Here is a 57,671-nt window from a genome sequence, read left to right as displayed (position 1 = left end):
GTAAATGAACATCCTGTACGATCGCTTACTGCAGATTTATATCCTACATATGCAGAGCCGCTTGTTCTTGGGGACACTTTAAATATTCTTTTTCTGTTATTGCCAAATCCATATTCAGTATAATCATTCCAATCATTAAAGATGAAATTTTCATTACTTGTCTTTGGAGAACTATATTGAATATTTGGGTCATAGCGAAAAGCACTACATCCACCCGAACCAAGCAATATTCTGTTCATTTCATTCATCTCAGGTTTAGTAGATACGTTTGTTGGATATTCATCATTACTGTAGTAATAATCATCCGAAAGTAATGCATCTCTTTCCCATGCAAACATATAATAATTTTTTGAACCTTGTACACGGAAAACAATCCCTACAACGTCATCATCACCTGAATCTTCTACTTTCAACTTTGCACTAAATTCATAGTCTTTTGCATTGTTCATATTTTGACCTTTTGGTCCGTTCTTTTGATAAAAGGCAGCGACATTTACATCATTAGGATTTTTTACTAAATCAAGATAACTCTTTCCGTTTGCACCTGTTTTGATTGCCCAATCGTTTACATTACTTGTTCCGATTGTATTCCAATTGGTTTTATTTGCAAAATTGATAGGAGATCTAGACAGATTTTTATAAACTCCTATATTTGCATCAACCCACCAGTTACCAGTATAGACGGTTGGCACCCCTATAAACCCTTCGCCTTCTACTTTAAACTTATAATCCCATTGGGTTTTTTGCCTTTCAGCAATTACACTAACTTGATGGTCGATTGGTAAGCTCTTTAGTATGGCATTTGGATGTTTAGCATTTGACCAAGTATCGTCACTTAATCCGTCACCTCTGGCTGCTCCAAAGTAATTCTGACTTTCTTGAATAATGGAAGTTACTAGTGGATTGTCATTTGCATCTGTGGTAGAGTACATGAGATTACCCTCAGCATCTTGTATTTCATACACTGCTTCTTGAGGAACGGTTGGTGTTCCAATTGGTTGAGCAATTTGAATCATATCTTTAACATTTAACCGACTCTCTCCATACGGAATTCCTAGCTGTTTCCAATCCTGTGTGAACTCATACTTTTCATGATTTAATAATGCGTTTGGATGAATAAGCCAATCGTTAATATATCCTGTTGTCACTTCCTGGTCTACACCAGTTGGATCTTTGTATTTAGCCACAATTCGATAATTAAATATTCGCTTTTGTCTTGGGTCTACCTCAGCCTTTTGAGGAACATACACCTCATAACCATCTTGTGTAGGATTTTCAACTAAATGATAGACCTCATCATTTGCATCTGCACTATCAAAGACTTCTCTTGTTGTTGGCTCATATGCGCTATTCCCATTGATGATACGTAGCTTTCCACCTTCTACAAGCTGCCTCGATCTTCCGTAAGCAACGATCTCATTGCTTTGATTTCGATATAATTCTAATTCAGTTTTAGCTGACTGAACATCACGATTAGAAGTAACGTTATCGATGTGATTGTATCGTATCTTAAAAGTATCTAATTCATTTGTTGTTTTATCTAAATAAACTTTAACCCAATAAATATGAGGATTCTCTTCCATCGCCATTACGTAGATATCATATTTAATCTGATTGGATAATGGATGTCCATTTTCATCTGTTAATTTAATTTGATCACCGGTATACTTCTCAACTTTGTTTGGTTGTCCAATACGGCTATCATAGTGATACATTATCTCGAATTTATAGTACAATGCATCTTCTACTGTTAATCGATTATTTTTAAATTGCCTTGTCAGATTAAAATCTTTTGTAGGAAACAAAGAATAAGGTGGTTTTTCCTTTATAGAATCCAATCCTTTTTGTAACTCAGCATAGGAGAGTTTTCCCTCATGATCTGGTACAACTAAAGAAACCCTTTGTTCATATGGAATAACATTCTCTGGTATATGAGATGTATTAACCATTGCAATATTTTCTTCATTATCTAATCTTGGCGTATGTATGTATGCAAGATTAACATCTCCCTCCGGTACCTCATCACCTATACGCATTGTGTATGTGCCATCTTCTAACTTATCTTGATAAGCTTTTATATGCTTTTCATTTGCCACTCATATCACTCCTTTTTGGTTAAAGTAAAGGGGGAATTATCCCCCGATAACTTTAATATATAAGCTGCTTTTAGCATGTTCTTCTTCCATTGTATAAGTAGCAGTTACAAATACAACCCCATTTTTCTGACTTTTACTAGATATGCTTAATTGAGCTAATCCTTTGCTGTCTGTTTTAACTTCTTCGGAATGCATTACATTATGTGTGTCTTTCCATTCAAAACGAATTGTTTGATTAGGAAGTATATGCCATGTATCACTCCGTAGAGTCGCATATATTTCTACACTATCTTGTGAACCTGCAATTAAAGAACCTTTTCCAGCTTTAAGTTCAATGTAACTACGCTTCTCTTTACGATCAACAAAGAAGTTAAGCAATGCACTATTTTCAATCTCATCGCATTCCACTCTGTAAACACTATACAGCTCTTCATTAATGAGTGGAACATCTTGATAGTAAAACTCACCAGCTGCATTTGTTATTCCACTGGCAATTTGAATTTCATCACGCAAGATTTTTACTTCTTTATTTTGAACAGGATTATGATGACGATCAAATACTTGTGCTGTCACATTAACCTTATCCTGACCTTGTACACTTATAGTGTTTGGAGATACATTAATTTTAACATTTTTCGGCTCTATATCAAGCTTATTTGTGAGATAAAGGAACCCTTTATGATTATGGTTTAATATCGGGTTTGAAAGGACTCCACTCTCTCTATAAAAAGGACTTGTGAAATGCCCTTCATATTTAATTGTGGCTCCTTTTATGTTTTCTGGATTATGGACTTGAACTCTTGCTTCATCTTTTAGCACGTTTGCATTCATATCAATATAAAAGCTGTTTTTTAATCGATATCTTATTTCTATCTTATCTTCTTTTGAATAGCTTGAAGCAAAGGTTATGGATGAGTCTGAAGCATCAAAGAGATTCGATACTGCTTGTTCATTAACAAATACTTCTAAAGTTGACTGATCAATATCACTATACTGCAAGTAGTACTTGTTACGATAATTACCATGGAATACTTCTCTGTTTGTTAATGTGAGCTCATCACTTTCATTATAGAAATTAACTTTTCGATATAACACTCCTTGGTTCGATTCAAGAATAATTGGGCTACCTTGACGTGGCCGTGGTGTTATAAAGAATTGATTTGTTTCATCTTCTATCGTATATCTAATCTCTTTTGCATACAGATAATTTTCTTTTTCGTTATAATAATAATATCCATTATGAATGAGCGGATTCCACGGCTTTGGTGTTTCTTCTTTTACTTCAGCTTTAATCTTATAACCAAGGTATGGTGTGACATTCTCAGCTCCTATACGCTGCAGGCTACCTGATGGTGTTTTCCACTCCAGGAAGATATGAGCTTTTTCAAATACTTCAGCATAGTTAATTTTAACTGGGTACCACTTCCCTCCCTCTAAGTAAGTTGAAGCCGAATAATTAGAACCCTTACTCTCAACCCACTCATCAATGATTAAGTGATTATTTACCCACATTCGTACTGCATCATCTACATTGACTTGAAAATCATAGATTCCTGTTTCAGGTGCATACAAATATCCACTCCAACTAGCTGCAAAATTATCTTTTGGATTTGCTTCAGGTAATTTAATTGGATCAATCTCTGGCTCTTCCTGATTAGGTATCTCTTTATTCACTGGTGGACTTTGAGGGGGCTCTTGCCCCTCGACCAATGCATACACCTCTGCCTCACCTATATTTGTTTGCACACCTATTTCTGATTGATTGTGCTTAAAGTAAGCTTTATATGGACTTTGATCACTTCTAATATAATACTCAATAGCTACAATATCATTTTGTGTCAATCCTTTTTCTAAAGCAAAATCATTTAATGCAGCTAGTAAATAGCTTTGCACTTGATTATTTAAATGAACTTCAATCATTGGCTCCTCATCAATCACAGGTCGCTCTATTTCAAATGTCATAGGTGTTCTGAATCTTGGCTCTTCCTTAGGTGTTACACGATCAAAATATTCCATAGAAAAATCCCAGAAGAAAGTATTAGGCTGCGATCTTGTTACTGGACCCCAAGCTCCTTTCATCAGTGGCTCGTCAGTATCGACTATATCAAACCGAAGTATATCATTTGTCCACACCTTGATTTGATTTCCAATTGCACTAACCTTTATCTTATTGATTTCGTTTGCGTTTGCAGTCCAAGATATAGGCAGATGAATCAGTTCTGTTCTTGTATATTCCAATCTTCCAATCCCTTTATTCTCAGGATTTTGACATATGTTTTTATATACTGCCATTCCCCTGACTCCTGTACCTCCACTGCCAATTGAATGATATGCATCCCACTCAAATGAATAATGGTTAAGCGTATCTTCATCAAACTTAAAGATAGCTCCGTACATGTCGTCATCTCCACCACGTACCTGCACAGTAAATTCGAATGTGTAGTCTGTTAAATCTGCATGATTTGGATTATACCAACCAGAGTTTCCATTTTGGTTCCTGAGATTTGTCACTTCAGGGTATCCTTCTTCAGGTGGTCCATGCCAATCTCCTGGCCCATTTAGACCGCCTTCTTCAACGGGCATTGTATCAAATTGCTCCCATTCTCCTGTGAAGTTTGATATATCTACAACTTCGTGTCGTGGGTATACTGCCTCCATCTCTAAATCATATTGAAATGGAATCTTTGATGATGCTGCAAACATTTGAAGCGTCATTGGTATAGGTTCTGTTTGAAATGCAGTCAGCGGTGTTCCATCTCCCCAATCGAACCATATTTCTGGGTCCATACGACTTCCAACAAAATCACCAAGGTAGTTTTTCATTCCCGGTTTGAATTGAGATTCACTAATGTATGACTGAACATGTATCCAATCATACTTATTTAAAGTTTGACTAGGTATATAAATTTCTTTTCCATCTACAATTTGATATGCACTTGAAGGTAAAACCTCACCTTTATGAAATACAGTTATACCCTGCCCATGTTTTTTATTTAAAGTGTAACGCCTATTAACACTTCCTGAGCTATAATGAATAGCAAGCTCCCCAGGATTAATAGCAGATCCCTGTAATCTTAAGATTTTATTACTGTAGCTCCAACCATTACTACTACTGTTTGATACTGGATCACCATCAAGTGTAACTTCTAAAATATGAATAGGGTCATCTGATTGAATGGTTACTGCAACATCAGTCATGTAATTCTTTACTGTGTAGTTTTGAATCATTTCATGATAATTGCCATCTACTTGCACACTTTCAGAAATGATATTGGAAATTAGCGGGAACTGATAATAAGAACCTTGCCATCCTGCTCCCTCTCCTCTTACATCTTCTGTCCATACATCAACAAATGGATTCGTACTAATCACTTCAAACTTATCAATAATAGTGTCAGCCATATCATATGTTTGGTCATTGCTTAAGTCTAATTTGATTGGGTCATCTATGGAAAGAACTTCATTCGATTTTACTTTAAAAATATCATTACATTCTTTCCATTCGCTATACCAATCTGTAAACCAAATGTATGCATCCATATAGTTTGAAGAAAAATCAACTGTATCATTAGTTTGATGAATTCTGTAATTTATTCGTTCATCACTTACGTCAATATATGGTCCTGTAACACTAATTAAATGGTCAGGTATATAAACAACATCGGTAGGAACATCAATCATATCTGCTTTACCTAATCCATCTTTAAAGAATGGTCTTCTACCGTTAACCTTCCCATAGCCGATGTACTTCCCTGATGTCCAAGGAACTAGCCTTGGTCTATCTTCACAATGTATTTCTACTTGGTCATTAATTTTATTTGTTTTTATAATGGGTCTCCCATTTATAATATTGATAGGTTGAGCTGTAATATTAGTATTCATTTCATTAAAGCTGCTTTTGAATCCCATCCATACTTCATTCGTTAGGCTAGGCTTAATCTGAATCAAAAGAAACTCTACATCTTCATATCCATGATACATCACTTCTTCTGTGGTTGGTTCCACATAGTGTTCTGGCATTGGAGGAATATCAACAAATACATGTTTTTTATTTGTAACAATTCCATCACTTTTGATATCAGCTGGATATGTTCCCATATACCATTCTGTTGTTTTCATGTAGACTTTTTCATTTTTCAATTCAATCTCATCATAATCATCATTGATTGTTTGGTCGATTGGCTTCAAATGATACGTTGCCCACTTTAAACCATCAAATTCTTTTCTACAATCAATAGATTGAATCCATCCTTGGTATGCGTAGACTTTATCTTCAAATGATTTAGTTGTTTCAATGACCTTTGGATTTCTTCTCCACATCGTGAACCGTTCACCTTCTAGGTCCCAGTCATCTAGCGGATTAGAAGGAACATTAATTTGCAAATCATAATTCTCAAAGATAAGGTTAGGATTTTTGTTTATATAATTCTTTAAATCCTTTCCAAAAACAGAATTAGCACTTGTGAAAACAACTTGAGCCGTAGCTGGTGATATTTCTTCAGGAGTGATAGTTACACTTCCTTTTTTTACAATAGCATGAGTCCGTATCTCTCCTGCATCTTGTGGGTTATTTGTTCGCACTGTCACTGGATTATTTAATGAGGCACTCATTGTTCCTTTTGATTTGTCTCTAATCACACCAGTAACACTTGTTATTTCATAATCTGGATTCCTTAAACCAGTTTGACTTCTAGCGGCTGCTCTTGCATCACTATTCACATAGTTTCTACCCGATGAAGATATTTGTTTAGAACCTGGGTCTTTATACGTATTCCACCCTGTTTCAGGCTTTCTACCTGATATATTATCCCACCTAGTTACAGATATCTTTTCAAACTGTACGGATTGAGAGAAAGTTGCAAGCCCTACACTCCCACTACTAAAGCCACTACTTACATTAAATCGTGCTGCAAGCTGATATCCATCTGGCTTATAGTTTCCTTGCTTGTAGCTTTGTGTATATATTTTAACTTCTCTGCCAGTGCATCGTATTTTTACACTATTTTTCCAATTCATGTTTGCCCAATCTTGTCTCCAACCTCTGCCGTTACCACTATAAGTTAGATTCACTTGACGCATAACGCCATTGGTTACTTTATACACTCTGTAATGCTGCTTACCCCAACCTTGATCGTTCTGCAGGGATCGGTAGTTTGCCAACTGTGCAGATGACAAACGCATTCCACTGTAGTAGTTGCTTACTCCTATACGTGAAAGGTTTGTATTGCCCATAAATTTGGCATATTGATTTTCTGCTTTCGTATGAGAATACGAACCAGAAATATTACCTGTGAGCATATTATATCCACTAAGGCTTCCTGGTCTCCATCCACTAATTAATAAGTCGTCACCTTCCCACACAAAAATGTAAAAATCTTTTCGGTTACTCTTTGCACGAAAAATGAATCCCAATACGTCATCATCTGCACCTGGCTCATCTATTAAACGGCCATCAGAGGTAACACGTTTTGTTATTGGATCATCACGAAGACCAGTTGCTTTTACTGTTTTAAATTCATACTCAGCTTCGTAATCTGACCAATCATAAAACTCTTTTGCGATGATTCCACTAGCATGGGAGCGGTTGTCAATTTCCCTGACAAAGTTACCTGACTTGTTCCAAACAGATCTTGGCCCAGGTCCGATAAAGTGTCCATTGGCACTTGTAAACAAGTCAGCAGCACCCGAAACAGCTTCAGTGGCTGCTTTTCCCTTCCAATTAACCGCATACTCTAAAATGTCTTGCTTTACCCTAGAATGAACATTCATCTGAGCTTCCCAATTTCTTTTCGTTGGCTGAGGGTCTTTTTGTGTAACCTCATATTTCATTGTCTTACCCGGATATGCATCAACACGATGGTCATAAGGTTGTTCATTATCAGTTACTAGCTCTTCCCCTTTATAGTGAATGCCATATTCAAAAGGTATTTCTGAGTAAATAACAGTCTCGTGCTTTTTTCTCCCTCGATGACGTGCCGCATATTGAAAGGATTCTTCAATGACTTCTTCTTGAGGGACTTTAACATATAAATCATCGTTATCTCCTATCCCTGAACGAATGGCATTAACTTCTTCATAGCTCTCTTTTCCTTGAGTGTGAAGTAATGTTGATTGACCTTTAGAAGTAATAGGGTCCTTCCTGCTTCTTTTATCTTCCCAAGGATCTATTTCAAAATCTTCATCGTTTCGTCCCAATTCATAAGCATCGTCTCTTTCAAATGAATCAGGATTAACATTTTCATCTATTTCCATATCTGCCCATCCTCCCATCTATTAATAAGAAACTTATAATCTTTCCAAACTGACATGTCACTATCCCACATGTTTGGAATATAGCCAAGCCCTGATAATTCTTTAGAAACGGTATCCCAGTATCCTTCATCCCATTTAAACCGATTCCACATTATTGGAGCCACCGTATTGATATAAGACACCCATTCGATTAGCTTACCAGTTGCTTGGCCGTTTTCTTGATACATCATCTTTTGTAAATTAATATCATTCTTATTATGCAATTCATGCTTATCTAATCCATAAATGAAGCTGATAATATGCTTTTGATATCTCCTTAATGGATGAATTAAAATATGCTTGTTATTAAGAATCTCATATTGATCGTCGCTTAACGGCTGATAGTCTACTCGTAGGCTATCAATGTCAATCGGAAGCCCGCTCCTATTATGTATCAGCAATGATTTTTGATCGTTCTCCCAAAGGAGCTCTTTTCCATTCGTTCGCTTAATGAGATTTAACTCTCTTGCTATGCCATGTCCAATACCTGTCTTAGAACTATTTGCAGGATATCGGAATACATCTAACAATCTTTCCTTGAAATCTTTATTGTTCTCTAGATGAAGACGTTTTACATTTAAGAGCAATCCAAATTCATCAAAGGTATTCCAGATGTGATAGGGTATAGGGTTTGATTTAAATTCTTTGATACCATTCTCATTTCGAACTATCCCTCTAATTTCATCAATCATTGATTTTGAATAAAACCTACGATCCTCATAATCAATCATTCCACCCTGGTTTGTGTCGTTATTAAAGAAGCCCTTAATATCTTCGATGATTGGAATAATATGTGTCTGACTCTCTTTTTGGTAAAACAATTGAATGATATCATTTTGTTTAACTTCTATTAATGGGTATACATAGACCCAATCTAAAACATGAACATCTGTCTTTGTTAGATGCTTTTGGTCATCAATCCAATTTAACCAGGATTCGACTTCTTCAAAATTCATTCCATAGAAGTTTAGAAACTGCTGTCCTATACTTTCCTTGTATTTACGAATCCTTGTCCATTGAGGATATTCATCTGCAAGCTTTTGCGTGATTGTTGAGTACCAATATGTGTTTGTGAATACAACTAAATATCCATCTTTGGCTACTTCACACTCGAATGTCTTCTCCTCTTGATTATGGAAGAAATCAATTGTTTCCCATTTATTTAGCTCAATATCATATTGGTAGAGTGATGCATACTTTGCTTCCGTATGGGTCAATCGATTACGATATGGAATTGTCACAGATGTTTTTTCATTTATATTCTCTAAGTGAAACTGTAAGTTAGTTGGCTCTTCACTCTGATATAAAGATGGCTCTTTAGGAAAAATATAGGTTTCTTCAAAGTCTAAAACAACTTGATTTACAATGATATTTTGAGGTCCCTTAATAATTAAGTCTGTATCTGTTGATTCGCCTACTCGCACATATTTTTGTTCGTCTAAATCAGGCATATCTAACACACTCCGTTCTCCTTGTAATGCATTACAATTATAACACGAAAAGGTGTACTTGACGATACAGCAAGTACACCTTTATTTAAATAACTATTTCTTTTTTAAGGAAAGCCGTTAATCATTTATTGAACCTGTCCAGTAACATTTCTTTTACGTAAAACATGTTCTTCTCGATTTTTAAGTATTTTCTTCGCTGCATTTTCAGCATATGACATATAATCAAAAAGCCAATCATCGATTGAAATATTTTCTGTTGTAATCTCATGAAGGTCTAACACTTTTTGTAACCCTTCTTCAATCTTTTTATCTTGAGCGGACAATGCTATCCCTTCAACTTTTTTACGCATTAATCGAATATGTGCATATAAAACAAATTCAACAGCAGATACTCCTTGACTTAGGGTGATTTGGCTTTCAGCAATATTGAATAAAATTTCATTAACTTCTTCTTGTTGTCCTGGTGTTAACGTCTTATAATTACTATGATTAATTTCACCAGTCTTAATCATACTTTCTATTTGTTTTTGTTCTTTCTTTTCTGCGGGAATGAAACTAATGTGTTCTCTAACCACTATTTGTTTTCCTCCTTATGTCCAAGTTAAGGCGTAATTTAATAGCTTTGTTCTTACTGACAGTTTCACCTTAATGCGAATCTTATTACCTGATAAACTAACAGAATCATTAAAATAGAAGAGCTCATTTGGAATAATTGACTCCCATGTAGTCCCATTGTTTCGGGATATGGAGCATAGCAATGTTCCTACGTGTTCGATGTGTAAAACAATTTGTTCAGGGATTATTTGAGTTATCTCTTCTTTCGTCTCAATCACACAATCTTCACCAGCTGTAATTAGACCAGTCACTGAATCATGTGTATAATCCCTACTTTTCTCAGTGTCAATTCCACTTAAATCAAGTAGGTCATCAAATATCATGTTATGCATTTCATATTTTTTACTTTGAGCTACTGCATTTAATTTTGCATTTGCTTTCATAATGTTGACAGCATTCTTGATGATTAAGTTATCTGCTTGCTTAGTTACATTTCCAATAGCATTATCAATATTATCTATACGCTCTTTTACGGTGGAGAAGGATCCTGTAACTCCCTCTCCTAATACTTTATTTCGTGTGTTGCTTTCTTCTTTACTGGCTTTACTTGCTGTTCCATATGAAAGAATATCCATTTATAACCACCTCTTGTAGTAAGACTATTTTTCACCAATGCTTTGGTCATTTATTTTATTGAAGTGATTTGTTAATATTTCATTTAAGCAGTCTCCATTAATAGCAGGTATAGTCTGAAACTCACCGACTAATGGAGTTAAGTTAGTTTCTTCTTCTCCCTCAAATATAAATTGAATTAGATCCCGTTCATGATTATATTCAACATGTGTAATTTTTACTCTCTTTTCTTCAAGCCCTAATATTCTTGATAACTGTTCAGTTGGTATTCTTAATTGACTTTTATATTTACTCATTTCTATTTCACCTCTAAAATTGATTGTTTTTCAGATTCAGCAAATAAGGCAATAAGTTTCTCGTCAAAGACTGGTCTCCAAGCTATATTCTGCAACTCAGGAATTAGCTTCCCTTCAATTAACACATTGTCTTTATTTCTCTTCACGATGAATTTCTCATTTTTGTCTTTGTCATACACTGTGAAAATAGGGTAAAGTGAAACTTTGTCTGTATCTTGATCTCCTTCAATTTCTTCCTCTTGGTATAATTCTGTCTCATAATATTCTTTTAACATTTTAGAAATGATTGTACCATGCAAACTATTTTGATGTCCTTCAGGGAATATTTTCATTTTCTCTTCTAATTCTTCAACTGATAGGAAGCGATTCAATGAGTCTACAAAAATTACTTCACCTTTATTCTCCCAAGATAAAGCAACATGTCCATTATTAATGCCATATTTTCCATTATTAAATCTAAATTTATTCATCTTATTCTCTCCTTTTTTATATCCATGCATAACTTAATCCATGTATTTCTTGTCCATTTTCTAATACTGCTTTCACACGAAGCTTATTGCCTTCTGGCTGACTTGATATATCTGTTAATTTATCGTCTTTTACTTGAGTCCAGGTTTCCCCATCATCACGAGAAACATATAATGTGGGCTTATCTGCTTCTAGAAGCTCATACATGACAGATAAACTTTCAACACTTGGTGTCATGGTGTATTGCTTTTCATTGATGGTGAGTGAGTTTATTTCCACTACGTCTGTTAAGGATTCTTGCTCTAGATAGAATGCAAATCTTGCTCTTCCATTTGGGAAGATTGCTGACAACTCATCTTTTGTAAGAACATTAAATTCTTCCAGCGTAAATCCGATGTCTTTTACTAAAGGCAAATTTGAAAGATTACCATAACCAATCACTTCAGATAAACCATGCCAATTGCTTCCACTATCTCCACTTGCAATAATTTTAAGTACTCCTTGATCTGAAACCGTTGACTCTAACTTTACACTCTCTATATCTCCTACTTCTATATTTTCTTTAGGGAGAAGTAGTTGAGGGTGTGGGATAGCTGTTAAGTTAACTTTTCGACTTACTTGAGATAATTCATATAATTCCATCTCGCCTATAGCGGCGCTACTTCCATTTGTTGACAATACGAGTATTCTGTAATACTTATAGAAAACACTATTGCTTATATTGAACTCTTTACGAGTAACAAAGTTTCCCCAATCATCATGTCCTACTTGTGTGTCTAAAACAACCCATTCTTCATTGTCATGACTTCCTTCAAAACTCCAGGAATTAGGTGCACCTCTTCCTCCCCAGGTATCTCTTCTTGACTCAATCACATATTTTCTAATAATTTTGGGATCTGTGAATTCTACTTTCAACCACGCTCCAGCATTTTCATTATTAGAAAGCCAAGCCTCCGTGGAATCATTCTTATCATCAAATGCTCTCCAAGGACCAAAACTTTCACCACTGCCGCTAAATGAAGAAGCTGACACTGTACAGTCTTCATTTATATTAGAAGGCCCCATTTTTGGTATGATGTCAGCTTCGCTTACTGTCATACTATCATCTGTCCAACACAATAACTCTGGTGTATCTGATACTAAACCTTGTATAGCTTCATTATCTATTATAGATAGATCAGTCATACCATGAGTGTCGAACATTTCTTTGGTGGCGGGAGCTGTCCCGATAGTTTGCCAAGTCTTAATTGTTTTGTTCTCATATATTTGAATACTTGCAACCCTGGTGTATGGAGTTCTGATCCTACTGACAGTAAATTTATAATACTTATAAAAGTTATCGTTAAAGAAATTAAATTTTTTAACTTCTAATTGATTCCAAGTTAACTCATGATTTTCAAATAATATATCCCAATTTACCTCATCATTGCTTCCCTCCAAAATGTACGAGTCAGGGGCGTTATCAATGCCTATGTTTGAAATTTCAGTTGAACGAATTCTTTTTTCTTCAGGAAGACTAATGGCAATAACTCCATTACCACCACTATATCCAGGAGAGGTCTCACTGTCATTATCGAAAATTTTATATGCATAAGAAGAAGTCTGGACCCCCTGTATAGACTTTACAACATACTCGTCAGGGCTGTTATTGGAAGACATTGTAGGAATAACTGGAATATAATCTCCTATAATATCTATATACTTCTTTATCTCTTCTCCATCTTGGAAGAGGTATTTATCTAGAACTTCTTGAACTCCATAGATGTCAAACATCGTTATATTTCTAGTAAAATCAGCAGAAACAGAAAGAATTTTAATGGCTTTTACTTTATCTGCATGTACATTATAAAAGGCTCCTGTTATTGACATATTTGCGTTTGAAGGATCGATGTACGTGATTAATTCATTTAATTCGATATCACGATAAAACTCAACTTTAGTTCTCCAAGGATGACTTTCAGCCATAAATACTTTCTCTACAAAAGTAACTTTATCTAATATAAATATAAGTCCTTCATTTGTAATTAAATCAGATGTATTTATATCACCATCAGTCATATTTTTCTCTCCTGTTATTGTTGTTTTGTCATACAATAATCCAGGTCTATACTCATTCATTACTTAATTACCTCTACTTTCTCAATGGCTTTAAATTTAATTTTATTAATAGCCTTTTTTAGTAATGCCCCTTCTCCTGTAAAATAAGTATCTACTTCCATTGGATCACTATAGGAAGTTTTTAATTTAGCTGCTTCATCAAATTCAATAAAATTATTCTCTTCAAAATCAGCTTTCTCTTCTTCTGTAAAATCATGTACAAGTGTTTCTAATTTTTCTCCTTCAGCAGCAAGTTCTACTTTTATCTTTATGAATCTATCAGGAGAATTTATTGACCCATCTGAGCCTATTGACTCATAATCAGAAAAAATAACATCATCTAAGGAATTAGCTATAGATATATTTATATCCTCTTCTTTTAAATCCAATGTTCCATATCCGATGAATTGTAACTCTGCAATTGTTGGAAAGTCTTCCCGATCTGCTCTTAACACCTTTACTCGATAGGCGTTATAGAGATTCCTATTATCAATATCAAATTCTCTTATTTCTCCTAGTGCCCAATCATTTTCTCCATATACTCTTTGAATATCGAACCAGTTTCCATCGTGTCCGTCTGTAGTATCATTTGATGCTTGAACTAAAAAACTACTAGGTGTCCTATTTGGACTTGAGTCATTCCTTGCTGTCATAGATATTTTAGTAACCACTTTAGGAGTTTTAAATTTATACCCAACATAACCACCTACACCCTCGCTATTCCAAAAATCTGATGGTTCCTGATTGAAAGCTAACCAAGGATATCTAGGTTCATTAATGTGAGTGTAGTAATCACTTGCAAAGACAAGCCCCTCTGGGTCTGCATAAGAGTTCATTTTAGGGACTAAGCTTCGATCATCTTGATATATAGATATTTTCTTTGGACTATTACCTAAATCAATAGTGTTTGATTCATATATTCCATTAGGAATATATATATCTTTTATTATTTTTCCTAAAAAATCAATCTCTGCAATTGAAGGATAATCAGCTCGTACAGCATTTAAAATTAGTACTCTATAAGCTATAAAAGAAGACTCATTATCTATTGAAAAAATCCTTCTTTCCCCTAGTTCCCAATTTGTTTCATTATTAAATTGAACAAGGTCTACCCATTCTCCATTAGTTCCATCTGTAGTATTAGAAGATGCTTGTATAATGAATTCACTTGGAGTTCTGTCTGGGGTAGTATCGTTTCTTGCTGTGATTGCTACTTCTTCAATCTTCTTAGGTTCTGTAAATTGATATCCAACATAGTTGTTTAGACTTGTAGTGTTCCAAAAATCTGAGCCATCGTGATTGAAAGCTAACCAAGGGTATCTATTTGAATAGTGGCTGCTTGCGAAAACAAATCCTTCTGGACTTGTATCACTTGTCATTTTTGGTATTAGGTTTTGTAAATCAGGAGATTCATATTGACCAATCTTTCTTAGCTCAATTTTATCGCCATTAATTATCGTATTGTCATGCATTCCATCTTCAAAGTTAATTAATTGTAATTTAAGATGCTGTTCAATTGTAGCTTGAGACACAACTATCTGTAAGGGGATATTTTCAACTTCTTCAACAACAGTAACAATTTCTGCTTGTGACTCCCCTTCAGCAATCTTAATGATGTTGTTTAAACCATCATACAAATAATTTACAGACATACTTTTGTCTATACCTGATTCATCGATAAAGTCATCAACTATCATGTCTGATAAGCTATATCGTGATTGATTTAACAGAGAGCTTACACGTAAATTGTGTTTGTTTAAATTAATCATGGTGTGAGCTGAAACATCAGATACTCTATTATATAGTTCTACTTCTGGATTTTTCTTTTCTAATTCAGCTATTCGCTCATCGACATTATTGTAAATATCACGTATATCTAACTCTTGCTCTGTTCCATTCATGCCTAGTCGATCCTGTGTGTTTCTAATTTCTTCTTTTGCTTTACTTGCCTTCTGATAACTAATTACGTCCATTTAATACCTCCTCTGTAAGGTGGTTTAATAATGTAGTGCATTTCACTGTTAATATTATAACGTATCAAATAAAAAGAAGGAAGGGCTTTTTAAGCCCAACCAACTGAAACTGCTGAAAGTTTGGAGTTGCTACTTGGAAGTTTAATTTTTATTTTTAGTTCTGTAATATTTACTTCATTTAATTCATGGAGGTTATTTTCTGCAATTTCTACCCATGTTTGATTATCACTTAAATATTCAAAGACTAAATCGTTACTCCCTTCTGTAGCTATCCATAGTGTATGAGGTGACACATCCACCTGTTCTGGGAGAAGAATGACTTCACCTGTACCTGTGAACGCCTTCTCCTCATTACTATAAGTAGCGGTCATACTTTCTACACCTGTAGTATCTTCAAAAGTGTCGATAACTAAATCATGTAGATTGTATCTTTCAGATTGTATTAATGCATTTGCTTTAAAATTTAGCTTAGCCATATTGATGGCATTAGTTTTCTCTAAGTCTTTCATACGACCTTCAATGGTTAGTTCATCGTACGTTAAGTTTATTCCTTCTAATACAGGTGTTTCGCTTGCTGCCGGTGGAGAAGAAATAGTGAGTGTGTCTACGTATACAGTGTCAGTTAACTCTTCCTGTTCCAGGTAGTAAGCAAAACGTAACGTGGTTGAGCCATTTAAAAGAGAATCAATTTGTTCTTTTGTAAGGTTGCTTACAACGTCAGGAGTCATGCCGTTTAGTTTGACTGATTCCTTAGTTGGCTCGATAGGCTGCCATTCTCCATTAAAGCTGTACCATGTAAAACTTTGATCTGGACTAACTATGCAATTCAGATTTAAATAACTATTTTTCTTATACATTTTTAGCTCCGAAATAGAAGGGCCGAATTCATTTGAATTTAAAATATGAAGTCTATAGTGCGAATAGCTTTCATTGTTATCAATTATATGTGTTTTATCAATCTCATCGCTCAACCATGTTTCACCTTTTACTTCATGTAATATTTCCCAATTACTATTGTCATTGCGACCTTCGAATTGGTAGTTATATGGCTTTTGAGCTAATGCTTTAAAGTAATATTTAGATACTACTTGAGGTTCAATAAAACGAAAACCGATATATCCTATTGGATTAGTTGAACCAGCCCACCTGGTATTATCATTATCGTCAAAAGCCATCCATCCTCTATAACCTGAACTATACTCATGGTTATATATAACTTCTCCAATATTAGATTGATTAGAATTTAATGTTGGTATTAAGCCTTCAAACACATAGGGTTCAAATTCTATATTTATATTTATATTTTCTACTCCCCCAGAGACCTCTATATCTCCTTCAGGAAACACTAATTGTCCATGTGGTACAGCTTGTATACTCATAGTAGAACTTTCTTTACTTGCATCATCTGTATAATGAAGTAGTTTTGGACTCGACGATACAAGTTGTTGTAATCCTTCATCGGTTATTTCGTCCAAGTTATCCATTCCTTGTTCTAGGAAGAGTTGTTCGGTTGCTGGAGCAGGTGAAATAGTAATCCAAATATTATTTAGACTATCCCACTTCTTCACTTCTCCATTATCTTCAAATAAATATTTATTAATAGAAGGAGGAGTAAGTGATTCTATTTCTAGGACGGGACGGAAAGCTCTAACATTAGACGCTTCATTTGAAAGAGCTGTGTAAAAAGCATCAACCCCCGCTGGGCTTATTCCAGATAAAGATTGTCCTCTTAACACACGATGTTGAGCATTTGATGACGGAGTTGATGAAGTCCATGTTCTAGGAAACCAGGTATTTTGATTACCTACACTAATGTCCCAATGCCACACCTCATCATCACCCGCTACATATCTTCCATTACCTGTTCCTTCTACAATATATTTATCCCATTCATTGTCTTTATCGGAACTTGAAATTCCCCCTGTTAATAGACGAGTAGTAAAGGAGTATAAAGATGGATCATATTCTTCAATCGTGATAGGCAAACCCGTATTTGGAATTCCTTCACTGTTCAATGTGTCCCAGGAAATTGAGTGTTGAATATTTCGATCTGCAACAAGTATCTTCTTCCCATTATATTCATCTACGCAAATATAATAGAAATCCCCATCAGGTGTAGTGCTACTTTCTGGTGGAATAAAATCATTAATTCCATCTACATATGTTTCTTCTCCTAGATTAGAGAAGATTCCTACTTGACCACTTGTGGGAGCTGAGTAGTGTGCTCGGATGCGCTTTCCGATTGTTAATTCATCTGGTGTCAGGGCTTCCGATTCATGAAGGAATCTACCATTTTCGTCTATGTCGATAGCATCAAGAGCAATAAATCTTGTTAGACTATTTATCACTTCTACCGTATGCTCTTTAAATTCTAACCCTGTTTTTTCATAAACTAGAGTAGCTCTTGCTGTTGATGGGCCATAAGCTGAATAGGATTCCTCAACCCCATCTATTATTACTCTAACACTTGAACTGCGATTTTCTGCTAAAGCATCAACTAGTCTTATTTTTGTTCCGATAAATTTAAAGCTGTACGAATCCTCGCCATTTGAATCTGTCCCTGTAGTTGTTCCGTTAAAGTAACCCGTTATATTACTTCGAATCCAATTTCCCTCATACTTAATAGCAGGATGTCTATCATCATATCTTTTCCAACCTTCTTCTGGATCAAGAAGTTGGTCGCCTACTTGAGCAGGTGGTGGAAGGAGTTCTCCTGTTTCGTCTATATCAATAGCATCTAAATTAACAGTACCACCTTGAGGAAGCACTATCTTTACGATATGTTCTTTGTATTCTAAGTTTGAAAAATCAAACACTAAAATTTGATATGCATTATCTCCTTGAAGACTTGCAGATCCAATATTGTTACCATCTATATATATATCTGCCTTCTCGGAGTAACCTATATTTATTCTTGCAGTCCATCTAATCTTACTGCCAATAAACTTAAAACTAGCAAATGTTTCTCCTTCAGGAATATTGTATGAAGAATAAGTTCCATTGTATGCTCCTGACAAAGAAGCTCCTATATTTACTAAGTCATGATACTTAATAGATTCATGTGTATCATCATATCTTCTCCAACCACTCTCTGGCTGAAGTAATTGTTCTCCTACTGTTGCCATTCTTTATTCACCTACCTTTATTCTTTATACTCAAAACACGGACGAAATCCATTTGTTGTAGTGGCTCCACTTGATGTGTAGAATACAACATTTTCTACCCCACTTCCTCCTCCTCTTGTAACCCTACTAGAAGGACTTCCTGAAGATAGGTTTACATCTGGAGTGTCTTGAGTCCACGCTCTAATATTACTCGAATGAAACACATCATCTAGTGTCTTACCTACTTGTATCTTCTCTTCAGGAAAGTTTACAATATAACGATCCCATTCATTATTGGTCGGCCATGCTCCAAAGCTTTGATCCATTGTACTTTTATTTCCATTCTCATCTGCATAAGCTACTCCTCCTGTAAGGGAGCGTATAGTGCCTGCTGTGTCATACATTTCTAAATGCCCTATATTAACAACTCTACTGGTATTCTGGTTTTCTGTGACAAGTATTCTATAAGTTAAATAAGGAGTTGAATTTGAAAAACTGAATGACTTATATTCACCTTCAATCCAATTTGTTACATCTTTTTGTTCATCAAGTATGACCCAGTTCTCACCATCAAAGCCTTCAAATGTCCATGATTTAGGTGCTTGCTCTAAATTATACATAGAACCTGAGGATTTAAATTTATAGCCGTTTACAATCTCTGCTTTGGCGAACTGATATGAAAGCCAACCTCTTCCAGGAGTATCTGATAACCAACCAGTATAATTATCATGAAAAGCTTCCCATGCTCTGTAAACCTTACTGTTATTAAGAGGCTCTACATATTCCCCACTCGCACTAGCCACTCCACTAGGAGAATTATTACTTGTCATAATGGGGATAATGTTTCCATTGTCCCAAGGTAATTCTTGTATAAGTTTATTTGTATTCAGTAAATCCCACGAAATAGTATGGTAAATTACACGATCACTTATAAGCAAACCTTTTGCTACTTTCACGTAATAGAAAAGAATAGATCCAGTTGTTGTTCCTGAATACACATCTTCATAGCTACCGCTATTTAACACATGTTCATTTCCCATGTTAGTATTTAACCTTGGTACAGATGAAGAGCTTGCTCTATGAGAACTTGCAACTATATAATCCCCTATCTCCATATCGTGAATGCTTGTTTTTAAACTACCCGTTGTAGCTGGTACTGGCATATCAATTCACCTCTACTTACTTAATATAAAATCTGCTTTTTCACCTGTTATCTTTTCAATTCTCTTTGCTTTGAAGTAATACTTTTCATTAATGACGATATCATCTACAGCATGTTTTCCTGCTCGCTTTGTTAGTAAGCAATCATAAATTCTGTAATACATTTTTTTACCATATTCAGCTGCATAAGCAATGCAGATATTGAATTCTCTTTTTTCTTTAGCTAGTTTATATAGATCAAGCTCGTATTCAAAAGTAACGAATAAAGCTTCCCCATTAATTGTATACTCGTCTGAAGCAAAGAAATCTTCTTCCCAATTTAGCTCTTGTAATTCTCCTACGATTTCACCGTTAATTGTTACCATTAAATCTGCACCACAGAATGCTATATATGTTCTCGAATAAGTTTCATCTATAGACATTTTATATCTCTCCTTTTAGTTTACTGAAATGCTTTCTATTTTCTTAAACTTGCTCTTATCAATGACATACTCATATACTTGCCCTACTCCTTCTGGTGTAGGTGTTTCATCTATGCTTGTGTAAGACGTTACAAGTTTTAATTCACCGTTAGCTTCTACATAATCATTCAAGGTGAATCTGTTTTCTTCACTGGACTGGTCAAAGTCGTGAGTCTTATCTTCTCCACCAATGTCGGCATCTGCTGATAGTGTTGCACGTATCTTTACGTATCTTGATTGTTGTGGATTGGACTCATCTAAAAGTGTGAATGGTGTAAAAGACACTCCATCTGTGGAGGTGGCCACTTCTAGTGTAACCGTAGCATTTGCTGTTTCTTGCTTCAACACATCCACTAACTTTGTTTCTTTCCATCCTATACCTAAATCTATAACAGGAGAAGTCCATGTTCCTTGTGGAAAATATGTGTTTATTTCTTCTTGCTCGTAAAATTCAACTTCATTAACTGTCATTCTATTTCCAGATCTTATACTGTTCCATGTTATGCGATAGTACTGATAAGGAACTGGGTCTTCTATTAATATGTCAATTTCTGTTTTGGTTTCATTTGTTTCATGATAAATAAGATCGAATTCTATTTCATCATTGCTTCCTTCTACTTTCCATTCTCTTGGTTTTCCATACCCATTATAAATAAATCTCATTTTGGAGAGATTTTTAGCTTCATGAAAAGAAATTTGAAACCATCCAGGAAAAGTTGAGCTTATAGAGGAGTTGGCTCCCAAATTTCCTAGATCACCATCAAACATTGCACTTTCTCCCTGATTACTAAACCGAAACAAATTAGGAGAAAAACTAAATCCAAAGGTTTTGTTTAAGTTATTTAATAACAAATTCGTCTCTGAATTTATTATAGTTTTTCCCACTACTTGTAGTTTTATTTTATTATTATCTACCTCAGTGTTATAAGACAAACCTTGATTTAAACCAATTTGCTTGCTTCCTTTCACAATCAATTTCTCCGCTTGTCCTTCTATCCAATCCAACCGATGATCGACAGTTTTGAAATGCCCTTCTGCTTTCTGGCCAATAATTGCATCATTTAATTCTTGAATACTTCGCAATGTACTCATTGCTTTTCCAAGTGAAACTACGTCCATACAATCACCTCTTTATGCTTCTGGTAGTGTTACAGTTGTACTTGTTGCAATACCTGTAATATTTCCATCGGTATACATATACGTTTTATGGATTGTTATTGTATTACCATTTGTATCTATAAAAGTTTTAGTTGAATCTTTCAACTCTCCGCTTCCATCTTCTTTATAACCATATTCTGTTACAGAAGGATTATCACCAGTAACTTCATGTTGAATAACATTACTGTCAGCATCGTACGTAAAGAATTCATTGAAGTTTCCTGTCTCTAATTTATTCATATTGAAAGACATTACATTTTCTTCAATTTCTTTTAAACGTTGGGATATTTTCTTGCCACTTTCTGCGTTTGCGAGTTTAATATCTTCATTCACAAGCTTTAATTCATCTAATAAATTCTGCAGCTCAATTCCTAAATCATATTCTAATATTTTCGTTGGATTACTCAAAACATATCCCTCCTAGTATATTTTAATTATAAAACATCGATTAAACGTGGTCGAATGCGCTCTTCCTCTAATACCGTGTGATTTGTAAGCAAGGCGGGCATATCATTAAGGTAGAAATAGTTAAGCTTAAAATCCACAATATTTTCGTCCATATCCATTACTTCTTTTACAAAATCATTATAAATAAAGTCTTGATCTGTTTTGAAATTACCGAAGTAATTCATTAATCCTGATTGAATTTTATAGCGTATGCTATCTTTCTGTGGGGTGCTCTCTTTAAAAATAATCTGCAGCTGCATTTCAAGTGGGATATCTGCTGGCAACACAACCTCTGGCCTAACTCCAAAGCCTTTCTTCTCTTGTATTGCATTCTCAACATCAACCTTAACTGCTTCTGCATCAAATCCATAAAGTGTTGTTATGATGAAACTGAAGCTACCAGTACCATGTGTATACTCTTTACCAACAATTGATTGCACACCTGATATTGGTAAGATTGCTAATCGCAAAGCTTCTTCATTGGAAGACACTGCAGCTGTTACTTGTTTTGAAAGCTCATAACGATAGGTGTCTAATGTAATAAGCTGTTCTATTCTATCCCCTGTTTCGGGGTCAATGACAACTTCTATCCTTCTAGGGTAATTAAATAACTCACCAAAATATAATAAATGCTCCTCATCTGCTCTGCTTAAATAGCCATTATGAAGAACTGCTTCTGCAAATTCATACAGATTCTCATATTCGCCAGCTGTTGCTTCAACAATTGATCTTGCAATACTTCCAGAGTTCAGATTCGTGATTGGTGTATTTTCTGCTATTAAATTCATTGCATCACGTATGATTTCTTGGCCGCTTTTCTTAACTAACATCACCCATCACTCCTTTATAAATTTAATGTATCTTTAACTACTATTGGCTCTCTGTTATCACTATCTATGATAGCGTAGAAATCAATTTGCTCAATAGAAGTTGGAACAGCACGAACAGTTACATCACTATCTGAGAATCGTGAATCATATGTCAAAGCATCCTTTATTTGTTCCACGCCTCTTTCACCGGTTTCTCGTGTGTTTGACTCTCCTTCCAACAGCTCTAAATTAGCTCCTAAATTTGGATGAGACCTCCAATCACCTTTCTGTGTCCGTAACCGATTAGTAGCGTCCTGTGCTCCTGATTCATGTCCTGTGGTCATCTTAAAGTCAACACCGCCTGCATTATCAGCTTCACCTAGCATAAAATCTCCTTCAAGAATACGATACAAACGATAATCGTAAGGTAGGTCAATTGGAGGTTTACTGTCTAAGTAACTTGTTATTCCATCTTCTAATGTCACTACTAGTTCCCATCCCTCTGTTCCCATAGGTTTACGATAAATGGAGTAACCTCCTGCTTCTTCAGACTTTTCCCACTGAAGGAAGAATCCTTTTTCATGAGGAATGACTTCAAAATCTCTAATCATTTCTTGTCCAAAAAAAGAAATATCCGTTTCACTATAATTACCAGCCATTAATTATCCTCCTTTTGGTGTATGATTTGAAGAACATCTTTGTATTCATTTTTTATGAAAGTAACTTGCTTATTAAAATCATGTGTTTCCACACTATTGCTGAAGATTCTTAGATTAGGTGCGAAAATTGAAAGACTCTGTGTCTCAGGATCCATACGAAAACCTAATCCATAATCTGCGTAACCTTCTAATCGTCCATTGTCTCGTGCTAATATGCCAACACCATTCGATTGATTAATCATCCCAATATCATTAACTTTAGCTTCTGTTCGCTCCGTATCTAAATCATTAATATTGGAATCTACATTTTGGTCAAACTCATATAAATCGTCTTTCCATTTAGCCAAAGTTAATCACCTCCTAAAAGTCCACCTAAAAAGTCTGCAGCAGCATATTGAAATGTGTTCTTTGTCAATTCCCATTGAGAAGGTTCACGATAGTAACCTGTGATAACTGGGAAAGCAGTATCTCCATTAATAAACTGAACCCATACTCGATCTCCTTTTACTAACCCATTTGAAATTATTCCTTGGGAGTATACCATACAAGGGACACGTTTTAATATCTCATCTTTTTTCCCACGATATACTTTGACATCTGCTGTATGTCTTTCTGTATCTTTGAACTCTTGATCTTTATGCTCATCACAGTAACATTTAAATGATTCAGGATGGTAGCGAATCACATGGCCGATTAGACCATGTGAACTCTCTTCCTTTGACTGCTTTGCTCCTTCTTTCGATATACTTTCTCTTAAACGACTCAAAGCTTTTACCTCCTATCCTTTGAGAGGGTATGATAAGTGCAAGTGATTATGATGATTATTTGGTTCATAGGTGAATTGTACTTTGGGATATTTGCGTTTCATATTTTCAATAATGAACCAATCTCCAAAATAAATTCCACTAAAACCTGCTTTAATAGATGCTTCAATCAACTTGACTGCTTCATTTTTATCATTACCGTTTGGAAATCCAAGCTTTCCTCCAGAAAGTCTTCTCATTGTATTGGGGGTATCAATATCTACCCCATATCCAGTACCATGCCAGTTTGGATCATTTGCTCGATAAGCACTTGTAATATTAATTGTTTTCCCTGTAGACTTTTTATAATCCTGAGCTATTTGATTTAATAAATCAAATGTGCCTTTTCTCATCAAGCTTGTACTTGATCCAACTAATGTAACATTAAACTTTCTATCATTAGCTTCTCTAGCTTCAATCAATTGACTTTTAGCTTGACTTAAACTCAATCGATATTTTGACCTTCCTTCTGACCCGATTGTGGATGGTGCGTCATCTGTTCCACCTTTTGGATATTCATAGTAGCGCATGATATTTTTAATGTAATTTTTATCTCCATATCTTTTCCAACCCAATTGGCTTGCTTTCATGTCAGAGAAAGCATTTGCTAATTCTTGTGTCCATGCTCCACCACGCTCTTTAACATAGTTGATAAATCCACCACCATAGTTATAAGCTTGCATAGCTAGGGCGACATCTCCACCTGCTGAATTCATCATCTGTATGAAGTATTTTACACCTTGCTCTAAACTTCGACTTAAACCGATAGAGTTTCGAGGGAGTCCTAAGCTTTCTGATGACTGCATGACATCTGGATATCGTTCATAATTACCACCAGATTCTTGCATTGTTTTTGCTTTTAATATTTCCGCATACTGGGGAACACCTTGTCTTTCTGTTTCTTTATCGATCATCGGTCCAAGCTTATTAAAATACTTTGATAGATTAACAGCTTTACCATTAAGTGAAATACTTCCTGTACCATCCCACTGCTCGGTCTCTGTATCACTGCCCTTAAACAACAGATTGAGGAAGTTAGAGAAAATACTTTGAGCACTCAAATCCTTTTCTTGAAGATGAGTATATTGAACATTTTGAGCTTCTTGTGTCATGCTAACTAAATATTCTAAGCGCTCTGCAATCTCTTTCTCTGCTGCTGCTACATCTGTTTTATACATCTCTTCAATAAGTCCATTATCTTTATACATATGACTGGAAGATATCCGTCCATTCAAAATGGTGCTTAAATCAACTGTTTTTTGAGATGAAGCACTTCGAATTGAAAATAATCTAGCTCCTGCATCTTCACTGTTTGCACTTTCTGCACTTATATACATATCTAAAAGCGGTCCAGGAAGATGTTCATAAAACTTTGTTAAATCTTCTGGTATGGATTCGACTGAACCTTTATTTCCATTTATACCTGCAGTGAACTCAAATCCATCTTTTTTCAGAGGAACAATAATTACAGCTTGCCTATTCATTAAAAATCTTTCAGTAAACTCACCAACTGTTGAGCTAAGAGCTGATACAACTACACTTTCTATTGCTAAAGTTACAATACCTGCAGGTCCTAATAAAGCGTGCTTTGCTTTCCAAGCTCCTTTAACTACAGATCCCAAAGCCTTTCCACCACTCAAAACTTTCTTAGCTCCCTTTTCACCCTTCAATAAAACTGTACTTGCTTTTTTATTTAAGTTAGGATACTTCTTATTGAAATCTTTTATTGTTTTAGATGCATTTAATTGCCCTTTCTTCAACAGGTCTTCTAAGTCTTTCTTAGAAACATTACCAAAGGATTTAGAGAGACTATCAAATGTTCCATTTTTCTTCCATCGGTCAATATCAAGCTGCGGTATTCTATTTGTTACCTTAGAAGCGGTTCCTTTAAATGTTCGATGAGCTTTACCCATCTTTTCTTTTGTGCTTGACCAGACTGCGTTTAAAATAGGAAATGAACCTGTATATCCTTTTGCTTTTAAAATATTGTGGGCAATCATTCTAGTGGCAGCATAAGCTACAACTGTCATCGCTCGTGCAATGGTATTAAAAATAGTTTGATCTTCATTGTAGGCAATTACATCAGGTTTTATCATTGTTATGAATCCTACATCGTGATTCATAACGTGAATAATCTCCTTCATATCTGCGGGACCAACCATATCTGTATAAAAGTCTTGAAGTAGCATTGTGTCGTAAGGCTTCACAGAGGGATCACCAGGAACCGTCAAATAACCATCATACATATCTTTTACAAAATCACGTAGTCCTGCAGCAGTTATTTTAAGTGCAACACCTTCATCAAAGAACCATTTAGCTGGTTTATTTAACATATCTCCAATAAAGGGAACTGCCCCTAACGCTGCTACTCCTTTAGCATTCAATGTTGTATCAATATTTACTGTCTTTTGTTTCTCTGGCCATATATTACTATCTACATAAACTGGTGGGGTTACATTCAGTTTACCCTCATTGTTATATGCCCCTACTGCAACAGTATACATATTGTCTTCCGTAGCTTTAATCCCATTACTAATAATGGATGTGTAACTATCGTAAGAATGCAGTTGTTTGAACGACTTGATTTTCTCACCAACAACTTTTTCTGATTCTAAGTCAACTTTATATCCATAGGTGATTGGGAAGTATGGTTTCCCTAAAAAGATAGTACTTCTTAAACCAAATGGATGGACCGCTGTTATCATGTCAGACCCGACTGATGCTCCAATGTTTAGAACATCCCATATCGTCTTATCATAAAGGTTAATATTAATATTTACCTCATCTGATTCTCCAATTCCAAGACCATCCTTTAATCGGTTGTACCATTTGCTTTGATCTTCATGAAGGAGCCCCGTCGTCTGATAAACATTCATATTTACTTCAGCCCGATCCCTGCTCTCCATAATTCCAAGTGTAAATAAATCTTTAAAGTCTGCAATTCCTTGAGGTAATCCAGTTTCACCGAAATGCATTACACCAAGTGCATGATCTTGATATTCTTTGTTGCTTAGTGATGCAGAAATGTTTGACCATAATCCTCGTGAGTCAGTTAATAGCTCATCGATAATTTCCGTTGGCTCTTTTTTGGAGCTTAAAAATCCACTGGTTTCATCTTGTGGATCAATATCCATCATTGCATTTAATTTATTCGTAAGCTCTATTCCATCGTCTTGAGCAATCATTGTTATGGTTGCTCCATTATTTTGAAGACTTGTTATAGTTCCATTCATGATAGTTGGCAGTTCAGCAGCGTTTGCTCCATATCCCATTCTCATGTGAACCCTAACACCTGTACGAAGATAAATACTCTTATAGAAGTTAGAATTTCGATGTCTGCTTCTCTCTTGAGCTTTTGCAACAGCGCCTGGCATAATTGATGCAAGGAACATATCGCCAAATGAAGTATGCGTTAAATCTTGTGCTTTCTCACTATCACTTAAGGAGCCGAATACATTACTTAATTCACACACTAGTGTACTGGAAGCTTGCTTCCGACTATTATTGTATGTAATGTCACTAATTGCTCTGTAGTGAAAGTACTGGTCTGACATTTTTGCACTTCCTACAAATTGTCCTTCATCAATAAATGTCATAAAAAATGTTGGGAAAGCCCTAACAAGTCTCCCTCTACGGTCATATTCAAGCATATCATGCATCATTGTTTTTTCTAACTCTGTTGTATCTTCAATATCGATATCAGATTGCTTAATATTAAGAGTTGGATTGTCATCATCAACGGTATAGATGGTGGCCTTGTAATCTTGCACTTTTAGCTTCCCATACTCTTTCTGCAACTTTTCATATCCCCATGCTTCTGTTCCATCCAATACATCTAGTAAGTGCTCATAAATACGAAGGATACTTGCTCTCGGTTCTTGCCCTTTATTCATCACTGCAAGAATTTCTCGGTCATGTTGCAAATAGAGAGCAGACATAAGAATGAATTGCGCTTTGTAGCTATCGTCTAAACTCGTATTAGGAATATCTAACATTTGATGCAAGCGATCTGTATTAATTCTCTCATCTTCCATCATGGAACCTGCAACTTCCCAATAGTACTTCATGTAACGCATTCCAACATCAACATTATACTCTATGCTTTTACTAATTAATTTAGCATCCCCATATTGATTGGAAACACGCATAACACCTGCATAATCCGCAGATCTATCTCCACCTAGAAGGTTTAAATTGGACCCCATAAAAATTGGAGAGCCAGCACTACTATTATAGATCCCACCAAGTTCAGGATTGTCTCCCACTTCATAAAAATGCCTTAACTTGGAGTCAAATGCTTTCGCAAAAGCTATTGGATAGATTTCAGGAATTTCATATACCTGTGCAGATTTTCTTATTAAGGCTTCCATCTCAAGGGTAGAACGATTTGTAGTATCTTGATTTGCATTGACGTTTTCAGAAACACCCAGATTCGGAACACTGTTTTTTGTAATAGTCTTCATTTCTTCTACTTTTCTATCAGCAACTTCATCAAGCTTTAATCCACCTTTAGTAACCGTAGCAGTTCCTCCAGTGGCATCATACATTTTGATGTCGCTGCTTCCTGAATCAATAGATTCGCTTAATAGCTGAGCATAGTCTTGAAAACTATCATACTTTATAAAAAAGTCTGGATCTACAAAGACTCCATTGTTATTATTTATTAAACTAAATCCAGCTTCTCTTACTTCATCATATGTTGGAAGCTCTAAGTCTGGATAAAGTTCTGCCGCACGAAAAGCATTAATAACATGTTCATTATAAATAGCTTGTTGTTCTGCATTTTGCTGTATTCCAATAGACGTGTGTATTTTCTTAAATCCTGCCATCGCATTTTGTAAGTATGGATTTACAATAGTACCACTTGCATCCCAGTCTAACCCCAAAGTCATTGCACTTACTTCATGCATTTTCTTTTCAGCACGATTATAAGCCATTAAGGTCAATGTAATGTCATACACACCTGGCATACCTTCTATTGTATTGATACTTACATCATCAATGACAACACTTTTCACTCCATAGAGCCTTGCTAATTGATGGTCAATCTCAAGGAAACCATTTGAAACTTCTTTGTGGTATTCACGTGTCAGATAGGATGTCCTTCTCATAAGATCTTCTAAACTGGCAACAGACTCCATATCATCTGTCTTAAATCGTGCTACAATTACAGTATCCTGAGAACCTAAATATTGGTGTGCAGGAGATTGATGCATCTGCAATTGATAAGATGAAATAGAGTTTTCAAAACTTATGCTAAAGTCTTCTAGCTCCATTCTTCCTAAGTCCCAAGTTTCATAATGCAAATCATATTCATACATTGCTTTTGAATATAACTCATCATATTCTTCATTAAACTGTTGTTCTTTGCCTTTTTTCGTTATAGGCTTAGCTCCATCTTTCTTTGAACTGATAGCATTTTTGAAGAAATCACCTAAGCTAGACCCATTCTTATCTTCCTGCCAAGCCTTAATTAGCTCTTTCTTCTCTTTGTTCCATTCACGTATTGCTAACAAATCATCTTCAGCTACAATACGAAACTGAAAATCGTTTGTCACCTCTCCACTTACAGGCTCAAAGTAAGTTAATTGCTTATCTGAATTACTGCCAAACAATTGCTTGAAGACAGGATCAACAACTTTTACCTTTTTTAAATGCCTGCCATAATACCATCTAAATAATGGCCAATGAAACATCTCATCAAATGTCTTTTCAGTAGAACCATATATGTACGCAGCTGGTTCAAATGCATAACATTGAATAATTGCCTGCAATGTATTAGGAAAACCTGGTGTGGTTTGCACTGTAACATTCTGTATTGTAATTGCTTCTACCTTATGTGCATCATTTAAATAAGTGTTTTCTATTGGTAAAAATGGGCACTTTTTACTTTGTGCCAATAGAGGTCTTAACTCATCATTTATAGACCTTACATCTGGGAAGAAGATAGTTAGTGTTATTACTCGATCAAAATAGCCAGACTCTTTCGGCAAGCTGTTTTTCCCTCGCATTACAGAAACCTTTTGATTCTTCATCATTCGATGTACTTTTATATCTGTTGGAGGTAAATAAAACTGTGTATCTCCAATACGCATATAATGATCACCGAGGACCCCATAACGGGAATCCCGGTCATCAACTGCTAATGTTGTAGCCATTAAAGAACCTCCTTACACATTCTCCTCAATCTTATCTCTATACCAGAAACGATTAAGCTGCTGTGTATTATCAGTTGTGTTAATTGTTATTCGTGGATTGCTAGGATTCATTTGTGAATCTACCATTCCTTGATTTATCATATGTGCCAATTCGTTGTCATTTAAAGATCCACCTCGTGCATTAACACTTATATCAGCATTTGCTGAATAGCTCCCTTGATTCATATCTATTGCTGGCTGAACAGGTGAGTTGTTAACTGTGTAATGCATTTCATCTTGTGGAGCCTCGATTGGATCTTTATGTCTAAGAATATTGTATCCTCCCAGAGCTCCAAGTGCAAGCCCCGCTCCAATAATTCCCCACTTAAAGTTTCGATTATTATTAACAGTATCCATCAAATCTGAAATCTTGTTTCCAAATCCTTCAGAGCCGCCGGATAAATCTACTCCATATTCCTGAATAGCTCCTTGCATGCCACCTAATCGATCAGAACGCATATGGGCGTTTCTGGATTCATATGGGTCTACTCGAACATGAGAGTTCCCTTCCATGTCTGTAAATGTTTGCTGATTATCTACTCCTAAAATGTTTTGAAGCATTCGCAATGTGCTGTTCGTTTGAACAGTCTCATGCATGGCCGCTTCTCCTTGAAGTAAGTCATGGATATTTTTTAATCCGACATCTGTGTTCAATCCTCGTGATGTACCAAACTTTAGTGAAGGATTATATAGGCCTTGGTCTAGGTTTTCATATGCTTTACTTAAACCAGAGAAAGCTTTTTCCATCATTTCTAAATTGAAGTCTTCTTTAAAATACTTTTGCTGTATTTTTCTGGCTTCACTGAAGTTATTATTGTATACCGAATTAATCATTTCAATAGCAGGAGCACGACCCTCTTCTACGGTTAATCCATGTTTTGAAGAAATAAGCTTTTGCTCTAAATCCTGACCCATTTCGTAAATAGCTCTGCGCTCTTCTGAACCATGATTTAGATATTGGTCAGCAACTTGTCTCATATATAAGTTTAAGTTAGATGCAGAACCAACTACCCGTTTACCAATTTTCGCTGCCATTTCCTCTTGCGTATTTGGATCAAAAGGACGAAATGCATCATTATCTCCAAGCACATACTCTGCATTAAATCCTCGTCCGCTTCTAGCAGAATCTCCTAGCTGTTCCAGATATGCTTGTTCTCGATTTTGTTCTTGTAAATTATATTGTCTTCTCCACTCTTTTTGGATGTTATCATCATCTAAGACAACAATGTTGTTATAGTCACCATCGGAGTCAGCCTTCATTAAATCAGATTGCCAAGAAGTAGTTAAAAACTCTCCTTTTCTTGCGTCTTCACTTACACGCAATTTTGAAATCTGAACAGCATCACTATGGAACACTGGATAACGAGTATTCATCACCATTAAATCATCTATACTCTTTCCAGCTACCCGCTGCTCCTCAATTGTTTTTAACTTATCATAAACACCTAGCGCCTTCGCATCATCTGGTGAAATAAATGTAAATTCACCTTCAAGCGCCATTGATACAGATGGATCTAATAATTTAAACAGGCCGCTTCCAGATGAAGGCATGCTAGCTTTCAATACACTGCTCCCTGTTTGTCCTTTAGAAGAAGTGATATCTTTTACTGTTTGATCAAAGTATCGATCCACAGCACCCTGCAAACCGTCCATCGAGCGTGCTCGTTCATCAATGGAACCTGCGCCAATTACATCTGCTGCTCTCCTGTAAATGTCACCAATGCTACGTTGAAGCTCTCTTAAGTGAACTTCTCCATTAGCTCCTTCTAAGTTAGTAAATGGAATGAAAATTCGATTTAATGCTTGTCTTTCCCCACTGCTTCCATTTATGTTTGCAGTCACTCTTCTTGTGTCGCCATTTGTTTGCTGAACACCTGGGAGCTCCAACCAAAATCCGTGAGCATTATTATTACCATGCAGTCGTTCAATGTAGTCTCGATCAAAAATAGTCTGTTGATACGTATTTGTATCACGATCAATTTCAGGAAGAGATCTAAAATCATCAACACTTAATGTCGAAGCATCAGAAACCAATGTATGGTTTTCATTGACAGCTCCACTAACAGCTGCAATCATACTCTTTGTTTCATTTAATCTATTATTCTGTTGAGCTTGAGTCATCATCGTTTCATATACTTTATTATAGGTTTCAGTGAGATTTAGGTCTTTAAAGACCCCCATTTCTCGATGACCCCAGCTCACTCCACCATGCTCAAACTGTCCTAAATCATTACGACGGTATTTCTTCGTTATATTACCATCTCTATCATGACCCACTTCTAAAACGATTCGGCCTGTTTCATCTATCATTTTACTGTGATTACTTACTTTACTTACTCTTGCTTCAAGAATCGCAAGTTCGTCACCTAAAGATGATTGGTCGATTCTTCGGAGAACATTTCCTTGCTCATCCCTATCCACCAAACCGAGCTCTTCAAATATATTTTCAAAACTATTTGCTGGTATATTTGGGTTTCCTTCTTGAATGAATGACCTACTACTTGCATCCCAATGAAGACCAACTGTTGAAGCGAGATTTATGGTTCGGTTAAACTGAGTCTCTAACTCCATACGTCTTAACGCTTTTCTGCTTGCTTTATCTGTTACAGGAGCATCTATTGTAGCTTGAACTAAATCATTACTTAATTGATGCGCATAGTCTGCTAATATTTTTGCTTTTCCTGACAAGAACATACCATAGTCACGGTGCTTTTTAATGTTTGGGTTAAGAATCATACTGACGGAATCATCACCGGTTATAGCGGACATTAAACGTCTGCTGATAGGAACATCTGTCATTTTCTCCCCTTCAACGATATACTTGAAGGCATCTTCTTCCCACGCAACACCTACACGACCATTCTGCTGGATAACGGTACCTGGGTTAGGACCTTGATATCGCAACTCTCTTTGATACCCATTAATCATTTCATATCCTATTGCCTGCCCCGGTTGAACAGTATCTCCATTTCTTGAATTACGAAATAGTGTTACATCGTCCGTTTCAGATAAAATCTTCTGCTCTGTTACTTTAACCTGCTCTTGTAAGTCCTGAGAAATCAATCCTTGTTGTTCATATATACGTGGGATTTTTGTGTGGTTCCATGATCCATCTGCATTGATAATTCCCTCTTCTCGCAGAAGATCTAAACCTTTTTCTGTTTCAGAAAGTGAGTTTATTCGATCCATTAATGTTCCATCGTTAATGAAGGCTGTTTTTATTTGCATTCCTGCTGCGTCTGAAGGATTTGTTTGTCTCCAATGATTAACCCATTCTCGTTGTTTATTAGTAGCAACTAGTTCATTAAAGCTCACATAGCCTTCTGTATTATTTAAGATGTTTTCTTGCACTTGAGCGTTTAATAAATGAGCATTTTGTAACTGAACAGAGTTATCTCGACCTTGGAACGTATAATGACCATAAGGTAGAAATTCTCGAATATCCAGTTCGTTAAACATCATTTGAGATACATGTTCACCTTTATTTGTTCCTGCAAAGAGATTTAAATTGTTATCTCTTAACCAATCTCCAGCTGCTAATGAAACTTCATATGCTTTGGCAGGCTTTAAATCATTTACTGATACATCTGGCCTTAACCTTCCACCTTCAAATGCTGTTGTATAAAAATCATCATTTGTCAGTCTGTTTCTTGCATATAAATCTTTAACCATTGCTGTATCAACTTCAACATTTCCTTGTTTGAAAAAGTCAGATTGGTTATTGTTCATGTTGAAGCTATCATTAGATGTTAAGTTTCTCTGTATTCCAGAAAGATTTCTTAAGCTTTCATTTAGAACTCTTCTGGCACGATTATTGGCACCTTCGATATCCCCTTCATCAAAATCTCTTAAGATTCGGTTCATATTACGAGTATAATTATCTGCAAGCTGTTGAGTGGAAGACCTTACTACAAACTGGCCATCTTGATAATCCATGTATCTTCTTGCGTTAATACGTCTATTTCCAATTTGATGTACACCATGTTCTCCAACTAAAGGAACATTAATGCTTAGGGCATTGGGGTGCTCCTGTCCACTGCTGATAGCGTCAATCACGCTTGTACTATTTGATGGATTGTAAATGGAAATTCTAGCATTAGCTGTTTGCTGGTCCATGCTTAAAGCAACATGATGTTGATTAAATTTGCTGTTTCCTACAACACTAGACAAAACACTTTCTAACGCTTGTCTGTTGTTCGGTGACAATCCACTTAAACGAGATTGATCTAATCGCTGAAGTGCTCTTTCTACCTCTGGACTGAATTCAACTTTTGAACCTGTTACTTGCTGTGGGTTGATTCGAACCTGATTCATGGATCTAACTTGTTTGACCGCTTCTTGGAACATTATTTCATTTGTTGCTAAATCCATTTGCTGAATAGCATTATTATATCCAAGTGATATTTGTTGAACAGTGCTATCAAAGTCAAAGACCTTACTTTGCAAAATGTCTGTTGCTTCGATAATGGCATTTCTAACTGTAGCGCTTTGATTATTAATATTAATTAATTCGTTAGCTGTATTTTCATTTATAACATCGTTACCTTGTAATGTTTTTAAAAATTGGTTCATTCGCTCCCGGTATCGATCTTCTCTCAATTCAGGCGTTAAATCTCCATTTTGACTTATATCTCTACTGTAAACATATCGACTTATGCTTTGCTCAGTTGAGCTCCATGAACTCATATCTAAAGAGTGTTTTGTATTTGTATTAAAGTCTGTATATCCAACTCTTCGGTTTTCAAATTCTTGTAGAGGAATAGTCTCTTTTGCCATAGGGAATGCTTCATTTACTTTCTTTGTATATAGATTCCAAGCTAAATCCCTTTGTGTCGGCTCAGACAAATGACTTTCAATATATTTTAGGGCAGGTTCAAAGGCTGGCCGTTCTGAAATAAGTCTTTCTCCCATACGGAAGAAGTTTTCCATTTCTCTCTCATTTTTTACCCACGACTTTGTTTCAGGATTCCATAAGCTGTCGAATCCAGAACGAAGCTGCTCCATCATACTTTCATGAGTGATACGATTCTGCCTTAACGCATGATAATCAGGTCCTTGTATGTTTTTATCTTTTCCACTAAGACGTTCTTCTAGAACTTTTGCATTTTGATACGTTCGCTGAGCAGCATTAAACCCACCTGTCCTTCCAGTTCCTGCTTTCTCCAAACTAAACAATCGTTCATACTGCCGTCTAGCACTATCTGTTAATCGAGCATCTGATACTCTTCTACGTGTTTCTTTATCTAAACCATCCCAATTATAGAAACGATTTTGCATAAAGTCTTGAATCTCATGTAATGCATTGTCGCCTTCACGAATAATAAAGTTGTGTAAATCTCTATCCTGATCGTAAAGTTTTAATCCATATCGATTCGTATTTCCATCAGATAAATCAACGATTCCTTCCAGATCATAGAATGTTTTTGCATTAATGATAGTTGTATTAAAAGAATCATTAATCGGATTGTACACACCTGTTTCTGGATCAAACTTTGCTGCAAAGGATAATTCGCCATCTCTTCTTGCTCGAACTCCACCCAAAGCAAATAAAGTCTGTCCTCTCTCTACTGGTGCATCATTCCAACTAAACTTTTCAGTTTGAAAATTAAATCCATCTCCAATGCTTGTTTTGCCATTTTGAATTCTATCTTGAATATGAGGATTACTTTCTTGTATAACTCCAGCTAATCCTTCTAACCCAATATCGTGAGTAGCACTGTGCGCTGCTTCCGTATCGTATCCTAAAGTACTGCGGAATGCTTGTAGTTTTGTCATCCCAGTACTAGGTCTGCTTGCATCTTGATTTAATAAGCGATGTAAATCTAAAGGATTAGGGAATGTTGTTTGAATAACACGAAAGTAGTCTAAATGTTTATTGGGAGTCAGCATAGGATTATTTCCTGCTTGCTCTCCAAAAGCCTTTAATTTTGGAATATCAAATGAATCTCCATTGTAGGATATGAAATAACTATCATTGTTTTGATGAACAAATTTATTGAATTGATCAATCATTTGATTAGAGTTTAATCCATATTTATTTTCGCTTAGATTTTCTAAACCTGACTCTGCATGTTGTAACACATTACTCATCTTCTCAATAACTCTTGAAGCAATCATTCTTTCATCTTTAAAGAAGGTATTAGCTAAACTGTTATGACCAAAGTTAATCATATTGCCATTTTGACTTTCAAAAACAGCAGGTGTTACTCCGCCATCGGTTCGAGTTGAATATCTTGTTAAGTCAACAAGCGTACGCTTCTTCCAATCTTCCAACTTATTGAATTGATATGGATCCTGACGTAATTGAGTGATAACTTGAATCATATCATTTTGTACAGACTGCGATGGTGATCCAACAAGTGTTAAGCTTTGGTTAGATGGCTTAAATTTATTTCCATTTCGCTGGAACCCTTGTACTGCAATTTCAGAAATGCTGAAGTTATCACCATGAAGAGCATTTCCAAGTGTTTCAATATCAAATGTGAAAAATTGATTTGCAGTTGAGAAGTCTTGAAATTTTCGCATTTGATCTTGCCCCATACGACTATGCGAACTATTCAACAACCGATATGTTTGTTGGTTGTCAAAAATGTCTTTACTGTTATTGTTTTGATTCACAACTTGGGCCATTTTTTGCACATTATCTTGATAGTTATAATTATGGTAATAATCTCTTCTTTGAACTGGGTTGAACATTGCCACCAACTCTTGATTACCTTGAGCTGGTGGCAAATATGTTAATCCAAGTGATTCTAATCTCTCTTTCATCTCATCCATTTAATCACATCCTACAAATAGTCATCCATATGGTAACGGAATTCATCTTCAATTTCTTGGCTTCGGTCTTTTTGATAATTCACTCTTGCATGTGTTTCAGAACCGTTATTTGGATGAACAGTCACTTGAACATCATGCAGCCCTTGTCCTTCCAATACTTGTCTAATACTATCTTCAACTTGCTTAAATCCTCCAAACCTTGGTGTATCATATGAGTCTGGCAACCTAGGAGCATATTTAGATGCTTCTACATCATCTTCCCAAAAGTTAAAATCAGATAGGTTTAATCCGCTATCTTGAACAACTTGAACCTTTATATCTTCTAATGAGTATTGAGGACTCCATCCTTCCCAATCTGCATCTGGTATTGCATACTTTTCTGCATAATATGATAAAGGTTTTCTTTCCTCAGTTTCCATTCCCCACAGGGCTTGATAAATTCTTCGTTGGTTCTCAGGAATCAACTCTAAAATCTCATCTCGATCTTTTGTTCGTGCATTTGCAAAATCATTAAAGAACCAACGATCTTTATATGGTAAAGCCTGCATTATATTAAGTCGATCTTCAAACGGATCAATAGCATATAACGTAGTTTCTGCTTGTTCTTTATAATATAATGCTTGAGCAACTGGCTCTGGAAGTTGTAATTCATCCCACTGTTCTGTTAGCTTAGCCAACTCCCGATTAATTTCTTTTCGTTCTTCTTCCCATCCATTCGGTTGAGTAAGATAAAGTTCTTGTTTTCTTTCTTCAAGCTCACTGCGACGCTGCTTTGTTTTTCCTTCTTTTTCTTCTACATAATTTAAAAACTCTTCAGCATCATATCCCATATGAGATAATTCAACTTTAGCTTTTTCATAGAGTCCTGTGTATTTCATATACTCTAATACATCAAAATACTCATTAATATCATGTTCAATACGCCTACGCTCTGGTATCCATCTTTCACCAGTTGAATACTCATAAGCTTTTCCATAAAGATTGGCACCAATTCCACCAATCGCACCAATAAGTGCCCCACCTTTGGTTCTTGATCCCCCACCTAAGAAGATTCTACCAATGGTTCCACCAAATGCAGCGCCTGCAACACCTGCAATTAATGGATTGTCACGACCAGCTAATCGTTGAACGGCAGGAATAGCATAGTCAGTGACACCAAAGTTTTGCCACGTTGACCAGTCTTGCAAATAAATTTGGTCTCTTTCATATTCTTCTAGAGCGGTTCTGACTTGTAAAAACTTAGTATTAAATGCTGTTTCTGCGTGAGCTACTGTTTCCCATCTTGCACCTGCAGCAATTTCTTCTGGAGTAAACCTTGCCCACACACCAGGGGCAGAGAAATCTGTTTGAGATTCTTTCATTTCTCCTCGTTCAATAATTTGCCTATTTAGGCTTTCTATTCCTTTAAAGACAACTGCTCTCATTGTTCCATAAGTGTCGTCAGAAATACGATGATTCTCATCAGCATCAACACCAATAGTGATGCGATCACCAACATCGATGTATTTCTCTAATACACCTTCAGCATTTGATCTAGCATCGATGCCCGCTAATCGAATAGGCTGGTCGCCATATTCTTTGGCGAGGAAGGTGTAATCATCTAAAAATTTTGTTACTGTTACTTTTTCCTTTTCAAGTTCTGCATCCTTGTACATATAGTCATGGAATTCATATTTTCGATTCCGTTGAGATACTTGACGTTTAATTTCAGCTGCTTGCTTTCTTATTTCTGGGTCATCTTCATACTCTGTTACATAGTCTTTCCAGAAACGATATTCATCTGACCATGGTGCAACATCTGCCAGTATCTTAAGCTTATCAAAAGCTCCATATCTTCCTGTTTCATCAGGATGTAATGGGTTCATCGCTTCATAAGCTTCTCCTGGTAAACGATATACTCCATTTGGTATTAAAGAATAAGGATCACCTGTCTGGAAATTAATAAAATAATTTCCTCCTGGTAACCAGTCAGGCATTTGATTTCGAATGGGATTATAATGCTCTAATTGCCCGCTATCTCTTCGTATGAAACGTCTGCCAATCTCTGAAAGACTTCCTCCTAGAGAACCTAATTCAGAGTCCCAGAAAGCGTTAGATGCATTATAAGCTTGGTCTGCTTTTGCTATAACTTCTTTTCCTGCATAAGGATCTCTTCCAAGTAGCTCATCCATGAAAATCCAGTTATATACACCGTGTGGCTCCAGCCAGTTACTTGCCATCTCTTGCGCTCTCCATTGTGCACTTCGAGGGTCATTTAATTCTGCTAATTTCCTGCGATCTACTTCTTTTTGGTACTCATAAGTTGGTGCAAACAGCCCTTGTGGACTCGTTTCAATCATTCGCTCCATGTTTTGCTCAGAAGCAATAAAAGCACTATCTAAGTCAACATATGCACCATTCATTCTACTTGGAAGATAAATTGTTTTTCCTGATTGCAAATCACCAATAATCATGTCGCCTGTTTCTTCATTCGTCTCTGAATCAATTCTTCTTCTGGCAACATAAATAGGTGCTTCCGCTCCATAGTCTTGAATTGATGCTTCAACATTATATTCAACACGACCTGAAGGAGAAATACGAGTTGTTACTGGTCTTGATGGCCGTTCACCTAAACTATCAGCACTTTCCTGAATGATTTCTGGTTCAGCCCAGTACTCTCCATGCATTTCTCGTGTTGGCTTTAAAATCTGTCCTATGGTCATATTTCCAATATCTCCAATGAAAGGAGTATTACTATTGAAGAAATCACCTGTTAAAAGATAAGGCCGATCATAATAATGCTTTTTCTCAAACCAGTAAGGATCTCTAGTTCCAATTAGAAAGGAAAGAGCTCCTAGTGGGTTTTCAAACGTTGGAAATAAGGAATGAGCATACTGCTCTTCTCCGCTTCCAATAACATTGGTATACTCCCAATCACTGTGGGCTTGCCTATAACTATTAGGAGCAAATTCAATGATACGGTCTCCACGATAAGCAGTCCGTGACCCGATTGCCCACCATCGACCTTTACGAATCTCATCTGTACCATGGAGGATATCATCGTATGTCTCTTCTACTGTCATTGTATCTTTATCAGATAATGGAGAAGATATTCCAGTTACAGCTCCCATCATTTGATTAAGAAGAACACCAGGACCTACTTCACCAAATCCAGGTAAATGAATAGATGGCATTGCTTCAAAATGTTCAATTCCAGGACGCAGCATACGTTGTCTTTCTAAGTCAGCTATTGAATCGAATTCTTCCCTAGCACCAGCATCAGCTAACCGCTGATGAGCTTTATAGTTTTCCCATCTTTCCGAAAATCCTGCTCCTGTATATTCATCCATCAAATAGTCAGCGTACTGATAACCTTCAACACCTGCGACAATCGGAAGTCCACGCTTTAAAAGCAAGGAGCTCCATATTTGCAACGGACTTCCCATAGAAGCTCCAGATAAACCTAGTCCAAGACTGCCTAAAGCTTCTTGTAAACGATATGCTGGATAATAAGATCCAAAGATAGATAATGTAGTCATGTCTTCCATATTTCGAGAACCAGTACGTAAACTTAATTGTCTACCTAAATCTCTAATTCCATCAATACTTTTTAAGTTATCCCAAACATTTGACTTATTAACTGCTACGTATTCATCTGCAATTTGATTGACATGGTTTGCATTTGTGCTTTTATGAAGCAATGGATTTACTTGTTTAGATAAAGTATCTAGTCCTTGTTGGAATGTTTGATTGATATTATCTTTGCCTAACAATAATTGGTTGGTTTCACTAATGAGGTGCTCATAGTTTCCTCTTAAACTCTTTCCAGCTTGCTCAAACATTTGTTGATTTATTAATCTTTCAGCGTTTTGAAATTCAGGTTTTGTTAAAAGTCCTTCACTACTTTTGTCTTTCAATATGTTACGTAAAGTATGCTGTGCTTCTCGAACAGGGACACCTGAAGTAATCGATTCATGCTGTGCTATTTGGCGAACCAATTCTTTACCAATCTCTTGATTGATTTGATCCATTCCTGTTTTAACTTCTATGCTGCCGCCTAAGATGACACTTGTTCTTCCTCTGGGCATTGTTCTATTTAAGACTTCTTCCGGGTTTCGATCAAAGTTTCTATACAATTGATTGAATTCAAAACTTGTCCGATAATTCCCTTCACCAAGATGCTTAAATAGCTTAAGCATATCTTCGTCTCGTCCAAAATGAATTCCCATATCTTTAATTTCAGTCTGTAATGACTGTGGTAAATGTGATTCTATTTGATTTAATACTCTAGGTGATAGTCCAATCGTATTTTCATCTAAAAATCTCTGTAAGAAATGATACTCTTCAGGTGAATCAATACCTTTAGATAAAGCCTTATTAATACGATTTCTGTCCCATTCCGGGTCAAAGAACTTACTAAAAACACTAAAACCTTCTGATGCAATTGGGTCTTTCTCTTGACCACCTATATCCAAGGATTTAAAAAGTCTATTATTCGTTACATCGACTCCCATAACACTGCGGGTACCATCTGTCATAACACCACTTGCTTGTCGAGTGATTGTGGAAACAGTACCATATCGAGAAGAAGTAAGATACATCTCTCTATTTGGATTTAACACTTCAAGCGGTTGATTACTATTAATTGCGTTATCATCAAATAATCGCATGAATCTTCCACCAGAAAAGACTACATCTTCTGTCAGAGCTTCACCTGGATTAATATTCATGTGAGCATTCAACATAGGTTGAATACTACCTCTTTTAAAAATACGGAAGCTTGACTGCTCTCTAGCTGTTCGCATATTAATCATGTCACGAAAATGCATTAATCCACCAGGCATCGTATGTGACCACCACTCCATAGTGTTTCTTCCGACATTATCAAATGCCTTATAATCAGCATAGCCTGATACTTTTCCATCTTTCAATGTGACATATAGATTGTTATCAAAAATTGCATCCTGAAACCCTTTATTGTGTTTGGTTACATCTTTAATCTGACCAAGTACATCTTCATTTAAAACAATTTGTTTTGATTTATGTAGCTCTAATACGTCTTGAATGGTAGCTTGACGTTGACTCTTACCTAAAAGAGACTGCTTAATTGGATTATTTTGCTTTGTGATAGATTCAATGTCTTGAGCTGTTGACTGCCTTAATTTTTCTTGAACGTTTTCAATCCAAGCTCTTCCTTCTTCAGATCTTCTAGAAAAGTCTTGATCCCGGTTATTCTTTCTAGCGTCATGCACAACATCAAGAACATCTTTATCTTGAACACCTGACTGTCTTAATAGGTGATTGATATCGGAAGCACTTCCACGTTTTAAGATGCCGGTATACCCTGATGCCAATCCTTTCTCAATCTGATTAGCAGTTTCCCTTTTTATAGAAGGTGAGTTTCTAATATCACGCATCACAGACTGAAAACGAAGTCCTTCAGAGATATATTCAGGAACGTCCTTATTGATTAGCGTATCTCGTTGACGAAGGTAACGAACCATATCAAACTCTCTACGATCTAATAAGTTTGATTGTTCTTGACGCAATTGCATTAATTCATTTCGTCTGTCTTGTATCTTCAATCCACGATCTCTTAAACCATCCAAGCTTAAGTTTTTCAGTATTGGTGATTCCTCTGAAGAGACTTCACGTACTGCCTGCCTGGTTGGTGCAACAACATCATCAAGATATCTTGCCATATGGCGCATAGCACCTGTTCTATATCCTACCGCTAATGCTCCAGCTGCAGCCGCAACTCCAAGGCCTAATTTTTGATAAAATGGCATTTCATTACGTTCTGCTTCTGAAGCAAGAAAACGTCGATAGTCATGTTCTCTATTCTGATAATCTTCAACTCTTACTTCTTCCACAGAAACACCCACCTATTAATCAAACTCACCTTTTAGATTTTCTTCTGATGCAAACCAGGACAACTCTGGCATCATGTCATTAACATTACTTAATTCAGTGTTGATTTGTTTTCCTTTTTTCGTTTCATTTTCCATAATCAATTTTAGACCTTCATCTTCCATTTGAGATGGAGATACATCATTTTTATTAGCATGAAAGGTGTTCTGATATTGCTGCTCTTGAGGAATTGCTTCTTCTTGAGGTATATATTGAAGCGGAACACCTCTAAGTTCTTTTAAGATATATTCTGCTCGTGACAGATAATACATCGTTTTATCAATAGTCCAGTTACCTATTTCTTCAATAGGATATTCAGGAAACGCTTCATGAATAATACAGTCAATTTGATAATCAAAAATCATCATCTCTTCACGATAGTTACTTAGCAATTCTACTTGCTGACCTTGCATTAAAGAGGATGAATGAATGATATGATTAGATAAAACTTCTGCAATTCCTGCTAACCCCTCTGTAAAATCATATTCAGGATAAAGTATGCAGAGATTACATACTCTTTCCTGGCTTTGTAGAATATCCACTTCATCATCCATAATGTCGTTATACTCTTTCTTTCCAATCAATCGATAAATGAATGTATATGAAAATTCTCCTTCTTTATCGCCAATAGTAATTTCATATATGTCTTCATATTTAGTTTTAAATTCTTCTATTTCTTTTAAAGGAAGAGCCATATTATCACCTGCTAATTACAACTTAATTGGAGCTGTTTGTGCGACAAATCCAGACTTATCCATAATCATTGAAAACAACGTAGTTGGAATACCTGCTTTCTTTTGTCGAGCACTGATACTACTATAATTTAAAGGAAATAATACACAAAGATCTGTAAATGTTTCCTCTTTATCAAATACTGTCATATCTGCTTTTGAAACAACTTCTCTGTATTCTTCTCTATATAATGTTCTCCAGATATATGTTTCACCATCAAATGGTGTGAAATATATATCTTCATATTTATCCTTCCAGGCTTCAACTTGTTCCCTAGTTGGGCCATTTTTAAATACTGGCGATTTCCACTCTTCTTCTGTAAACTTTTCTCCACGTTCTGTGAGGACAGTTTTTACATCCTCCTCTTTTACAGCTTCTTCTACAACGGCTACTTCTTGATTATTATTTTCTTCCATTTCAATTCTCCTTTGAATGTAATGCATTTCATATTAATATTATAGATGTTTTTAACCTTTAATGGAAGTCCTATTTAGATCCTGCGCTATAAATGTATAAGTCTCTTGAACAGGTGCTCCCTGTCCAGATGTTCCTGCGCTTTTTTGTAATCCTGTTATTTGAACCCCATTTAAACTTTCAACAGTTAAGTTTGGCTTCATACGTTGAGAATCTACTCGATAGACACTATTATTTCTATATGTTTCTTCTACAGGACCATAATGTATTCTAATGTCAAAGCCATCTTTATTGTTTCGTTGAAAATATGGTTGATTGGGTAGGCTAAGTGCATTAGACTCACTCATTTCAGACTTACCCCAAATGGCCTCTTCATATTCATTTGCAATTTGCTCAAAACTATCTTTGCCATAAAGTGCAAGAATCTCATCCAATCGATACTTATCATAGTTTTTAATATTAATTGGATTAGCACCAGCAGCTGCACCTACCACATGATTAATGGCGTCTGCGTGATCTAATATTTTTTGAAGATAACCGACAGATGTAAAGTTCATTGTAAACATTCCAGATATCATTCTTCTCCCTCTCGCCAACTCATCGAAGGTGTAGGAATTATAACCATAGATAGGTAGCACTTCTTCTTGCATTTGAAATGATAAGTCTGTGATTTCATCCACCCATATATCACCAAAATATATGTGCATGTCTGCTCCCGAAAAATATTCTTGGCTAAATAACTGGTATTCAACACGTGTATCCCTACGGTTATATAAGTCTCGCTGCGGAGCAAAACCTCTCATTTGTCTATTCATACTATCTCTCCTTGCTTTCCAGCTTTGCTATTGGATCTACATCGATTGCATAAAATTCATATACATTTTGAGTCATCAAATCGTCAACACTTAATACCATTCCTTCTGTAAAAGTTGTAACACCATAGATTGTTAGATTAGACCGACTACCAAATTCATTAGCCATTGTAATTGTTACATCAAAAAGAGGCATTTCATCCATTAGAGGGCGATAACCTAATTTCTTTAAGTCTTCTAGGCATTGATACACAACACTCTCGTCAAATACTGTAAAACTTAGAATTCCAGAAACTGTTCTCATCCCTCTTGTATAACCTCTCATTGTTACAGAACCTAAAGATCGAACTGGAACCTTTTCTCTGAAAATGGAGTAGGACACATTCGTCAATTCTCCAAAAATGACTGGTCCTTTTCCTGGGATATTAATAGATGCTACGATATCTGACCCTGCATAACTGTTATTAGTTTCTGGTTTATATAGCTTTTCATTAATTTTATTAGGGATAGTTTTATTTGCGACACGAATATCTGAGCCATTAACAGCATTTCTTGCTGCGCTTCTAGGTCTATCTGTGTTTACACCTCTATCTCTTAAATCGCTTCTGATTTGATTTACTTGCTGAGTGAGCCAAGCAGACTGTTCTTCGCTTAATTCAGTACTGTATTCCGCTAATGATCTTTGTAATGCGTAGTAAGTATTTTCTAAACCAACCATGCTTTTTATGATTTCAATAATATTAGATATCGCCCACTGCCACCCTCTTTCATCCATATCTGTTAAAGCTTTCATGACATTCTTTTCTAAATTTAAGCGAACAGTTCCTTGCTTTACATATAGTTCATAGTCACTGTTTCGAATCATCATTAAAAGGGCTTCTATAACTAGTCTCATTTAATCACTCCTTTAAAAAAAGAGACAGCTTACCAAGTAGGCTGTCTCTTTTCATTTTTTGATTATCTTAGCAAGTCACCTGATACTGGCCTAGCGCTAGCACGTCCTTCTTGACGTAAACTATCTTTCTTCTGAATTCCTTTGATTTTACGTGCCACAAAAGAATATGCTTTAGCAGTTACTACATCATCGATAGAGAATCCAGAGCCTTCATTTAGTAATTGGATGCCGTAAATTTCCATTCCAGATCGATTACCAAATTCGTTTGCCATGGTTACCGTAATGTTGAAAGGCATTAATTGGTCAGCGTATTCTGGGTCATAGAATCCAGTTAAATTATCTGGATTGAAATCACCAGATGGTCCATATCCAAGGTTTGTCATTTGGTCATCCCAAGTAGATATCCCATATGTGCTTTGACCATCAGCTGCTCTGGACCTTAATCCACTTAAAATCTGATTTTCTAGAGATCCTGCATTTGCTTGGAATGTTTGATATTGCATCATTGCAGGTGCTTTTCCAGAATAATCTTTTTTCATTTCCTCCATCAGTGCATCACGATCAAATGTTACAAACACTAATGAGCCACTAATTCCACGCTTCCCACGAGAATAAGATCTTGCGTCTGCTGAACCCATTGTGTAAATTGGTGCGACCTCACGACTTACAGAATAACTTAAAGCCTGCAACTCACCAATTACTCGACCATTAAAAGATGCGACAATATCTGCTCCTGAATAGGAAGAAAATGTACGAGAGTATTCTTCAGTTGTCATATTCAATTCTATTCACTCCTTAATTATTTCTATATTTTGTAGGAGGGGAGATCCCCTCCTAACTATTAAAGGCTTGTACGAAGTGCCACACTTGTGTGAATGCGTCTAGTTTCAAATTCAGGAACAATCTCTAAAGTTATGAAGGCATTGCCTAGAACTTTTTCATTTGGACTAGTGAAAATCGTAAACTTAAAGTCTTGCAATACACCATTCTCTTTAAGTCGATCTAAACCAGCTTGAATTTCAGTAGACATTGAATTCTGTTGAGCCAGACCATTTGGCATTCCAATGAACGGCTCTGCAACAGATCGAACAATTTGAGATGTAAAATGTGTAATATTCACGGTAGACAATCGAGTATAATCAGAGTTTGGCTGACCAGCAGTCACGCCGTCTTTCACTTTGATTTGTCTTGTGCCATTAGTAGCAATTCGCTCATCAAATGTAACGAATCTAGCACCAGCTAATAAATTGTGCTGTGATTCAGACAAGTGATAACGTAAACCATGAACGGAAATCTCTTTATTGGTTGTAGCAACTTCAGCTGGCAATACAGAGTTTAACCCTGCATAGATGCTTACACCGTTTGTAATGTAGTTTCCAAGCTTATCGTTCACTAATCCAACTTCTGGCCCAAATACGACGTTGATATAATGACCAATATCGATAAGATCTCCCTCATCATTTAAGATGTGTTCGTGTGTACTATCGTTATACAAGTAGTGATCATTCACTTTGGAGGATGCAAGCTCTTCGATATACTCTTGAATACTTAGTAAACTAGCATTACGAACTGGTTCTACACCAATAAATCCAATAGTTTCTCTCACTTTTGCAGTTGCTACTGCACAATGCTGTGCTAATTGAGTAGCAAAGTTTTTAAATTTGTCCTCAACAACAACGATTTGACCATTTGTTCCATATGTCTCTCTTCCAATTGGTGTATTGATATAAGCTTCAGCCATTACAATAGAGTCAACTGGATAGTTCTCAATCTTGTTATAGACACCTTGCTTCACTAAGCGGTATTCATCATAAGCAGTTGGATTTGGTTCAAAAACTCCACCTAGCACTTCATATAATTCCATCATGCTAGTCAAGCTATTTCGATCAAAGAAACCGTTAGAACCAACCCAAGGATAACGCTTTGGATCATCTACTTTTTTATCTAAATCTACAAATGTTTCATATTCACCTAATGCATCATTATATTTCTGACCAAGATACACCAAGCCATTTGTCGCTGCAATGCCTTGCATTGGTACTGTGCTTCCTTCAGGAACTACTAAACGTACAATGTTATTTCGAGAGTCATTATTAACAAAGTTTGCAAACTCTCCTATATTTGTAATGCCTTTCAAGTCCCTTGTTCGATATTCAATAAATTCATCTCGAACAGATTGACGTTTATTAACTGGCTTAATGAAATGAATAATCTTCTCTTTACCAGAAGGGTCTTCTGCAGTAATGTCGTGACGAATATCAATTGCAATACCTTCAATACTATCTGGGTTAGAAATGTCCTTCACTTTTGCATAATCTTCTCCTGCATAAGCTGCCTCAACAATGATTTTAGGATTAACTGAAGTTGTTTGATTTGTTGCGTAGGAAGCTTTCAATGTAACTCCTACAGGCACGGAACCAGCTTTAATTACAACTCTTGTATTGACAGATGAACCTTCTCCTGGAAAAATCATTGAGAAATCTCCATTTGGGTTTTCTGTGGATCTAGGTGTTAGCTCATATTTTTGTCCGGCTATTTCATAAAAAACACTAAAACCTTCTTGTTTAGGAAGATAGTCTAATGTATACGTAGCATCTTCACCTGGAACGACATATTCATTATTTGTTGGCAATGCAACTTCATCGTAATAGAAGTAATCTGCTACGACTTCAGCAGAGCTATTTAACTCTGGGTAAGTTCCGTTTGCAACCTCCACTTGATACGCTTCTGTAAAACGAATGCCGCCTTGCTCATATTCTAAAGCTGTATAGGCATCTGTAAGCGGGTTTGAAATGCTTGGATCTTCTTTACCAGGTCTCCATAACCATTGACCATTAGGACTCATTTGAGGAATACCAATTCCATTCACATAGACATTAATTGTATGCCCAGAAGCCACATCATCAGAGAAGAAGCTATGTTCACTTCCAAAATAGTTAGGCTTAGAAGGATCTTGTGTTAATCGTCCATCCTCATCAGAACGCAACACTTCGTAATACGTACGCTTATTGAAGTTAAATTGAACTTCAATTTTGTTTCCAGGTCGGAATACGTTTGGCTTAAAGAATACTGTTTCTTGGCCAGATGTAGCATCAACACTTAGAACAGCATTTTGAATAGCAACAGCTCCAGCAAATTCTTTTACTAACGTTCCATCTTCTCTTTTTTCACGGATATGTTGAATTGGAGAAGTTGATAGTCTTCCTGTGTCTCCAAACTCAATTCGCTTAGAGAAGGAAACGTTACCGCCACTAACTCCTAGAGTCTGTTCTAATGCCTTCTCAATATCATGGACAACTAATTCTGTTTTTGCCTGATTTCCACTAACACGCATTAATCGAACATCTTCATTTCCTGCAGCTAATACTTCATACATGGAACGAATTAATGTTCCTTCATGTGGGACTTTAACAGTTTGGGTTACTGGCGCTCCTGTATTTGGATCAGGTTGTCCTGTTTCTACTTCCTTTTTTTGAAGCATTCCACCGAAAAGTCTTTCGGCTGCCTTTGGACCTCCAATAGCTTGTACAGATACTGGTTCTCCTACTGGACCATCGATAGCAGTTCCCAAAATCAAGATTGATTTGGTATTTGCATTAATATTTTGCTGATCAGAGTAAAGATTTCCATTTTCATATTCTACTCTTACACCAGGCAGATTTTCATGTCTATCTAACGGGTTTACCATGTGTAGCCCTCCTTATTCTTTTTCAATTTATCTTGAATACCGGCTTTTACTGCCAGTTGATCAATTTGATTTAGATAATTAACTCGGTTAACATCAAATGTTACATCATAATAGACTTTTCTTTTTGAAAGAGATACGCCATGACTACTATCAGTCGTATCTTCTCCCTGCGCATTGAAAAGCATTTCACTTACACCATTTCCCATAAAGTGTGAACGATACATAAATAAGAAATCTTCAAAGTCAAACATCAACTCATCTGCTACATCATCGCTTTGAGCTATAAGTGTGAAACAAATACATACAAGCTGTTTCTGACCAAGAATTTCTTCATATTTATTTGGGTCAGTTGGATGATATAATGTTTGACGAGGCCTTGGTTTCACTTCTTTAAAAGCAGGATGAGGAGCACGATTTACAACGTGATACGTTATAATTGGATAATCACTTACATCTTCTTTTGTATAGTTGCGAGTGATTTTTCCTTTCCTTCCAGCAGCTTCCCAAAGCTTCTTTATAACATCTATAAAATCAAGAAAATTAGCTCCTCTATCGGATCTCATCCTGTCATCTTGATAAGCATCATTACTCAAATTCATCACCTCCATTAGCGGTAAATATTTAGCTTTGTATGTCCTGTCATTGTAGATGTTGTAAAAATAGGAACAAATTCTAATTCGATATTGATCTCACCTTGAATGTTGTTAGCAATAATAGTGTAATCACCTTGTCGTATACGATTTAAATCAATAAAATCTTGTAGTTTTTCTTCAATCAATGCTTGTATCCTATTTATTTGTATCTCGTTTTGAACTTCGCCAATTTCGTTATGAAATACATTACTTAATTCATTTATAAGATGTTGGCTAATTCTAAAGTTTGAAATACTTTTATGAACACTACCTGGTGTTTGTACTGCACATGTAGCATTTGAAATCACATTGCCATTTAAGATACTGCTACGAAACGCTACTATCCCTTGTTTCTGGAATTGCAATAATTCATTCTTTGTATATTCTGTGTGCAAGTAAATATCAAGCTGTTTGTTAACAGGAGACACTTCAGGATTAAGGGAAGTCACAAGTGCTGCATAAATCATTGCACCAACATATCCAGATGTCTGATTCAAAACTAAGCTAATATATTTTCCCATTTCTTGAATATCAATGGAGTTATCAAATGTAAATGAGCTGATAATAGAATTGATCTTGTCTAAGTCATCATGTGGCTCTATAGAGAAGAAACCATGCACCAACTCACCTTGATATTCCTTCTCACCTGCAAAGTCCAGATATTTTTGAATATCTTCTTCTGATTTCCCAAAATTGAAATTATCAAAGTAGATTAGATCAAAGGTATAAGACAGAAGGACTTGATAAGCTTTATCAAAACGATTTTCTTCAATGCGTAGAAATATCACTTCAATTGAATCATCTACTTGCAATGCATCTCTATATCGTTCAAGTAAAGGGCCATATTGATAAATACCTTCTGCAACCTTCATGTTATGAACTATTATTGGTTCATAATATGGTCCATCATGAGATTCCCCTACAATGACTATTCGTTTCCCGATAGATAATGAAGGGAGATTTTCAATAAATTCATAAGGTGTATATTCAATGGTAGGTGATGGCATTATTATCACTCTTCCTTGTTGGCTCGAAGCGAGAGTACACTTTATAAAACTCTATACGCCCGCCACTGCCACGCAATGGATCACCAACACTAATTATATTTTTTTCATTAACACTAACTGGAACTCCATTTCTCCAATCGACTTCTAATATCAAATCTCCATCTTTCGGATTTGCTTGTTGTTCCAAATAATAAACATATGCATTTGCAGCAACATAACCATGCTCATATTGCTTTCGAGCTCTCACTAGAGATTCAGGGACTGATGATATCTGTCTTCTTGTACGTATCTTTTCAATTGTAACTGTATAACCAGTTCCAAAGCATTTTGGACAATTATCATAAGATTGCCCTCCACTTCTTTCTGAATAGCAGTCACATCGAAACTTTTTATTTCGCCTGATATAAATAGCTTCGTGTCCATACTTCTTAAGAATTTCAGATATGTCTCTCCTTATATCCACTAAATATCCCTACTTCCTGGTACAGTGACAGAACCTTTACTTGTTGCTGTAATTGCATTTGCATATCCTCTTGCATTTCTGCCCATCAGTGCATCTGTCCAGAATTTCAATTCTTCTTGGTAGCTTCTTATTAATCGTTGAATCACAGACACTTCTAAAGGCTCCTCTTCTACAGAAGTTGAGCTATCAGATGTAGAGGATTTTTTACTAACGGTTAAATCACCAAGTGTAAAGCTGTCAACACCTTCTTGAATAATGGACACATCATCATTATCTAAATAATCCTGACTATTCGCATAAACCATTTTTATAACTAATTGATTTAGCAACTGAATAGATGCTTGATATGCGGTAAACTTTCCTGCAGGAAAATATGTAGATTCATCTGTTTCTATTAATTCAAATTCAGTCTCATTTGGATCAGCTGCCATTCTAAGAAGCTGATGCGCTTTCTGGGCAGCATTACGAAGAGCTTGATATACTTCTTCGATCTCAAAGTAAAAAAACACATTCTTTAGTATAGATTTTACTTCTAAAGGCGTCGCATAAATTGGACTATACTCTGATGTAAAATGGATACCATACGTTCCATCAATTGGGCTTTGAGACTGTTCTGAGACTAACTCATCCGTTATGATTACTTGATACGTATGATTCATATTTAGAGGTTCTTCTAACCTTATTATTAACTTCTTACCATCTACTTCTAAGGTTGATGGAGTTTGAAAATCAGAAGGCATTACATGCTTCAATTTATCCCCATACGAAACACTATCCGAATTATCTACTATTTCTTCAGTTACAGCTTCTTGTATCTGAAATGTTTCTACTTTATGATAAACTTGATTATTGATAGAAACTTGATAAGTAATATAGTATTTTCCCTTTTCTAAAGATGAGGATAATGCATAAGAATAGCTGTGTATCAGCCTATCTTCTGATGTATTTAGTGTAACACTATCAACAGCTACAACACCATCTCCGTTTTGCCTTTCAATCCTTGCTATGACAGGTTGATCCATATCTATGGCATTACCAGATGCATCTTTAGTTAGTATTTCAAGTAAAATCGTGGAATCGCTATTTAATACTCCTAAATCCTTCATCGAAATTTCACCTGCTTTCTAATTCCTTTCAGCCAACACATAAACCGCTTCACTTGATACGCTATCAGGATCTATTTCTTGATTAAAAGTAAGCACAATTTCATTATTGTTCAATGTAAGATTTGTTCCTTTATGTTTTGGTTTGCTGCGAATCAGGTGAAATGAAGCTTTCTTCTGTTCCCCTAATTCATTTATAAAGTGCTGCTGCAATACATTGATAGGTGTCTCGTTACTTATGACTCTTGCGCTCGTTTCTAATAAGATATGAGGAGGTGGATTGATCTCTTTGACGATTCGGTTATTCGTCTGTGGCAGCCCGCTATAATAATATTGAATTGCTTTTGTATAATGACTCTTTTTTCCCTCTGCATTCACAGAACGTGCTCGCATATAATACAAGCCTTTTTCATAATTAATATAGGGGCTTACTTCTGTTTCATATATCTTCACTTCACTTGCTGGCCAGACTAAATTTTGAAATGTATTGGTTCGTGATACTTCAACTTCATAGTAAGCAGCGCCAGGTGAAGGAGTCCATTTAAACGATACATCTCCACTTATCTCAACCAAGTCAGTAGGGGATGTAATTGTTGGCGGCTGAATGGTTGTAGCTACACTTGTATAAAATTCGCTCTGATATGATTCAGCCATCACTCGACCCGTAATATCTTTAATCCCTTCTCTTCCACCAATCAATTGAATCTGATAGTGTGTGTTTTGAGATAGGTGTTTACGTGGGCGAATAATCAACCTTCGATTTGAATATTCAAATGCAATATCTTCGCTTCGCTCTTCAGTTAGGTTAAATAAGATTACTTTATCAGCTGTTAATGAACCTTTATGAATATCTATAAAGAAGAAAATATCTATTTGCTGGTCAGTAGCTACTTTTTCTTGCAAATGATGGGGTACACTTTTACTTACAAAATTCATAACATCCCCTCCAATCTAGTAGTGTTTGTAAGAAACAGTTATTACAGATGCTTCTTGCGGAATTTGTTTTTCTGAAAAAGTAATGCGTTTCTCTTGTATATTTAATGTGTAATCAACATTTTTAGTCATCAACATGCCATCCTTAAAGACTTGTAAGCTGTCTGATAGCGGCTGATGTAATAAAACAAATACACGATTTATACCATTCTGATCTCCATAAGGTTTCTCTTGGTCAGAAAACCGTGAACCAGAAAAGTCTGTCATTACACCTGTTTTCCTTCTAAATTGAGGAAATCCAGGATAAGGTCTAACTAAAGCCATAAGATCCCTCCTTATTTAAACATTGCCGCAAAGTCATAAATTGTAGGCCTTGTTGTGCCTTCATATTTACAATCAATCCGCAGCTGTATATATTTTGTTGCTGGCATATATATAGGAGTATCTACATCTACTTTAATCCAATTATTTCCCTCACCTGTTCGGTAGTAAAAATCTACAAAGCTCTTATCTTCTGGATTGTCAACATACTCTGCATATAAATACATTTCATTCGTAGATTCTGGCAACTCCATAACTGGTGTAATCCATTGGTCTTGGTTAATGGAAAATGTTAATGTATTTAAATTTGCTGTACTTGATTGATGCCTGTATTTCGTATTAACAAAAGGCTCAGCAAAATAGAAGTTATAGGGAGATACGAGCATTAAAATGTCGTATCTCTCCTTCGTTGCATTTACTTTTACAGATTCTGCTATATTACGTTGCATATTATTTAAATGGAAATCATGTAAAATTTGTCCATCTAAAAAGCTAATTCGCTCCATGTGTTTGGGTGCTTCCATTTGATAACCCCCTAATTAAAATGTGACAGACCATGTAATTCGCATACCAGTATTCTCATCCTTTGTTACAGGTCCAATACCGGATATGTTAAACATCTTACTGTTTGTACTGTCTTTTTCGTCAAACATGGCTACTTGATAAATATTGTGTGCTTTTTTGCTGTACTTGAAAGTCACTGCGATAATATCTCCACTTGCAACATTATCTACATCAATACGAGTTCCATCTGGGTGTACAGTAAATGTCTCATCTACACCATTACGTGTAACAGATTCAATAAGGAAGTTTCCTTCACCATCTTTATTTACTACATCACTTAAGATAAATGTTGTTTCTCCAAGAGATGTGAATGAATCTGTCTTTTCTAAAGTAACTGGTCCCGGCACCCCTTTAGGGAAGTCAGCAGTAAATTTAACGACTGTACCAGAGTTCACTTTATATTCGATGGTTAATTGTCCTGGAGTATGAACAGGAACTCCATTACTTGGATCTGAGCTAAATTGAAGGACACCAGCATTTGCATTCATCATCCATACATCACCAGAACCAATCCGCATACCTCTATCTTGAATTTGGTATGCAGTTACTGTATTTGTAGCTGCATCTTCATGAACTACACTTACAAGCTCAACAATTGGTGCCATCGCTAACTGGTAATTTAGATGCAAGTTATTAGATTGAAGTTTGAAATGCACTTCAAACGTGTCACCCTCTGCAACTTCACCTCTAAGAACAATTACTTGATTACCATTAAGGACAATATCTTCATCAACAATTAAATCTGTTTGAATCGTTTCTCCTTGATTGTTAGGATCTTCTACTGTTTTTGTAGCTGAGATAATTTCTAGAATTTTTTTGTTTCCCGTTTGTACTTCTAATTCAACGTCCGCTCCTGCTTGTTCAGCTGTATGGGTAAATACGAGATCCTCTTGTTCAATACGCTTTGTTGGAAGAACTTCTAATTCTGGCTTTCCTTGCTCTACAACTGCAGGATAAAGAATAGGCATACGAGCATTTTCAAATTCATTATCCATACGAGTTAAAGCTTTATCTGTTTGAGAAAATGAAACTGGCTGATTTTCAGGATGACCTTCTGGCTTTCCGCCTAGTCCCATAAAGCTAAGACCATAATGCTTCGTTATATCATAAGTTACTTGCGCTTTTGATACGACTTCTTGGAAGTAAACTTCTCCTGTCTTATAGTTAACTGCATATACCTTATCGGCATGATTAGGAGTCAGGCCCCGTTTCCATTCCTGCCCATCGACAAGAACCTTTTCAGTACCCCGAATAATAGATACTTGTTCATCTACATATTCATAAAACTTAACTTGGATAGGGCTTTTAGGAGCTTCTTTAAACTCTAAGATACCTTCTTGTGCATCTAGTAAGAAAACTTCTTCATCAACAGTAAGAATTTCTTCTCCTACTTTTACTTCTAATATTTCTGTAATGCTCTTCAAATCAAGTATGTTAAATAGGGTCTCAGTGTTTGTAGATAATACATCTTGAGAAACGGTTCGTTTTTGATTTTCTTTGGTACTTAATTCAAGTACGAACATTCCATTTTCATTAGCTGTAACTGGTGTGTCACCTACGTCTTGTTGACGTAGACGACTAGTTTTAGCTGGATTTGACATCATATTTGCTACAATTTCATTAGAGCTAGTTACGACAAGATTCTTTTTCTCTTTTGTGAAAAATACGCCACTTTCATCATAAAGCTCTAATTTTACATGTCCTTTTGGATTCATAGAAGTTGTATCCATTTTATCACCTCATTAATTTTTATAGGCCGCCCTTAAACGGTTCACCATTTTCATTTGTTAATGTAATTGTCCAAGTAACACGAAGACCGGTTGCAGTATCCTTTCTAGCTTCACCTACACGAACAAGTGAAAATGCTTTTACAGGGTACCCTGGGAATCCTTTAATTTGATCGTCCATACGTGGACCATCAAATAATCCCATTTCACGAACTGTTATACTGCTGTTTGGAACATCTTCTGCAAACTCTGCAACAAACTGAATACTACCTTTATCTAAAGCGTACCAAGGATACTGATTAACTTCTTTTGGCTTCAACACAACTTGTCGGGTGTAATTTGTTGGAACACCTGGTTTTTCATCTGAATAGTAGAATAGCTCCAAATCTCTGATTTGTTCACCAACATCATCTTTCTGAGCAATAAGGATTGTTTTATTTGTATTGTCAGTTGTGTCAATTACAAATACCCCATCGTTAACAAAGGCATTTGTGTCTCCACCTTTTGTCAATTCCTTAAAATTCTGATCAAACAAGATCACTTCTTTATTTTCATCAATTTTGTATTCCGCTGTAAAGGCAAGAACTTGTTTTTTAAAGATGTAATCAACTTTAATCTCACTGCCCTCATCTGGTGCTGTATTGAAAGTAACTGTTCCATTACTTATGTTCAATCTATATTGTCCTGCAGATGTGCCTGCTGGAACCTCTGCACCGTTAAGAAGAACTTTTGAAACCTCTGTTACATCTCCATGAACTAAATTAAATACTTTATTTGAACCATCTACATCTCCAATTGGAGTTTCATCAGTGATAGTAACAAATGCATCTTTTGCATCCAAGTTAGTTGCTTTTTTATGCTCCATAATTTGACCAGTTGTCTCAAAGGAAACCATTAATCCTGTCATGGCACGGTTAAAGTAAATCAAACCATGATAATAATCAACGTAATACTTACCTTCTATTACTTGGTCAAGCTGCTCAACTTCTTCCAATTCAATTTCATTATAAGTAACTTTAATTGTTTCTTTTTTAGCAGGAGCATGTTCAAGCTTA

At 35.9% G+C, this 57,671-nt stretch carries 36 protein-coding genes (2 of these 36 cut by a window edge); all 36 read right to left on the bottom strand.

The window, feature by feature from the left end; all coding sequences use genetic code 11:
- Window positions 1-2,096 carry the 5' end (the start) of a hypothetical protein gene (locus D1B32_RS12325; RefSeq protein ID WP_118889575.1) on the bottom strand. 4,486 nt of this gene lie to the left of the window's left edge, so only the first 2,096 of its 6,582 coding nucleotides appear in the window; it begins with the start codon at window positions 2,094-2,096; its stop codon lies off the left edge, out of view.
- Between the two features lie 36 nt (window positions 2,097-2,132).
- Window positions 2,133-8,348, bottom strand: a complete 6,216-nt coding sequence (locus tag D1B32_RS12320) for a PA14 domain-containing protein (protein ID WP_158586260.1) — start codon at window positions 8,346-8,348, stop codon at window positions 2,133-2,135.
- The gene (locus D1B32_RS12315) at window positions 8,339-9,838 is read right to left on the bottom strand and encodes a low copy number virion structural protein (protein ID WP_187393151.1); all 1,500 of its coding nucleotides are present in this window, start codon (window positions 9,836-9,838) and stop codon (window positions 8,339-8,341) included. The genes D1B32_RS12320 and D1B32_RS12315 overlap by 10 nt, the downstream gene beginning before the upstream one ends.
- A 125-nt stretch (window positions 9,839-9,963) precedes the next feature.
- Entirely contained in the window at window positions 9,964-10,413 is a 450-nt protein-coding gene (locus D1B32_RS12310; protein WP_118889572.1) for a hypothetical protein, read from the bottom strand.
- Between the two features lie 15 nt (window positions 10,414-10,428).
- On the bottom strand, window positions 10,429-11,028 hold the full coding sequence (locus D1B32_RS12305; protein WP_118889571.1) for a hypothetical protein: 600 nt from the start codon (window positions 11,026-11,028) through the stop codon (window positions 10,429-10,431).
- 24 nt (window positions 11,029-11,052) lie between these two features.
- Complete coding sequence (locus D1B32_RS12300; protein WP_118889570.1) at window positions 11,053-11,322, bottom strand: hypothetical protein; 270 nt, start codon at window positions 11,320-11,322, stop codon at window positions 11,053-11,055.
- A gap of 2 nt (window positions 11,323-11,324) precedes the next feature.
- Window positions 11,325-11,792, bottom strand: a complete 468-nt coding sequence (locus D1B32_RS12295; protein WP_118889569.1) for a hypothetical protein — start codon at window positions 11,790-11,792, stop codon at window positions 11,325-11,327.
- A gap of 16 nt (window positions 11,793-11,808) precedes the next feature.
- On the bottom strand, window positions 11,809-13,908 hold the full coding sequence (locus D1B32_RS12290; protein WP_118889568.1) for a discoidin domain-containing protein: 2,100 nt from the start codon (window positions 13,906-13,908) through the stop codon (window positions 11,809-11,811).
- A complete protein-coding gene (locus D1B32_RS12285; protein WP_118889567.1) occupies window positions 13,908-15,860 on the bottom strand; it encodes an SNARE domain-containing protein in 1,953 nt (650 codons plus the stop codon). The genes D1B32_RS12290 and D1B32_RS12285 overlap by 1 nt, the downstream gene beginning before the upstream one ends.
- 89 nt (window positions 15,861-15,949) lie before the next feature.
- Window positions 15,950-18,985: a hypothetical protein gene (locus D1B32_RS12280; RefSeq protein ID WP_118889566.1), complete on the bottom strand. Its 3,036-nt coding sequence runs from the start codon at window positions 18,983-18,985 to the stop codon at window positions 15,950-15,952.
- A gap of 17 nt (window positions 18,986-19,002) precedes the next feature.
- Window positions 19,003-20,127: a hypothetical protein gene (locus tag D1B32_RS12275; RefSeq protein ID WP_118889565.1), complete on the bottom strand. Its 1,125-nt coding sequence runs from the start codon at window positions 20,125-20,127 to the stop codon at window positions 19,003-19,005.
- 12 nt (window positions 20,128-20,139) lie between these two features.
- On the bottom strand, window positions 20,140-20,547 hold the full coding sequence (locus tag D1B32_RS12270) for a hypothetical protein (RefSeq protein WP_118889564.1): 408 nt from the start codon (window positions 20,545-20,547) through the stop codon (window positions 20,140-20,142).
- A gap of 15 nt (window positions 20,548-20,562) precedes the next feature.
- The gene (locus D1B32_RS12265) at window positions 20,563-21,705 is read right to left on the bottom strand and encodes a hypothetical protein (protein ID WP_118889563.1); all 1,143 of its coding nucleotides are present in this window, start codon (window positions 21,703-21,705) and stop codon (window positions 20,563-20,565) included.
- 12 nt (window positions 21,706-21,717) lie between these two features.
- A complete protein-coding gene (locus D1B32_RS12260) occupies window positions 21,718-22,152 on the bottom strand; it encodes a hypothetical protein (RefSeq protein ID WP_118889562.1) in 435 nt (144 codons plus the stop codon).
- A gap of 26 nt (window positions 22,153-22,178) precedes the next feature.
- Window positions 22,179-23,021 carry a hypothetical protein gene (locus tag D1B32_RS12255; protein WP_118889561.1) on the bottom strand — a complete coding sequence of 281 codons (843 nt, stop codon included), beginning with the start codon at window positions 23,019-23,021 and terminating at the stop codon, window positions 22,179-22,181.
- Between the two features lie 14 nt (window positions 23,022-23,035).
- Entirely contained in the window at window positions 23,036-23,659 is a 624-nt protein-coding gene (locus D1B32_RS24255; RefSeq protein WP_240033783.1) for a hypothetical protein, read from the bottom strand.
- The gene (locus D1B32_RS12245; protein WP_118889560.1) at window positions 23,659-24,006 is read right to left on the bottom strand and encodes a hypothetical protein; all 348 of its coding nucleotides are present in this window, start codon (window positions 24,004-24,006) and stop codon (window positions 23,659-23,661) included. Before D1B32_RS12245 ends, D1B32_RS24255 begins: the two co-directional genes overlap by 1 nt.
- A 2-nt stretch (window positions 24,007-24,008) precedes the next feature.
- Window positions 24,009-24,425 carry a hypothetical protein gene (locus D1B32_RS12240; RefSeq protein ID WP_118889559.1) on the bottom strand — a complete coding sequence of 139 codons (417 nt, stop codon included), beginning with the start codon at window positions 24,423-24,425 and terminating at the stop codon, window positions 24,009-24,011.
- Between the two features lie 12 nt (window positions 24,426-24,437).
- Window positions 24,438-30,620: a lysozyme family protein gene (locus D1B32_RS12235; RefSeq protein WP_118889558.1), complete on the bottom strand. Its 6,183-nt coding sequence runs from the start codon at window positions 30,618-30,620 to the stop codon at window positions 24,438-24,440.
- Window positions 30,621-30,632: 12 nt separating this feature from the next.
- Entirely contained in the window at window positions 30,633-37,436 is a 6,804-nt protein-coding gene (locus tag D1B32_RS12230) for a hypothetical protein (RefSeq protein ID WP_118889557.1), read from the bottom strand.
- An 11-nt stretch (window positions 37,437-37,447) separates the two neighbouring features.
- Window positions 37,448-43,288, bottom strand: a complete 5,841-nt coding sequence (locus D1B32_RS12225) for a hypothetical protein (RefSeq protein WP_118889556.1) — start codon at window positions 43,286-43,288, stop codon at window positions 37,448-37,450.
- 15 nt (window positions 43,289-43,303) lie between these two features.
- On the bottom strand, window positions 43,304-44,020 hold the full coding sequence (locus tag D1B32_RS12220) for a hypothetical protein (protein ID WP_118889555.1): 717 nt from the start codon (window positions 44,018-44,020) through the stop codon (window positions 43,304-43,306).
- A gap of 15 nt (window positions 44,021-44,035) precedes the next feature.
- Entirely contained in the window at window positions 44,036-44,473 is a 438-nt protein-coding gene (locus tag D1B32_RS12215; RefSeq protein ID WP_240033782.1) for a hypothetical protein, read from the bottom strand.
- A 51-nt stretch (window positions 44,474-44,524) separates the two neighbouring features.
- On the bottom strand, window positions 44,525-45,286 hold the full coding sequence (locus tag D1B32_RS12210) for a hypothetical protein (protein ID WP_118889553.1): 762 nt from the start codon (window positions 45,284-45,286) through the stop codon (window positions 44,525-44,527).
- Window position 45,287: 1 nt separating this feature from the next.
- A complete protein-coding gene (locus tag D1B32_RS24085) occupies window positions 45,288-46,178 on the bottom strand; it encodes a hypothetical protein (RefSeq protein WP_187393150.1) in 891 nt (296 codons plus the stop codon).
- Between the two features lie 62 nt (window positions 46,179-46,240).
- Window positions 46,241-46,954, bottom strand: coding sequence for a hypothetical protein (locus D1B32_RS12200; protein ID WP_240033786.1), 714 nt, complete (start codon window positions 46,952-46,954; stop codon window positions 46,241-46,243).
- Window positions 46,955-47,019: 65 nt separating this feature from the next.
- The gene (locus tag D1B32_RS12195; RefSeq protein ID WP_118889551.1) at window positions 47,020-49,866 is read right to left on the bottom strand and encodes a hypothetical protein; all 2,847 of its coding nucleotides are present in this window, start codon (window positions 49,864-49,866) and stop codon (window positions 47,020-47,022) included.
- Window positions 49,860-50,459, bottom strand: coding sequence for a hypothetical protein (locus tag D1B32_RS12190; RefSeq protein WP_118889550.1), 600 nt, complete (start codon window positions 50,457-50,459; stop codon window positions 49,860-49,862). The genes D1B32_RS12195 and D1B32_RS12190 overlap by 7 nt, the downstream gene beginning before the upstream one ends.
- 14 nt (window positions 50,460-50,473) lie before the next feature.
- Window positions 50,474-51,505, bottom strand: coding sequence for a hypothetical protein (locus tag D1B32_RS12185; protein ID WP_118889549.1), 1,032 nt, complete (start codon window positions 51,503-51,505; stop codon window positions 50,474-50,476).
- Complete coding sequence (locus D1B32_RS23590; RefSeq protein WP_147379906.1) at window positions 51,486-51,968, bottom strand: hypothetical protein; 483 nt, start codon at window positions 51,966-51,968, stop codon at window positions 51,486-51,488. The genes D1B32_RS12185 and D1B32_RS23590 overlap by 20 nt, the downstream gene beginning before the upstream one ends.
- Window positions 51,968-53,074 carry an Ig-like domain-containing protein gene (locus D1B32_RS12175; protein WP_118889547.1) on the bottom strand — a complete coding sequence of 369 codons (1,107 nt, stop codon included), beginning with the start codon at window positions 53,072-53,074 and terminating at the stop codon, window positions 51,968-51,970. Before D1B32_RS12175 ends, D1B32_RS23590 begins: the two co-directional genes overlap by 1 nt.
- Before the next feature lie 18 nt (window positions 53,075-53,092).
- Window positions 53,093-54,007, bottom strand: coding sequence for an Ig-like domain-containing domain (locus D1B32_RS12170; RefSeq protein WP_118889546.1), 915 nt, complete (start codon window positions 54,005-54,007; stop codon window positions 53,093-53,095).
- A 15-nt stretch (window positions 54,008-54,022) separates the two neighbouring features.
- Window positions 54,023-54,328: a hypothetical protein gene (locus tag D1B32_RS12165; RefSeq protein WP_118889545.1), complete on the bottom strand. Its 306-nt coding sequence runs from the start codon at window positions 54,326-54,328 to the stop codon at window positions 54,023-54,025.
- Window positions 54,329-54,339: 11 nt separating this feature from the next.
- A complete protein-coding gene (locus tag D1B32_RS12160) occupies window positions 54,340-54,849 on the bottom strand; it encodes a hypothetical protein (protein ID WP_118889544.1) in 510 nt (169 codons plus the stop codon).
- A 15-nt stretch (window positions 54,850-54,864) separates the two neighbouring features.
- Window positions 54,865-56,619 carry a hypothetical protein gene (locus D1B32_RS12155; RefSeq protein ID WP_118889543.1) on the bottom strand — a complete coding sequence of 585 codons (1,755 nt, stop codon included), beginning with the start codon at window positions 56,617-56,619 and terminating at the stop codon, window positions 54,865-54,867.
- Between the two features lie 19 nt (window positions 56,620-56,638).
- Window positions 56,639-57,671, bottom strand: partial view of a hypothetical protein gene (locus tag D1B32_RS12150; protein ID WP_118889542.1) — the final stretch only. 1,061 nt of this gene lie beyond the right edge of the window; 1,033 of the gene's 2,094 nt are visible here — the last part of the coding sequence; its start codon lies off the right edge, out of view; it ends in the stop codon at window positions 56,639-56,641.

Source organism: Oceanobacillus profundus (assembly GCF_003515705.1).
Taxonomy (GTDB): domain Bacteria; phylum Bacillota; class Bacilli; order Bacillales; family Amphibacillaceae; genus Oceanobacillus; species Oceanobacillus profundus.
This window is presented reverse-complemented; position numbering and strand designations above follow the sequence as displayed.

Excerpts from the sequence above, each read along its gene's own strand:
- D1B32_RS12320 (WP_158586260.1), bottom strand. The coding sequence starts at position 8,348 with ATGGAAATAGATGAAAATGTTAATCCTGATTCATTTGAAAGAGACGAT.
- D1B32_RS12315 (WP_187393151.1), bottom strand. The coding sequence starts at position 9,838 with ATGCCTGATTTAGACGAACAAAAATATGTGCGAGTAGGCGAATCAACA.
- D1B32_RS12305 (WP_118889571.1), bottom strand. The coding sequence starts at position 11,028 with ATGGATATTCTTTCATATGGAACAGCAAGTAAAGCCAGTAAAGAAGAA.
- D1B32_RS12300 (WP_118889570.1), bottom strand. The coding sequence starts at position 11,322 with ATGAGTAAATATAAAAGTCAATTAAGAATACCAACTGAACAGTTATCA.
- D1B32_RS12295 (WP_118889569.1), bottom strand. The coding sequence starts at position 11,792 with ATGAATAAATTTAGATTTAATAATGGAAAATATGGCATTAATAATGGA.
- D1B32_RS12290 (WP_118889568.1), bottom strand. The coding sequence starts at position 13,908 with ATGAATGAGTATAGACCTGGATTATTGTATGACAAAACAACAATAACA.
- D1B32_RS12285 (WP_118889567.1), bottom strand. The coding sequence starts at position 15,860 with ATGGACGTAATTAGTTATCAGAAGGCAAGTAAAGCAAAAGAAGAAATT.
- D1B32_RS12280 (WP_118889566.1), bottom strand. The coding sequence starts at position 18,985 with ATGGCAACAGTAGGAGAACAATTACTTCAGCCAGAGAGTGGTTGGAGA.
- D1B32_RS12275 (WP_118889565.1), bottom strand. The coding sequence starts at position 20,127 with ATGCCAGTACCAGCTACAACGGGTAGTTTAAAAACAAGCATTCACGAT.
- D1B32_RS12270 (WP_118889564.1), bottom strand. The coding sequence starts at position 20,547 with ATGTCTATAGATGAAACTTATTCGAGAACATATATAGCATTCTGTGGT.
- D1B32_RS12265 (WP_118889563.1), bottom strand. The coding sequence starts at position 21,705 with ATGGACGTAGTTTCACTTGGAAAAGCAATGAGTACATTGCGAAGTATT.
- D1B32_RS12255 (WP_118889561.1), bottom strand. The coding sequence starts at position 23,021 with ATGTTAGTTAAGAAAAGCGGCCAAGAAATCATACGTGATGCAATGAAT.
- D1B32_RS24255 (WP_240033783.1), bottom strand. The coding sequence starts at position 23,659 with ATGGCTGGTAATTATAGTGAAACGGATATTTCTTTTTTTGGACAAGAA.
- D1B32_RS12235 (WP_118889558.1), bottom strand. The coding sequence starts at position 30,620 with ATGGCTACAACATTAGCAGTTGATGACCGGGATTCCCGTTATGGGGTC.
- D1B32_RS12230 (WP_118889557.1), bottom strand. The coding sequence starts at position 37,436 with ATGGATGAGATGAAAGAGAGATTAGAATCACTTGGATTAACATATTTG.
- D1B32_RS12220 (WP_118889555.1), bottom strand. The coding sequence starts at position 44,020 with ATGGCTCTTCCTTTAAAAGAAATAGAAGAATTTAAAACTAAATATGAA.
- D1B32_RS12215 (WP_240033782.1), bottom strand. The coding sequence starts at position 44,473 with ATGGAAGAAAATAATAATCAAGAAGTAGCCGTTGTAGAAGAAGCTGTA.
- D1B32_RS12210 (WP_118889553.1), bottom strand. The coding sequence starts at position 45,286 with ATGAATAGACAAATGAGAGGTTTTGCTCCGCAGCGAGACTTATATAAC.
- D1B32_RS24085 (WP_187393150.1), bottom strand. The coding sequence starts at position 46,178 with ATGAGACTAGTTATAGAAGCCCTTTTAATGATGATTCGAAACAGTGAC.
- D1B32_RS12200 (WP_240033786.1), bottom strand. The coding sequence starts at position 46,954 with ATGACAACTGAAGAATACTCTCGTACATTTTCTTCCTATTCAGGAGCA.
- D1B32_RS12195 (WP_118889551.1), bottom strand. The coding sequence starts at position 49,866 with ATGGTAAACCCGTTAGATAGACATGAAAATCTGCCTGGTGTAAGAGTA.
- D1B32_RS12185 (WP_118889549.1), bottom strand. The coding sequence starts at position 51,505 with ATGCCATCACCTACCATTGAATATACACCTTATGAATTTATTGAAAAT.
- D1B32_RS12175 (WP_118889547.1), bottom strand. The coding sequence starts at position 53,074 with ATGAAGGATTTAGGAGTATTAAATAGCGATTCCACGATTTTACTTGAA.
- D1B32_RS12170 (WP_118889546.1), bottom strand. The coding sequence starts at position 54,007 with ATGAATTTTGTAAGTAAAAGTGTACCCCATCATTTGCAAGAAAAAGTA.
- D1B32_RS12165 (WP_118889545.1), bottom strand. The coding sequence starts at position 54,328 with ATGGCTTTAGTTAGACCTTATCCTGGATTTCCTCAATTTAGAAGGAAA.
- D1B32_RS12160 (WP_118889544.1), bottom strand. The coding sequence starts at position 54,849 with ATGGAAGCACCCAAACACATGGAGCGAATTAGCTTTTTAGATGGACAA.
- D1B32_RS12155 (WP_118889543.1), bottom strand. The coding sequence starts at position 56,619 with ATGGATACAACTTCTATGAATCCAAAAGGACATGTAAAATTAGAGCTT.